The 54,703-nt window shown below is 70.6% G+C and carries 47 protein-coding genes and 1 riboswitch; of the genes, 18 read left to right on the top strand and 29 right to left on the bottom strand.

The annotated features are described in order from the left end of the window. The 4 genes from E1218_RS08355 to E1218_RS08340 all read right to left on the bottom strand — a co-directional run. A partial coding sequence (locus tag E1218_RS08355) for a 5-oxoprolinase subunit C family protein (RefSeq protein WP_233712093.1) occupies positions 1–669 on the bottom strand: 669 nt, incomplete at its 3' end. 29 nt (positions 670–698) lie between these two features. Beyond that, positions 699–1,304, bottom strand: a complete 606-nt coding sequence (locus tag E1218_RS08350; RefSeq protein ID WP_132317976.1) for a 5-oxoprolinase subunit B family protein — start codon at positions 1,302–1,304, stop codon at positions 699–701. Next, on the bottom strand, positions 1,304–2,056 hold the full coding sequence (locus E1218_RS08345) for a LamB/YcsF family protein (RefSeq protein ID WP_202865839.1): 753 nt from the start codon (positions 2,054–2,056) through the stop codon (positions 1,304–1,306). Before E1218_RS08345 ends, E1218_RS08350 begins: the two co-directional genes overlap by 1 nt. A gap of 170 nt (positions 2,057–2,226) precedes the next feature. Beyond that, complete coding sequence (locus E1218_RS08340) at positions 2,227–3,531, bottom strand: NRAMP family divalent metal transporter (protein ID WP_202865838.1); 1,305 nt, start codon at positions 3,529–3,531, stop codon at positions 2,227–2,229. Between the two features lie 171 nt (positions 3,532–3,702). On the opposite strand from E1218_RS08340, the gene E1218_RS08335 reads away from it, so the two are divergent. The 3 genes from E1218_RS08335 (at position 3,703) to E1218_RS08325 (ending at position 6,363) form a co-directional block, all read left to right on the top strand. Further along, the gene (locus tag E1218_RS08335; protein ID WP_132317972.1) at positions 3,703–4,425 is read left to right on the top strand and encodes a GntR family transcriptional regulator; all 723 of its coding nucleotides are present in this window, start codon (positions 3,703–3,705) and stop codon (positions 4,423–4,425) included. An 87-nt stretch (positions 4,426–4,512) separates the two neighbouring features. After that, entirely contained in the window at positions 4,513–5,943 is a 1,431-nt protein-coding gene (locus E1218_RS08330) for an aminopeptidase P family protein (RefSeq protein ID WP_132317970.1), read from the top strand. A gap of 192 nt (positions 5,944–6,135) precedes the next feature. Beyond that, positions 6,136–6,363, top strand: a complete 228-nt coding sequence (locus E1218_RS08325) for a hypothetical protein (protein WP_132317968.1) — start codon at positions 6,136–6,138, stop codon at positions 6,361–6,363. A gap of 61 nt (positions 6,364–6,424) precedes the next feature. On the opposite strand, the gene E1218_RS08320 is transcribed toward E1218_RS08325, so the two are convergent. Beyond that, on the bottom strand, positions 6,425–7,900 hold the full coding sequence (locus E1218_RS08320; protein ID WP_132317966.1) for an alpha/beta hydrolase: 1,476 nt from the start codon (positions 7,898–7,900) through the stop codon (positions 6,425–6,427). A 123-nt stretch (positions 7,901–8,023) separates the two neighbouring features. On the opposite strand from E1218_RS08320, the gene E1218_RS08315 reads away from it, so the two are divergent. Beyond that, positions 8,024–8,389, top strand: coding sequence for a DUF3817 domain-containing protein (locus E1218_RS08315; protein WP_132317964.1), 366 nt, complete (start codon positions 8,024–8,026; stop codon positions 8,387–8,389). Continuing rightward, a riboswitch (glycine riboswitch) is annotated at positions 8,387–8,480 on the top strand. Its footprint overlaps the gene before it by 3 nt. 79 nt (positions 8,481–8,559) lie before the next feature. Beyond that, complete coding sequence (locus E1218_RS08310) at positions 8,560–9,933, top strand: L-serine ammonia-lyase (RefSeq protein WP_132317962.1); 1,374 nt, start codon at positions 8,560–8,562, stop codon at positions 9,931–9,933. Here E1218_RS08310 and E1218_RS08305 read toward each other — a convergent pair. Beyond that, the gene (locus tag E1218_RS08305; RefSeq protein WP_132317960.1) at positions 9,920–10,594 is read right to left on the bottom strand and encodes an alpha/beta fold hydrolase; all 675 of its coding nucleotides are present in this window, start codon (positions 10,592–10,594) and stop codon (positions 9,920–9,922) included. The genes E1218_RS08310 and E1218_RS08305 overlap by 14 nt on opposite strands. Before the next feature lie 177 nt (positions 10,595–10,771). Between E1218_RS08305 and E1218_RS08300 the strand changes: the two genes are divergently transcribed. Genes E1218_RS08300 through E1218_RS08290 form a run of 3 tightly spaced genes read left to right on the top strand, consistent with a single transcriptional unit; the run spans position 10,772 to position 12,153 of the window. Further along, positions 10,772–11,446, top strand: coding sequence for a hypothetical protein (locus E1218_RS08300; protein ID WP_132317958.1), 675 nt, complete (start codon positions 10,772–10,774; stop codon positions 11,444–11,446). A 39-nt stretch (positions 11,447–11,485) separates the two neighbouring features. Further along, the gene (locus E1218_RS08295; protein ID WP_132317956.1) at positions 11,486–11,722 is read left to right on the top strand and encodes a ribbon-helix-helix domain-containing protein; all 237 of its coding nucleotides are present in this window, start codon (positions 11,486–11,488) and stop codon (positions 11,720–11,722) included. Beyond that, on the top strand, positions 11,719–12,153 hold the full coding sequence (locus E1218_RS08290) for a type II toxin-antitoxin system VapC family toxin (protein WP_132317954.1): 435 nt from the start codon (positions 11,719–11,721) through the stop codon (positions 12,151–12,153). The genes E1218_RS08295 and E1218_RS08290 overlap by 4 nt, the downstream gene beginning before the upstream one ends. Before the next feature lie 6 nt (positions 12,154–12,159). Here the strand turns inward: E1218_RS08290 and E1218_RS08285 are convergent, their stop codons facing one another. Both E1218_RS08285 and lysX read right to left on the bottom strand, forming a co-directional pair. Beyond that, the gene (locus E1218_RS08285; protein WP_132317952.1) at positions 12,160–13,086 is read right to left on the bottom strand and encodes a hypothetical protein; all 927 of its coding nucleotides are present in this window, start codon (positions 13,084–13,086) and stop codon (positions 12,160–12,162) included. Positions 13,087–13,178: 92 nt separating this feature from the next. Further along, positions 13,179–16,535: a bifunctional lysylphosphatidylglycerol synthetase/lysine--tRNA ligase LysX gene (lysX, locus tag E1218_RS08280; RefSeq protein WP_132317950.1), complete on the bottom strand. Its 3,357-nt coding sequence runs from the start codon at positions 16,533–16,535 to the stop codon at positions 13,179–13,181. A 110-nt stretch (positions 16,536–16,645) separates the two neighbouring features. On the opposite strand from lysX, the gene E1218_RS08275 reads away from it, so the two are divergent. Together E1218_RS08275 and E1218_RS08270 are read left to right on the top strand one after the other, a co-directional pair. After that, on the top strand, positions 16,646–17,320 hold the full coding sequence (locus tag E1218_RS08275) for a DUF998 domain-containing protein (RefSeq protein ID WP_132317948.1): 675 nt from the start codon (positions 16,646–16,648) through the stop codon (positions 17,318–17,320). Next, positions 17,317–18,057, top strand: coding sequence for an alpha/beta fold hydrolase (locus tag E1218_RS08270; RefSeq protein ID WP_132317946.1), 741 nt, complete (start codon positions 17,317–17,319; stop codon positions 18,055–18,057). Before E1218_RS08275 ends, E1218_RS08270 begins: the two co-directional genes overlap by 4 nt. Here the strand turns inward: E1218_RS08270 and E1218_RS08265 are convergent. From E1218_RS08265 to E1218_RS08250, 4 genes are all read right to left on the bottom strand, one after another. Continuing rightward, a complete protein-coding gene (locus E1218_RS08265) occupies positions 18,054–19,280 on the bottom strand; it encodes an ROK family transcriptional regulator (protein WP_233712092.1) in 1,227 nt (408 codons plus the stop codon). The two genes, E1218_RS08270 and E1218_RS08265, sit on opposite strands and share 4 nt — an antisense overlap. Positions 19,281–19,466: 186 nt before the next feature. Next, complete coding sequence (locus E1218_RS08260) at positions 19,467–22,391, bottom strand: ATP-binding protein (protein ID WP_132317942.1); 2,925 nt, start codon at positions 22,389–22,391, stop codon at positions 19,467–19,469. 99 nt (positions 22,392–22,490) lie between these two features. Further along, on the bottom strand, positions 22,491–22,706 hold the full coding sequence (locus tag E1218_RS08255; RefSeq protein ID WP_132317940.1) for a hypothetical protein: 216 nt from the start codon (positions 22,704–22,706) through the stop codon (positions 22,491–22,493). Then, positions 22,703–25,678: a type 2 lanthipeptide synthetase LanM family protein gene (locus E1218_RS08250; protein ID WP_132317938.1), complete on the bottom strand. Its 2,976-nt coding sequence runs from the start codon at positions 25,676–25,678 to the stop codon at positions 22,703–22,705. The genes E1218_RS08255 and E1218_RS08250 overlap by 4 nt, the downstream gene beginning before the upstream one ends. A gap of 413 nt (positions 25,679–26,091) precedes the next feature. Between E1218_RS08250 and E1218_RS08245 the strand changes: the two genes are divergently transcribed. Together E1218_RS08245 and E1218_RS08240 are read left to right on the top strand one after the other, a co-directional pair. After that, the gene (locus E1218_RS08245) at positions 26,092–27,165 is read left to right on the top strand and encodes an MsnO8 family LLM class oxidoreductase (RefSeq protein ID WP_132317936.1); all 1,074 of its coding nucleotides are present in this window, start codon (positions 26,092–26,094) and stop codon (positions 27,163–27,165) included. Positions 27,166–27,213: 48 nt separating this feature from the next. Beyond that, positions 27,214–28,674 (top strand): NAD-dependent succinate-semialdehyde dehydrogenase, encoded by a 1,461-nt coding sequence (locus E1218_RS08240; protein WP_132317934.1) that lies wholly within the window; start codon positions 27,214–27,216, stop codon positions 28,672–28,674. Here the strand turns inward: E1218_RS08240 and E1218_RS08235 are convergent, their stop codons facing one another. From E1218_RS08235 to E1218_RS08205, 7 genes are all read right to left on the bottom strand, one after another. Next, positions 28,675–29,901 (bottom strand): glutathionylspermidine synthase family protein, encoded by a 1,227-nt coding sequence (locus E1218_RS08235; RefSeq protein WP_132317932.1) that lies wholly within the window; start codon positions 29,899–29,901, stop codon positions 28,675–28,677. Then, positions 29,901–30,305, bottom strand: a complete 405-nt coding sequence (locus E1218_RS08230; RefSeq protein ID WP_233712091.1) for a hypothetical protein — start codon at positions 30,303–30,305, stop codon at positions 29,901–29,903. Before E1218_RS08230 ends, E1218_RS08235 begins: the two co-directional genes overlap by 1 nt. Beyond that, complete coding sequence (locus tag E1218_RS08225) at positions 30,302–31,654, bottom strand: APC family permease (RefSeq protein ID WP_132317930.1); 1,353 nt, start codon at positions 31,652–31,654, stop codon at positions 30,302–30,304. The genes E1218_RS08230 and E1218_RS08225 overlap by 4 nt, the downstream gene beginning before the upstream one ends. Before the next feature lie 22 nt (positions 31,655–31,676). Continuing rightward, positions 31,677–34,079 (bottom strand): glycoside hydrolase family 2 protein, encoded by a 2,403-nt coding sequence (locus E1218_RS08220; RefSeq protein ID WP_233712090.1) that lies wholly within the window; start codon positions 34,077–34,079, stop codon positions 31,677–31,679. A gap of 91 nt (positions 34,080–34,170) precedes the next feature. After that, the gene (locus E1218_RS08215; RefSeq protein ID WP_132317926.1) at positions 34,171–34,779 is read right to left on the bottom strand and encodes an SGNH/GDSL hydrolase family protein; all 609 of its coding nucleotides are present in this window, start codon (positions 34,777–34,779) and stop codon (positions 34,171–34,173) included. Beyond that, positions 34,776–35,873, bottom strand: coding sequence for a Gfo/Idh/MocA family protein (locus tag E1218_RS08210; protein WP_132317924.1), 1,098 nt, complete (start codon positions 35,871–35,873; stop codon positions 34,776–34,778). Before E1218_RS08210 ends, E1218_RS08215 begins: the two co-directional genes overlap by 4 nt. Continuing rightward, on the bottom strand, positions 35,870–36,619 hold the full coding sequence (locus tag E1218_RS08205; RefSeq protein WP_132317922.1) for a sugar phosphate isomerase/epimerase family protein: 750 nt from the start codon (positions 36,617–36,619) through the stop codon (positions 35,870–35,872). Before E1218_RS08205 ends, E1218_RS08210 begins: the two co-directional genes overlap by 4 nt. A 335-nt stretch (positions 36,620–36,954) precedes the next feature. Between E1218_RS08205 and E1218_RS08200 the strand changes: the two genes are divergently transcribed. After that, on the top strand, positions 36,955–37,968 hold the full coding sequence (locus tag E1218_RS08200; RefSeq protein ID WP_132317920.1) for a LacI family DNA-binding transcriptional regulator: 1,014 nt from the start codon (positions 36,955–36,957) through the stop codon (positions 37,966–37,968). On the opposite strand, the gene E1218_RS08195 is transcribed toward E1218_RS08200, so the two are convergent. The 3 genes from E1218_RS08195 to E1218_RS08185 all read right to left on the bottom strand — a co-directional run bounded on the left by E1218_RS08195 (position 37,965) and on the right by E1218_RS08185 (position 41,307). Beyond that, positions 37,965–40,058, bottom strand: a complete 2,094-nt coding sequence (locus tag E1218_RS08195; RefSeq protein ID WP_132317918.1) for a molybdopterin-dependent oxidoreductase — start codon at positions 40,056–40,058, stop codon at positions 37,965–37,967. The genes E1218_RS08200 and E1218_RS08195 overlap by 4 nt on opposite strands. Before the next feature lie 35 nt (positions 40,059–40,093). Next, positions 40,094–40,606 carry an AAA family ATPase gene (locus tag E1218_RS08190; RefSeq protein ID WP_132317916.1) on the bottom strand — a complete coding sequence of 171 codons (513 nt, stop codon included), beginning with the start codon at positions 40,604–40,606 and terminating at the stop codon, positions 40,094–40,096. 89 nt (positions 40,607–40,695) lie between these two features. Continuing rightward, on the bottom strand, positions 40,696–41,307 hold the full coding sequence (locus E1218_RS08185; RefSeq protein ID WP_132317914.1) for a TetR/AcrR family transcriptional regulator: 612 nt from the start codon (positions 41,305–41,307) through the stop codon (positions 40,696–40,698). Positions 41,308–41,386: 79 nt separating this feature from the next. On the opposite strand from E1218_RS08185, the gene E1218_RS08180 reads away from it, so the two are divergent. From E1218_RS08180 to E1218_RS08170, 3 genes are read left to right on the top strand one after another with little or no spacing between them, the layout of a single operon-like run. Continuing rightward, positions 41,387–41,938, top strand: a complete 552-nt coding sequence (locus tag E1218_RS08180; protein ID WP_132317912.1) for a 2TM domain-containing protein — start codon at positions 41,387–41,389, stop codon at positions 41,936–41,938. A 40-nt stretch (positions 41,939–41,978) separates the two neighbouring features. Further along, complete coding sequence (locus tag E1218_RS08175) at positions 41,979–42,620, top strand: Pr6Pr family membrane protein (RefSeq protein WP_132317910.1); 642 nt, start codon at positions 41,979–41,981, stop codon at positions 42,618–42,620. 10 nt (positions 42,621–42,630) lie between these two features. Further along, on the top strand, positions 42,631–43,278 hold the full coding sequence (locus tag E1218_RS08170; RefSeq protein ID WP_233712089.1) for a class I SAM-dependent methyltransferase: 648 nt from the start codon (positions 42,631–42,633) through the stop codon (positions 43,276–43,278). A 209-nt stretch (positions 43,279–43,487) separates the two neighbouring features. Here the strand turns inward: E1218_RS08170 and E1218_RS08165 are convergent, their stop codons facing one another. Next, on the bottom strand, positions 43,488–44,102 hold the full coding sequence (locus tag E1218_RS08165) for a transglycosylase family protein (RefSeq protein ID WP_132317906.1): 615 nt from the start codon (positions 44,100–44,102) through the stop codon (positions 43,488–43,490). A 448-nt stretch (positions 44,103–44,550) separates the two neighbouring features. On the opposite strand from E1218_RS08165, the gene E1218_RS08160 reads away from it, so the two are divergent. After that, positions 44,551–45,141, top strand: coding sequence for a response regulator transcription factor (locus E1218_RS08160; protein WP_233712088.1), 591 nt, complete (start codon positions 44,551–44,553; stop codon positions 45,139–45,141). On the opposite strand, the gene E1218_RS08155 is transcribed toward E1218_RS08160, so the two are convergent. The 5 genes from E1218_RS08155 to lanKC all read right to left on the bottom strand — a co-directional run bounded on the left by E1218_RS08155 (position 45,120) and on the right by lanKC (position 53,295). After that, positions 45,120–46,820, bottom strand: coding sequence for an ATP-binding cassette domain-containing protein (locus E1218_RS08155; RefSeq protein WP_132317902.1), 1,701 nt, complete (start codon positions 46,818–46,820; stop codon positions 45,120–45,122). The genes E1218_RS08160 and E1218_RS08155 overlap by 22 nt on opposite strands. After that, positions 46,817–48,469, bottom strand: a complete 1,653-nt coding sequence (locus E1218_RS08150) for an ABC transporter ATP-binding protein (protein WP_132317900.1) — start codon at positions 48,467–48,469, stop codon at positions 46,817–46,819. The genes E1218_RS08155 and E1218_RS08150 overlap by 4 nt, the downstream gene beginning before the upstream one ends. After that, complete coding sequence (locus E1218_RS08145) at positions 48,466–50,403, bottom strand: prolyl oligopeptidase family serine peptidase (RefSeq protein WP_132317898.1); 1,938 nt, start codon at positions 50,401–50,403, stop codon at positions 48,466–48,468. Before E1218_RS08145 ends, E1218_RS08150 begins: the two co-directional genes overlap by 4 nt. 169 nt (positions 50,404–50,572) lie before the next feature. Further along, positions 50,573–50,707, bottom strand: a complete 135-nt coding sequence (locus tag E1218_RS08140) for a SapB/AmfS family lanthipeptide (RefSeq protein ID WP_132210032.1) — start codon at positions 50,705–50,707, stop codon at positions 50,573–50,575. A gap of 5 nt (positions 50,708–50,712) precedes the next feature. Further along, positions 50,713–53,295: a class III lanthionine synthetase LanKC gene (lanKC, locus tag E1218_RS08135; protein WP_132317896.1), complete on the bottom strand. Its 2,583-nt coding sequence runs from the start codon at positions 53,293–53,295 to the stop codon at positions 50,713–50,715. A gap of 240 nt (positions 53,296–53,535) precedes the next feature. Between lanKC and E1218_RS08130 the strand changes: the two genes are divergently transcribed. After that, a complete protein-coding gene (locus E1218_RS08130) occupies positions 53,536–54,552 on the top strand; it encodes a transcriptional regulator (RefSeq protein ID WP_132317894.1) in 1,017 nt (338 codons plus the stop codon). Here E1218_RS08130 and E1218_RS37735 read toward each other — a convergent pair. Next, positions 54,540–54,703: TOBE domain-containing protein (locus E1218_RS37735; protein ID WP_165949175.1), on the bottom strand; the 164-nt coding region annotated here is incomplete at its 5' end. The two genes, E1218_RS08130 and E1218_RS37735, sit on opposite strands and share 13 nt — an antisense overlap.

Below are 54,703 nucleotides of genomic sequence, written 5' to 3'. Positions count from 1 at the left end.
GGGTGGGATCTGGATGGCGCCGAGGGCCATGCCTTCGCTGGCGAGTTCGCCTTCGCGGGCGCGTTCCAGGGGGTCGCCTTCGAGGCGTACACCGACGCGGTTGCTGTTGGAGCTGACGACGTAGGACTGGGAGGTGAAGGACGCCCACCCGGCGTCCGTGAACCAGTCGCGGCGCGGGCCGGGCGTCACCCGGACGACGACCTCGGAGCCGGGCGGATCGGCGACCGGAGCGAGGTCGACGCCGGGCATCGGGCCGTAGTCGCAACCGATCGGCAACGTCTGGCCCGCAGTCAACGGCTCGGGGCCGAGACCGGACAGCAGGTCGGTCGAGCGGGATCCGAGGACCGGCGTGACGGCGAGGCCGCCGCGGACGGCGACGTACGTGCGCAGACCGGTCCGCGGCGGTCCGAAGCGCAGTACCTCACCGGCCTGCACGACCGTCGGCGCATTGAGGGGGACTCCGGAACAGGGTGCTCCGGTGATGGCGAGGACGAGGTCGGTGTCGGCGTGCAGGACGAGCCCGCCGAAGGTCACCTCGATCGCGGCCGCGCCGGCCCGGTTGCCGACGAGCCGGTTCGCCAGCGCGTACGACGTCCGGTCGCAGGCGCCGGACCTGGGGATGCCGAGGGACGCCTGACCGATCCTGCCGTCGTCCTGGATGGTTGCCAAGAGCCCCGATTCCAGGACCGTGAGACTGTTCATCCCCGGCCCGCGTCGACGAACCGCACCCGCCGCCCGGGGTGGAAGAGCGCGGCCGGCTCGCGTCCCTGGTCGAAGATCCGTACGTCGGTGTGCCCGATCAACTGCCAGCCGCCGGGGGACTCGCGCGGGTAGACGCCGCTGAACTCGCCCGCCAGCGCGACCGCCCCGGCGGGCACCTTCGTCCGCGGCGACGTCCGCCGCTGGATGTCCCAGGTGCCGGCGCCGGTGAGGTAACCGAAGCCCGGTGCGAACCCGCAGAAGGCGACGGTCCACTCGTCTGCGCAGTGGCGCTCGATCAGTTCGGGCACGGCACACCCGAGAAACGACGCGACGTCGGAGAGATCCTCGCCGTCGTACACGACCGGGATCTCCAACAGGTCGCCGGCAACGCGATCACCGGCAACCGGCTCGACCGCCCGAAGAGCGTGGGCGAGGACGTTGAGACCGCCCGACGTGGAGACCATCACCGTCCGCGCGGCCGGGACGATGTCGATGACGCCGGCCGGTGGCGCGGCGGACAGCGCGGCGTAGTAGCCGAGGACCTGGTCGAGGTCGTCCAGCTCGACCAGGAGTGCGTGGTCGCCGGAGGGCAGGATCCGCATCACCGGCTGAACGGGCTCAGTGTCACGCCCGCCCCCTCCAGCGCGGACCGGACCCGGCGGGCGATGCCGACCGCCCCCGGGGTATCGCCGTGCACGCAGATCGACGCCGGCTCGACCGTCAGCTTCCCCCCAAGACTGTCCCGGATCGGCTGACCGGTCGCCATCGCCGTACAGCGGGCAGCGATCTCGTCCGCGTCGTGCAGCACCGAGCCGGACTCGCGCCGCGACACCAACGTCCCCGCCGGGGTGTACGCACGGTCCGCGAACGCCTCGTGGACGACGGTCAGCCCGGCCTCGGCCGCGAGCCGGAGCCAGGCCGAGCCGGGCAGACCGAGCACCGGGAGCGAGCGGTCGTAGTCCACGACCGCTCCGACCACTGCCGCGGCCTGCTCCTTGTGGTGCCCGATCGTGTTGTACAACGCGCCGTGCGGTTTCACGTACCGGACCCGGTCGCCCGCGACCCGGGCGAACGCGTCCAGCGCACCGATCTGGTAGACGACCTCGTCGCGGAGGGCGGCCGGTTCGACGTCGACGAACCGGCGGCCGAAGCCGGGTTTGTCGGCGTACCCGACGTGAGCCCCGATCGCCACGCCGCGCTCGACCGCCTCGCCGGTCACCCGGCGCATGATCGACGGGTCGCCGGCGTGGAAGCCGCACGCCACGTTGGCGCTGGTGACGACCTCCAGCAGCGCGCTGTCGTCACCCATCGGCCAGGAGCCGAAACCCTCGCCCAGGTCCGCGTTGAGGTCCATCTCCACTCCTACAAACTAGTGTCTCGTGAGCGGTGGTGCTTGGCACTGGCGGCGCCCAGGCACGCACCTCGCTGCGTTGGAGGAGCATCCACGATGAAACCCGCATCGAGGACGCTCCTCCGCCTTGCGATGCACGCACCTGGACACCGCCAGCACTCAACCACCACCGCTCACGAGACACCAAACAGCTCGATCACTGGCTTCACCGAGCGGATGGCCAGGTAGATGGTCAGCAGCCAGGCCGCGCCGCCCAGGCAGAGCAGCCAGCGCGGGTACTGGTACCCGCGCAGCAGGTCGCGACGCCGCCAGGCCACCCAGAGGATCACGCCGATGCCGAGCGGCAGCAGCAGTCCGTTGAAGGCTCCTGCGAACACCAGCAGCTGGGCCGGCGCCGTACCGAGGGACAGGTAGATGACGGTGCTGACCGCGATGAACAGCACGACGAGCGCCGTCCTGGTCCGGTCCGAGGTGTTCGTCCGCGAGGTGACGAACGAGACCGTGGTGTACGACGCGCCGATCACCGAGGTGATCGCGGCCGCCCAGAGCACGATGCCGAAGGCCCGCAGCCCGAGCTCGCCGGCCGCGTGCTGGAACGCCGAGGCCGTCGGGTTGGCCGGGTCGAGGGCGACGCCACCGGCGACGACGCCGAGGATGGCGAGGAACAGCACGACCCGCATCAGACCGGTGATCAGAATCCCGGTGACGGATCCGCGGCTGATCTCGCGGACGTGCTGCGGCCCGGAGACTCCCGAGTCGAGCAGCCGGTGCGCACCGGCGTACACGATGTAGCCGCCGATCGTCCCGCCGATCAGGGTCGTGATGACGAGGAAGTCGACCTGCTCGGGCAGTACGACGTTCTTCAGCGCCTGGCCGACCGGTGGACCGGACGTGATCGCGATGTACGTCGTCAGCAGGATCATCACCGCGCCGAGCACCAGCACGACCCGGTCCATCGCGAGCCCGGCCCGCTTGGACAGGAAGATGGCGATGGCGATCAGCGCCGACAGCCCGCCGCCGAGCTTCGGGTCGAGGCCGAGCATCGCGTCGGTGCCCAGACCGGTGCCGGACACGTTGCCGATGTTGAACACCAGGCCGCCGGCGAACAGCAGCACGGCCATCGCCGTCCCGAGCCGCGGCGCGACCAGGTTGCCGAGCTCCTGGGCGCGCCGGCCGGAGACGCCGATCACCCGCCAGACGTTCAGCTGCAGCGCGATGTCGACCAGGATCGACGCGGCGATGGCGAACGCGAACGCCACCCCGAGGGCCGCCGTGAACAGCGTGGTCTGGGTGATGAACCCCGGGCCGATCGCGGAGGTGGCCATCAGGAACATGGCGCCGATCAGCGTCGACCGGGTTCCGGTCTTCATCGCGTTGTCGGCCGTCTTGTGGCCGGCGGCCGGGCTGAGCTGCCGGTGCCGGTTCGTCGTACCGCGAGTGGTGGGCTTCGACGGGCGCTTCGTCGGTGGTTTGGACATGGCGGATGCTCCTGGGTTCTTCGGGGACTGCTGCCGGGTGGTTCTCCATGGCTGTGAGTGGATGATCGGACGCGTCCGGTGACCACGAGCGTAGAGATTGTTCAACAATCCTGCAAGAGGCTTGTTCCACCAAACTTTCCCTGGACGCCTCGGGTGGGTGATGATGCGGTGGTGAGCACCGGTGAGATCGACCACGGCCGGCAGGCGTGGTTGCGCACTGTCGCCGCCGATGTCGCGCGGCTGGACCGGAGCAGCTCGGCCGAGCGGGCCGCGGACATCCTGCGCCGCAGCATCACCGAGGGTGCGCTGCCGCCGGGCGCCCAACTCTCCGAGATCGAGTTGACCGAGGTGCTGGAGGTCAGCCGGAACACGTTGCGCGAGGCCTTCCGGCTGCTCACCCACGAAGGTCTGCTCGTCTACAAGCTGCACCGCGGCGTCTTCGTGCCCGAGCTGGACGAACGAGACGTCGTCGACCTGTACCGGCTCCGGCGGGTGCTCGAGGTGGACGTCGTCCGCGGTCTGGCCGACCGGGACCCGGAGTTGCCGGCCGCCCGGCTCGAACCGCTGCAGGATGACGTCGAGACGGCCGAGGCGGCCGCGCGCGCGGATCGCTGGCCGGCCGTCGGTACGGCGAACATGCGCTTCCACCAGCACCTGATCGGTCTGGCCGACAGCGCCCGGATGAACGCGATCACCGGCCGGCTGCTCGCGGAGCTGCGGCTCCTCTTCCACGTGATCGCGACGCCGCAGGAACTGCACGAGCCTTACATCGCCCGCAACCGTGCCCTGTTGGAGCTGCTCGACGCCCGCAAGTACGAGCAGGCCGCGGCCGACCTGCACCAGTACCTGCTGGACTCCGAGCAGGGACTGCTCGCCGCGTTCCGGGCACGCTGATCCGCGAGTTTCGGCGAGGGCTTGCGCCCGCCTGCTCCCACCTGAGTTGATGGCAGTATCCGTCAGCTGCAAAGGGGAGCACAGCACATGACCGATGACGACCGGACCGACGAAACCCCGAAGTCCTACCGCCCGATCGACGCCAAGGGCTTCCGCGAGTTCGTCTCGCGCGGCTGGGGTCCGGTGGACCGGTCGGTGACCGTGCCGGCGGGACTCGCGGAGGCGGCGGCCGGGCACCGGGCGAAGCTGTCCGCGGCGCTGCCGGGCCGCCGGATCGCGATCGCGGCCGGCCGGGCGCCGGTCCGGTCGAACGACACCGACTACCTCTTCCGCGCCGACAGCGACTTCGTCTGGCTCACCGGTTGCCAGGCCGAGGGCGCCGTCCTGGTGCTGTCGGCCGACGGGGACGCGACGCTGTACCTGCGCGAGACGGCCGGGCCGGACGAGGCGGACTTCTTCGCGAACGCGCGCGACGGGGAGCTGTGGATCGGGCCGGTGCCGGGGCTGAAGGACTGGTCGGACGCGCTGCAGATCGCCTGCCGCCCGATCGAGGAGCTGCCGGCCGCGGTGCGTGGCGCCGTACCGTTCATGCTCTCGACGCCGGGGGTCGAGCCGATGCTGGACGCGCTGGTCCGGACTTCGCCGACCGACGGCAACGCTCTGCGGCAGACGCTGGCGGAGCTGCGCCGGATCAAGGACGACTGGGAGCTGGACCAGTTGCGCGAGGCGGTCGCGGCCAGCGTGCTCGCGTTCGGCGACGTGGCCCGGGAGCTTCCGGAGGCGATCCGCGGCGGCGGTGAGCGCTGGCTGCAGGGCACCTTCGACCGCCGCGCCCGGACCGCGGGCAACGGCGTCGGCTACGCGTCGATCGTTGCTGCTGGCAAGCATGCGCCGGTGCTGCACTGGGTGCGCAACGACGGCCCGGTGAACGAGGGCGACGTCATCCTGCTCGACGCCGGGGTCGAGACCCGGACGCTGTACACCGCCGATGTGACCCGGACCTTCCCAGCGACAGGTGAGTTCACCGATGCCCAGCGGCAGGTGTACGACCTGGTGCACGAGGCGCAGTTGGCGTCACTCGACGCGGTCCGGGTCGGAGCGCCGTACCGGGCCTTCCAGTACGCCGCGATGCGCGTGCTGGCCGAGGGACTGCGGGACTGGGGTCTGCTCGACGTGTCCCTCGACGAGCTGCTCGGTCCCGACGGTCAGCAGCACCGGCGGTACATCGTCTGCGGCACCGGCCACTACATCGGCCTCGACGTGCACGACTGCGACGCGTCCCGGCCGGAGGCGTACTTCGCCGGCGAGATCGAGGCCGGGATGGCCCTGGCGGTCGAGCCGGGGCTCTACTTCCACCCGAACGACGAGACCGTGCCGCCGGAGCTGCGCGGGATCGGCATCCGGATCGAGGACAACGTGGTGGTGCACTCCGACCGGCTCGAGATCCTCACCGATGACCTGCCGATCACCGCCGCCGGCCTCGAGCAGTGGACTCGGTCGCACCTCAACGCACGGTAGTCGGGCGGGCACGGAAAATAGTTGGTCACAAGCAGTAACACTGAGGCCCGCGGCAACGATGTAGCGAGCGGGGGAGGGTCGAATCCGGCCCGGCGCGTGGCAGTGGGGGGCCGCGACCACGCGCCAGGCCGGGACGTCCCCGACTGGGGCCCGGGGGGACCCGGGAAACCCTGGCCACGGGGGTAAACAGCCATGAACCTGCGCGTGCGAGTGATGCACTGCGGCGACCAGCACTGGTACGCCGACATCGACGACGCCGACGATCCGCAGCCCGACGACCCGTTCTGGTACGTCGACAACTGCCGGTCCCAGGCGCAGGCGCTCGAGACGGCCTGCGCGGAGCTCCGCCTGCTGGCCGGCCGGATGGTCCGCGGCGACCACCTGAACCGCGTGCTCGACGTGACCGGCGTACCAGTCTGAGCGGCCGAAGCGCCCGGGCAGGCGTGGACCCTGTTCGGTTGGGAGAGGCCTGCTCGGGGCATCACACCGGCGGTACGGCGGGACAGCTCGTATCGCGCCTGGGGACGTCGAGCGAGACCAGGTAGGCGTCGATCGTGTTCTGCATGCACGGGCCGCCGTCGTAGCTGCCGTGTCCCCAGCCCTCGTACGTCAGCAGGACGCCGTTCCAGCCGAGCTGGCGGGCCACACTTCGCGCCCAGTTGTAACCGGTGGCCGGATCGTGGATCGCGTTCGCCAGCAGGACCGGCCTGTCCAGGTCGCGGACCTTCAGCCGGTGCTGCGGGTTGTCGGCTGCCGGCATGCCCAGGCACGTCGAGACCGCCATCAGCTGACCGGGGTAGCGCATGTCCGGGTTGTTCCTGGCCAGCCGCGTGAGCATCCGGGCGTACTCCCGGTAGTTGCGGACCGAGAGGTTCCAGTCCTGGCAGAACACCGCGAGCGTGTGGGAGGCCAGCCCGGTCGGGACCGGCGGCCGGCCGGTCGGTGGCGCGCTCGTGTCCAGCTTCTTCAACAGGTCGGCCAGCGCCGGCCACTGCGGGCCGTAGAGCATCCGGAAGACGTTGAAGCTGAGCCAGTACGGCGTGATCGGAAGGTCGGGATTCCGCGGGTCGGGCACCTTGCCGTCGTCCGCGCGGTCGAGCAGGTCCGCCCACAGCGCGCTGATGTCGCGGCGGTGCAGCGCGCAGGTCGTTGCCGCGTCGCACCAGGCCACGAACTCGTCGAACGAGTCCTGGGCTGCCGCCGCCTGGGCGTCGACGAACGATCGCGCCGACGCCGCACTGTGGTCGACCACGCTCTCGAGAACCATCGCCCGGACCCGGTCCGGATAGGTCTCGGCGTACTGCGCGCCCAGCAACGTCCCGTACGAACTGCCGTGGAACGAGATCGTCGGCTCACCGAGCGCGGCCCGGACGGCGTCCACGTCGCGCACCGTCTGCCAGGTGTCGATGTGGTCGTACACCGGGCCGGTGTTGCGCCGGCAGTCCGCGGCGAGCGCGCGGTTGTACCGGACCGTCGCGTCGAAGTCTGCCTGGCTCTTCAGGATCGGCGACGGCTGCTCGGCCAGCAGGGCGGCCGAGCACTTCACCGGATTGCTGCGGGCGATCCCACGTGGGTCGAAACTGACGACGTCGAACCGGTCCTGCAGCGTCCGGCTGAAGCGATCCATCCCTGTCCTGACCCGGTCGACACCGGAGTCGCCGGGACCACCCGGACCCCACAGCAGGACGCCCGCACGGTCGCCCGGTTCCTTCTCCGGACGACGGGCGACGGCGAGGCCGAAGGTGGGTCCGTCCGGGTTCCGCCAGTCGACCGGGACCTGCAGTGTCGCGCACTGCGAGCCCTTCACGACCTCCGGATCGTCCTTGCCCTCGGGTTTGCAGTCGGACCACCGGATCTGGGGCCCGGCCGCGGTCGCCGACACCGGCAGCGCGACCAGGCCGGCGGTCGCGACGCTCAGCACCACACCGCCCGCGAGGGCGCGTTGTCCGAACTTCATCAGGGGAATCTCCTGTCCGGGAAACTCCCTCGATCCTGGGCAACCGTTTGCTCGATCACATCGGGGACCAGCCCCCGACCGACCCCGGGCGGTGCTTGGGGGACTTGTTAGGGTCGGTCGCTGATGACTGGGACGAGTGGTGGCAAGCATGCGGTGTGGTTCCGCTGGGTGGCGATCGCGGAGGCGGTCTCGTGGACCGGGCTGCTGATCGGCATGCTGTTCAAGTACGTGTTGTCGGACAACGAGATCGGGGTCAAGATCTTCGGCCCGATCCACGGCGGCATCTTCGTCGTGTACGTGCTCACCGTGCTGGTGGTGCGCGGCCCGCTGCGCTGGTCGTGGCCGGTCACGCTGCTGGCGCTGGCGGCCGGTGTCCCGCCGCTGTTCACCTGGCTCTTCGAGGTCTGGATGGTGCGCACCGGCCGGATTGACGGCGGCCGGGAGACCGCCGTACCGTCTCGGACGTCAGTCAACTCAACAGCCGCATGAACCCGTGCGGGAGAGTCCCGGGCTCCGACCCGGGCGCCGTAGGAGCAACTCTCCCCAAGAATCTCTCAGGCACCTTCACCGTACGGGCGAGGCACCTCTGGAAGGTATCTGCCTGACAGAGCGGGGAGGACACCAAACGGTCAACGGCGACCGGAAGGAACCTCCACACGATGGCGATCAGCGTCTTCGACCTGTTCAGTATCGGGATCGGCCCGTCCAGCTCCCACACGGTGGGGCCCATGCGCGCCGCCCGCACCTTCGCGCTCGGCCTCGCCGACGACGGCCTGCTCGGCCGGACCGCGACCGTCGTGGCGCAGCTGTTCGGCTCGCTCGGCGCGACCGGCCACGGCCACGGCAGCAACAAGGCGGTCCTGCTCGGGCTCGAGGGCGACGATCCCGAGACCGTGGTCACGCACGCTGTCGACGCGCGGGTGGAGGCGATCCGCGAGCGCGGCCGGCTGCTGCTCGCCGGCACCCACCAGATCCGCTTCGACGAGCACACCGACCTGGTCATGCACCGGCGCAAGGCGCTGCCGTACCACCCGAACGGGATGACGTTCACCGCCCGGACGGTGGGCGGGGACGTACTGCGCGAACGCACGTACTACTCGGTCGGCGGCGGTTTCGTGGTCGACGAGAGCGCGGCGGCCGGGGATCGGATCGTGCCGGACACGACCCCGCTGAAGTACCCGTTCACCACCGGCGCCGAGCTGCTGGACCGCTGCCGCGAGTCGCAGCTGTCGATCAGCGAGGTGATGCTCGCCAACGAGCTGGCCTGGCGGACCGAGGACGAGATCCGCGAAGGGCTGCTGCACATCTGGCAGGTCATGCAGGAGTGCGTCCGCGAGGGCTGCGAGACCGAGGGCATCCTGCCCGGCGGGCTGAAGGTGCCCCGGCGGGCGCACGCGCTGCACACGAAGCTTTCCCAGGACCCGTGGTCGGTCGATCCGCTCAAGGTGATGGACTGGGTCAACCTGTTCGCCCTCGCGGTGAACGAGCAGAACGCGTCCGGCGGCCGGATCGTCACCGCGCCGACGAACGGTGCCGCCGGCATCATTCCGGCCGTGCTGCACTACTACCGGCGGTTCGTGCCCGGGGCGACCGACGACGGCGCCGTCCGCTTCCTGCTGACTGCCGGCGCGATCGGCGTGCTGTACAAGGAGAACGCGTCGATCTCCGGTGCCGAGGTCGGCTGCCAGGGCGAGGTCGGATCGGCCTGCTCGATGGCCGCCGCCGGTCTGTGCGAGGTCCTCGGCGGTACGCCGCTCCAGGTCGAGAACGCTGCCGAGATCGCGATGGAGCACAACCTCGGCCTGACCTGCGACCCGGTCGGCGGCCTGGTGCAGATCCCGTGCATCGAACGGAACGCGATGGCGTCGGTGAAGGCGATCAACGCCGCCCGGATGGCGCTGCACGGCGACGGCGTGCACGTGGTCACCCTCGACAAGGTGATCAAGACCATGCGCGAGACCGGCGCCGACATGAAGATCAAGTACAAGGAGACGTCCCGCGGCGGCCTGGCCGTCAACGTCATCGAATGCTGAGCGCGCCCGGGTCCTCGACGTGGGCGTTGTGGCCGAGGCCGGGCAGCGTGACGACCTGATCGTGCAGCGCCCGTAGCTCGGCGTCGGTGTTCATCGGATCGCGTTCGCCTCGGGCCAGCACGACGTCCGCCCTGCTCTCGGCGATGAGTTCACGCATGCCGGGTGCGCCCACGCCGAACGTGCCGGGGTCCATCGCGAGCCGCCAGCGTCCGTCGGCCTCGGCCAGACCGTGGTCGACCACGGGATCATCCGGATCGGCAAGCCCTCGCAGACCGGACACCGTGAGGAACCGTGCGGCCGCGTCCTCCCGGCTGTCGAACCAGGCGACCGGCTTGCGCGCCAGGGCGCCGGCGCGGCCGAGGTCGTCGTCCGACCAGGTGACCTTCACGCCGAGGGCGATCACCCGCTCCACCTCGACGCCGTACCGGCCACTGGCCAGTTCCAGCGCGAGCACGCCGCCGAGGGAGTGGCCGACGATCACGACGTCCCGCCGTACCGGCAGGGTCTCGGCGACCGCGGCGGCGATCGACCCGAAGGTGTACGCCGGGAGCGCGCGAGCCGAGCCGTGCCCGGGGAGATCGGGGGCGAGCCGCGGTTGCGGCCAGCGATCCCACACCCGGCCGTTGGCCCCGAGTCCGTGCAGCAGCAGCAGAGAAGACATGAGAGCAGGCTGGCACAGGACCTGACCGGCCGCCCGGCCGACAGGCGTGCCACCGGTTCACTCGGCGCGATTCTACGAATGCGTAGCGGAACGGATTTGCCCGAACATTGCGATCTAGCGTGGAATTTCTTCCAAGGGCTGTTTCAAGCGCGGTGGTTACCGCTACTGTGCGGGACCGTGAGGCCGATCTCTGCCGCGGCAGACCGCCGACCGCCCTGGCAGAACCGCCGGCGGGTGCGCCAGGCTGTCTACACGGTCGGTGCGCTGCTGGCGCTGTACGGCGTGCTGGTCATCATCGCCCTGCTCGGCGGTCCACGGATCGGGGCCTCGTTCCTGCCGCTGCCCGGCGGCGGGCCGGACCCGGCCAACCCGGTCGCCGGCCTCGAGCCCAGCACCCCGGTCCCGACCGGCGGGCCGACCCTCCCGCGGGCGTCCGAGACCCCGGCGCCGACGGTCCCGCCGACCCCCGGCCCGACCGCAACGTTGCCACCGGCAACAACACCTCCGCCCGGGACCGGACCGGGGACCGGGCAGGTCACCGACGGCCCGCAGCCGTCAACGCCCTGCCCGACCGGCAAGCCGGCGATTCCGCAGGTCGTCGACCACCACGAGCCCACGCTTCCGCCGGCCACCAAGGTGCCGCCGAAGCCGACCACCACGAGGACGTCGGCTCCGACCACGTCGGATCCGACCACTCAGGCGCCGAAGCCGCCGGTCACCGACGACCCGCCGCCACCTCCGAGCACCCCGAGCAACCCGCCGCCCAACCCGGACGCGCCCGAGCAGCCGGAGGACCAGCCCGGCCTCGTCGGCGGCCTGCTGACCACCGTCATCGATACACTCGGCCTGTAGGTCGCCAAGTCAACCAAGTACATGTGTTAGTGTTGGTACATGTCGATGAAGCGCACAAACGTGTACGCCGATCCAGAGGATCTGGCACTGATCAAGGAGGCGGCACGGCGGCGCGGAATTCCGGAAGCGGAAATCATTCGTGAGGGCATCCATCTGGCGGCGATGGCAAACCGTGTCTGGGATGCGCCGTTGGACTGGCCCACGTTCGAGGGAAGTGGTGAGCCGGTGACCAAGGACGAAGTCCGGGCCGAGGTCGTACGGCGTACCGACCGGTGATCCTGGTCGTCGACACCTCCGGCATCATCGCGGCGTTCGACCGCAACTCGTCCGAGGGACCGACCTGCCGAAAACTGCTTCAGGAGGCCGGGACGGTGATTCTGTCTCCGCTCGTGCTGGCCGAAGTGGACCATCTGGCCCGAGCCCGGCTGGGCAGCGCGGCGCGGCTCACTATCCTCGACCTTCTGCTGACGCAGGTGCGGCGGATGCGGTTTCAGGTTCCGGACATCGGAGCTGAGACGCTGGCGACCGCAGCAGCCGTGATGGGCAAGTACACCGGCCTGGACCTCGACCTCGCCGATGCGGTCAGCGTGGCGCTCGCGGCAGACTACCGGACGGACGCTGTGCTCACGCTGGATCGCCGCGACTTCAGAGCTGTTCGTCCGCTCACACCACATCCGGCGTTCCGGCTGCTGCCCGACGATCTCTGACGGCCTCTAGTAGGCCTCGACCTCGGTGGTGCTGGCGTTGCCGGCGATGGTGGGCCGGAGGTCGACCTGCCAGCCCTCGTTGCGGCCGAACGACCGGTCGAACTTCTGGAACGAGCAGTCCGCGCTGAACTGCCGCCGCACCGGGTTCCAGTCGGTGCCGCTCTTGAAATAGATCGTGTACGCGCCGCCGATCCGGCTGATGGTGGCGGACTTCTTCGACTGGACGTACATCATCACGTGCGGTTCGCCCGGCGGCTGTCCGCGGCTGACGACCGAGATCGCGACGTCCTTCGACGTACTGTTCGTGACCCGCAGCCGGCCGATCCCCGCGGGCCCGCGGCGGACCAGGACGTCGCCGTTCGACGGCCGGACCTTCCCGGGCTCCGGTCCGGGGTCGGGCAGGCTGCTGCCGAAACGAAGCTGCAGCTTGTCCAGTGAGACGATCGCACTCTTCAGATCCGCGCGCAGTTGCCGCTGGACCTTCTGCGACGTGTACGCGACCCCACCGCAGCGCGCGTTCAGCTCGACGCTGTCCGACTTCGCCCCGGACATCGACGCCGCCGCCACCCGCAGCCGTGCCTGCAGCACCTTGTGTACGCCGGCCAACCGGCTTGTCACCGTGGTCTCGGCCAGCTCCGACGACGCCGCGTCGAGCGCCGACGACAACCCGTCCATCGCCTCGGTCAGCGCCTCGGCCGTCCGCACCCGGGTCAGCGCCCGAAGGCCACCCGCGAGACTCTTCTCGAGCCTCGTCAGCGCAGCCTGGTACGCCGCCGACCCGAGCGGTCCGGAGGCCGTCGACGACACCGGAGTCTCCGGAGGCGTCGTACTGACCGAAGCCGACGGTGTGGACACCGACTGCTGATCGACCACCGGCTGACCACAGCCGGCCATCAGTCCGAACCCCACGCAGAGCACAGCGGACTTCTTCATGCACTCCCCCAGGCCACCACCCCACCACCCTGTGCGGCACAGCGTATGCGCCACGGGCGTCCCGAGCGACCCCCGGCCCACACTGTGACCGGTCAGTGTGAGGCCGGCCGGACGAACGGAAAGGCCAGGGTGGCGCGGATGTTCTGGCCGGTGAGGAGCATCATCAGGCGATCCACGCCGATGCCGAGGCCACCGGTCGGGGGCATGGCGTACTCGAGGGCGGTGAGGAAGTCCTCGTCGAGGGACATCGCTTCGGGGTCGCCCGCGGCGGCCTTGAGGGACTGCTCGGTGAGGCGGCGGCGTTGCTCGATCGGGTCGACGAGCTCGGAGTACGCGGTGCCGATCTCGGCGCCGAAGGCCACCAGGTCCCAGCGTTCGGCGAGCCGTGGATCGAAGCGGTGGGTGCGGGTGAGCGGCGACGTCTCCAGCGGGAAGTCGGTGTAGAACGTCGGCAGTGTCGTGGCCGGCTCGACCAGCTCGTCGTACAACTCCAGGACGAGTTCGCCGGCGGTGTGCTCGAAGGTGGTGTGGACGCCGTGCGCCGTGCACAGCTCGCGCAACTCCTCGACCGGGGTGTCCGCGGAGATCGACGTACCGGTGGCCCGGCCGACCGCGTCGTGGACGGTGACGACCGGCCAGTCGCCGGAGATGTCGACCTCGCCGCCGGACCGCTGGACGACCGGCTTGCCGAACACCGCGGTCGCGGCCTCGATCACGAGCTCCCGGGTGAGCTCGCGCATCACGTGGTAGTCGGCGTACGGCTGGTAGGCCTCGACCGAGGTGAACTCGGGATTGTGGGTCGCGTCCGCGCCCTCGTTGCGGAAGCTCCGGTTCAGCTCGAACACCTTGCCGAGCCCGCCGACGCTGAGCCGCTTCAGGAACAGCTCCGGCGCGATCCGCAGGAACAGCTCGGTGTCGTAGGCGTTGATGTGGGTGGCGAACGGCCGCGCGTTCGCCCCGCCGTGCACAGCCTGCAGCATCGGCGTCTCCACCTCGATGAACCCGCGCGCCTCGAACCCGTTGCGCAGGGCCCGGACGGCGGTACTGCGGTGCCGCATCATCCGCAGCGACTCCGGGTTCGTCACCAGGTCGAGGTGCCGCTGCCGGACCCGGGCCTCCGGATCGGTGAAGCCCTTCCGCTTGTCCGGCAACGGATGCAGGCACTTCGCCGCCATCAGCCAGCCCGTCACCGCGATCGACAGCTCACCACGACGGCTGGTCACCACCTCACCGGTCACGCTGACGTGGTCCCCGATGTCGACCAGCCGCCGCCAGTGATTCAGCGCGAGCTCGCCGCACGAGTCCGCGGTCAGCATCACCTGCAGCTGCGACAACCCGTCCTGCACCGACGCGAACGCCAGCCCGCCGTGGTTCCGCATCCGCATCACCCGCCCGGTGACCGAGACGACCGAACCGGTCCGGTGATCAGCGGGCAGATTCGGATAGAGCGCCCGGATCCGTTCCAGCGTCTCCGTCCGCGGCACGCCGACCGGATACGGATCGATGCCGGCGGCAACGAGCTCGGCCAGTTTGGACCGCCGGATCCGCTCCTGCTCGGTCAGCTTCCGGTCGGGCAACGCCGGCCGCAGCAACTCCTCCTCCTGCGCCCGTACGGCGGTCGCGAACCGGCCGCCGTCCGCCGCCATGATCGCGTGCCGTTCGGCCGTCTCGACACTGTCGACCCGGGTCCACGGCCGCGGCGCCGGCAGGAACCCCTCCGCCGTCCCGGCCGCCAGCAACACCTGCGCCAGTGACGCACCGCGCGAGTAGCAGATCAACCGCGGCGACCAGCGCGGCAGGTACTTCTCGTTCGACTGGTACAGACTCTCCAACTGCCAGAACCGCGAAGCAACCGTCAGCAAGGCGTTCGTCAGCCGCAGCACCGGCCCGGCGCCGACCCGCTCGGCGTCACTGAAGATCTCCCGGAACATCGCGAAGTTCAGCGAGATCCGGTGCAGGCCGAGATCGCCGCACGCGTCCACCAGCGACGTGACCATGAACTCCATCAGGCCGTTCACGGACTCGGGATCCCGCCGCATCAGGTCGAGCGAGACTCCCCGCACACCCCACGGCACGAACGACAGCACCCCCCGCACCGAGCCCTCGGCATCGCGCGCGATCACCATCACGCACCGCGCGTCGGCCGGGTCGCCCAGCCGTCCGAGCGCCATCGAGAACCCGCGCTCGCTGTGCGCACCACGCCACTTCTCGGCCAAGCCGACGTACTCGGCCAGCGTTTCGGGGGACAGGTCGCCGTGCCGGACCACCTTCGCGTGGTACCCGGCCCGCTGGACCCGTGTCACCGCCTGCCGGACCGGCCGCATCGTCCGGCCCTCGAGAGTGAAGTCCGCGACGTCGATGATCGCCTCGTCGCCCATCGACAGTGCGCGCAGGCCGGCGTCGACGTACGCGTGCGCCGCCTCCTCGCCGGCCGACAGCACCGCGGGCGACCAGCCGTAGGTGCGCGCCTCGGCCAGCCAAACCTTGATCGCGCCGGGCCACGCGGCCGGATCGCCGAGTGGGTCGCCGCTGGCCAGGCTGACTCCGTTGACCACGCGATAGGCGATCGCCGCGTCCCTGGCGGGGGAGAAGATGACCGCCTTGTCCCGGCGGGTGGCGAAGTACCCGAGCGAGTCCCGCTCACCGTGCAGCAGGAGCAGACGCCGTACGTCGAGCTCCTCGGGCTGGGACAGGTAGCGCACCCGGCGGACCGAGCGCAGGAAGATGGCGAACGCGATCACCAGCGACGCGGCCGAGATGGCGCCGACGGTCAGGCCGATCCAGCCGTGGCCCTCGTGGCCGCCCATCCGGCCGCGGGACTGGCCGAGGGTGGCGATGATCGCCCAGCCGATCTTCTCCCGCTGGCCGGTGAGCGTCTTCGGGAAGATCTGGGTCAGCGTGATGCTCACCGCGGCCGCGACCAGCAGGCCGGCCAGCAGCGCGCTGACCGCGAGCCGCCGGGTGCCGGGGGCCAGCCGGGCCGGGAACGCGGCCCGGATCTTCCACAGCAGCACGATGATCGCGGCCACCACGACGACCTGGACGATGCCCCACTCCAGGTCCTGGACGGTGGCCGGCCCGAAGTCCCGGAGCAGTTCGGTGTCGTCCGGGTTCGCCAGCCGGACGCTGGTGAGCGCGACCGCGGCGACCTGGGTGACCAGCCAGAGAACCTGGAAGACGAAGAGCACCCAGAGCAGCGCGGCCCGCTTGCCCCGCAGGAGTGCGCTGCCGACGACGGCCAGGTAGACCGCGGAGAAGAACGTGTGCCCGGCCGGGATGCCGAAGAAGTCGAAGGCCTGGTCAACCCGTTTCACGTACGCCGGGGCGAGCAGGTGCAGCGGGATCGCGATGAAGGACCAGACCGAGGCGGCCACCACGACGCGGCCGACCCAGACCGCCGCTCGATGCTGCCACTGCGGGACCACCACCTCTGCCTGTTCCGGGCGCACCTGCCGATCATCCCACTAGTGCACGGATGCTCTCGGTGGTGCAGGCACCACGGCGAAGGTGTAGCTGAGGCGACAGTCGATCGCCGGCCGGGTGTGCGACGCTGGCGAACATGGTGGCCGTCCCGTATCGCTTGCTGCGCAACATGATGATCGCCGCCGGTGTCCTCTACTGCAGTCTGCTGCTCGAAGCGGCGGCGGGCTACCCGCTCGACATCCACGAGTCCTTCCTCAGCGAGCTCGGGGCGCTCGACCAGCCGACCAGTCCGTACGCCCGTGCGCTCGATCTCGGCGCGGGCGTGCTCCTGCTGATCGCCGCCATCCTCGGTCGTCCGGCCGCCCGGATGAACCGCGACGTCGCCGGCCTGCTCATCAGCACCGCCTTCTTCGGTCTCGGGACGCTGCTCGACTCCTTCTCACCGATGGACTGCGCGCCGTCACTCAGCGAAGCCTGCCGGGCCGCCGAGGCCGGCGGTCAGGCCGGCACGGCGCTGCTCCTGCACGAGATCACCTCGACCATGGCCGGCCTCGGCAGTGTCGCCATGGGCCTCTTCGCCGTCCTGGTCCTGCGCCGCTCCGGCTGGGGCGGACCGTGGAGCCGCGTGGTCGCCGTTCTGGCCGGAGGGGTGGCGGTTACCCAGGTCTGGCTCGGCCTCGAGACCGGCCTCGAGGTGATCACCGGCGGCGACCTCCACCCGCCCGGCATCCTCCAGCGTGTCTCGGTCCTGCTCGTCTGCCTGCTGCTGGCGACGCTGCTGCCAGGCCTGAGGCAAGCTTTGCTTCGATGACAACTATCTGGGTCGTGCTGCCCGGCCTGGCCGAGACCCCGGAGGAGTTCGGGCGGGTCGTCGAACTGCTGCCTGGGCTGGATGTCCGCGTGATCGATCCCTGGTGCACGCCGGTCACGGCCGGCGCCGACGAGTTGCGTCGTGCGGCCGGGCTGCCGGCCGACGCCGAGATCGGGCTGGTCGGGCACTCCATCGGCGGCCTCGCCGTACTGCGCTGGGCCCTCACCCGGCCGGCGGAGGTCAGCCGGGTGGTGCTCGTCGACACGAGCCTCACGTCCGAGACGGGCTGGCGTTGGCTGTATCCCGGGACGCGCGGCAATCGCGCGGTTCGCACGGTCCTGCGGTGGCTCGGGCGGATCGGCGTACCGCGGGTGCTGGGGCCGGTGGTCCGCCGGCTGATCGTCCGGACCGGCAGCGCCACCAACCGAGATCTGTTGTCCAAGGCAACAGTACGGGAACGGTACGGCGACGCCCGCTCGTGGTTGCTGTTCTGGGACGAGCTCGCGAACAGCTGGGCACTGGCCGCCGAGGTCGGGACGCTGGCCACCGGGCTGACCGCCTCCACCACCCTGCTGGTCGCCACCGGCGGAAGCTCCCGCTTCACCGCACGACGGTGGCTTGCAGGTCAACGCCGGCTGGCCGACGTACTCGAGGGCGCGGTCGAGGTCCTACCGGACTCCGCCCACCTCGTTCACCTGGACCGCCCCGACGCGATCGCCGCGGCCGTCAAGGCTTAGGCGGTGCTGGTGAGCGCCGGTGTCGGGAGCTTGCGCTGCCAGACCTCGTCGAGCGCCATCCGCATCGCGCCGGTGACGACCGCGTCCTCGGCGAGCGCGGAGAGCTCCAGCTTCGGATGGTTCAGCGTGAGCAGCCGAAGCTGGTCCGAGATGGCGTCGAGCAGTACGGCGCCGGCGCGGGCCACACCGCCACCGATCACCACGGCGGTCGGGTCCAGCACGAGTACGGCGGGGGCCAGCGCCCGGGCGAAGTCACGGGCGACCTGCTGGACGACGGCCTGAGCCACCGGGTCACGCTCGGCCGCGGCCGCGAACACGTCGGCCGTGTCCAACTGCTCGCCACCGAGCTCGGCCAGCCGGGACTTCGGGTTTTCGATGGCTGCCTGGCGACCGAGAGCCGCGATGGCCTCGGAACCGACCGCCCGCTCCAGCGGGCCGCGGCTGTCCTCGGGGTTGATGACGTCGTCCGGCGCGGTCGCGATGAAGCCGATCTCACCGGCAGCCCCGGTGCCCCGGTGCAGCCGGCCGTCGATCACGATGCCCGCACCGAGCCGCTCACCCCACTGCACCGCGAGCAGCGTGCCGGTGCCACCGCGGGCGGCGGCGATGGCCAGCGCGGCCAGGTTGGCGTCGTTGTCCAGCATCACCGGGCAGTCGAGCAGGCCGCGGACGTGCTTGATCAGGTCGATCGCGGACCAGCCCGGCACACTCGGGACCAGCTGGACCCGGCCGGTGTGCTCGTCCACGATGCCGGGGCTGGCGGCAACCGCGGCCGCGATGTCCTCGGCCGGCACCTCGGCCTCGGCCAGCGCCTCGGTGATCACCTCGCTGATGACTCCGAGCAGCTCCTGCGCGGTCCACCCGGGGCCGGAGCGACGTACCAGGGAGAGCTTGCGGCCGGCCAGGTCGGAGACCCCCACGGTCACCCGGTGCGGGCCCACGTCGAGGCCGAGCACCGGCGCCGCGCGTCCGCGCAGCGAGACGCGGATGGCCGGGCGGCCGAGTGAGCGGTCCGCGGAATCAGGGCCGTGCTGCTGCAGCCAGCCGGCGTCCAGCAGTTCGTCGACGGCCTGGGCCACGGTCGGTCTGGCCAGACCGGTCCGCTCGACCAGCTCGGCCACCCGCAGCGGCGCGGGCGCGGAGCGGCGCACCGCGTCCAGGACCGCGGCCACGTTGATCCGCCGCAGCATCGTCGTGCCGCCGCCGACCGTTCCCTTGCTCATGTCCGACCCCTTGCCTGCCACTCACCCATCCTAATAGAAAGCGAGTGTTCATAAATTACCGTGCGACGGTGCGTCGGCGGGCGGTCGCCGAATGGTGAGTCGACACCTACCACCCTCCGGCCGTCCCGCGTCCCAGCACACGCACCAGTGCCGGAATCGGACCGGCTGTCGACCGGGAACGGCACGTCAGTCCTGCAGAACCGTCCGGGCGAAACTGCTCAGTGCCTCGCGGTCCGGTTGCTGCGTCTTGGTCATCAGGCTGGCCACATGCTTCTCCACGGTCCGCGGCGAGATGTGCAGCCGGGACGCGATCGACTTGTTCCCGATCCGGTCCACGAGCAGCCGGCAGACCTCGTACTCGCGGCTGGTGATCCCGAGCTGGCGCAAGTACGCCGGCACCTGCTCGATCCCGCTCCGGCGCTGGGACACGGTCGCACCGAGCTGCCGGAGCAGGCTGCGGCACGAGCTCGCCACCGCTGTGATCTCCGCGGTGTGGAAGTAGTCCTCGGCCTGCCGCAACCAGGCCACCGGCTCACCCCAGCCGTCCGCGTGCGCCGGCTCGGCGATCAACCGCAGACCCAGGTGCCGGGCCATCGGGTAGAGCGACGCGGTCTCCAGCGCCTCCGTCACCTTGGTGTTGGCCGCGTCGACCTGACCGTCGCGTCCGATCAGTACGGCGTGGGCCAGTTGGACGAACTGCTTGTTCCACCGCATCCCGCTGGCCGCCGCCGCGGTGATCGCCTCGAAGTGCGCCCAGCTGTTCCGGCCGGACAGGACCCCGAGCAGCAGCCCCAGCCCGTACTTCCCCGACGTGTGCAGGGTGGTCGGGTTCTGCGCGTCGTACGCGAGCGCCTGGGCCATCTCGGAGTCGGCGAGCTCGCGGTTCTCCTCCAGCAGCGCGCAGAACGTCCGCGCGAGTCCATAGGAGTACGGCAGCTCGTACGACGCCCGCTCGCCACCCCAGTTCGCGGCCTCGGCCAGCGTCTCCTCCATCGCCGTACGACGTCCGCGGTGGGCCTCGAGGATCGCCTTGGTGGACAGGAAGTACGTCGCCGAGCGGCCGAGCCGGAGCCGCCGGGTGACCTCCAGGCACTCGTCGATGATGACCGCGGCCTTGTCGTACTCCGACCGCAGGATGGCCTGCTGGCCGAGGATCCCGTCGACCTCGTAGGCCAGCGGGATGGCGCCGATCCGCAGGGCCTGCTGGCGGGCCTTCTCGAGTTCGGCGATGCTGCCGTTGGCCAGGCAGATCGTGCCGGCCTGGAAGATGTGCGAGCACACCCGCTGGAAGGTCATGTTGTGCTCTTCGGCGACCAGCCGGGCACGGTGGAAGTAGTCGATCGACCGGTCCAGGTCGTGCTCGCGCGACAGGATGCCGAGCAGTTGCAGCGCGTCGCACGCGACCGCGGGCAGCTTGGCGCGTTCGGCCGCCGCGGCCGCGCGGGTGGCCAGTTCGGTCGCGGCCTTGAGCCGGCCGGGACTCGGCCGGGCCAGCTCGAGGTGGGCGGCGATCGCATCGACCGGGGCGAGATCCGCGTCGCCGGCGTCGATGCCGAGCAGCGAGCGGGCCGTCGCGACCTGGGTCAGTGCGGCCGACCACCGGCCCGCCATGTGCTCGAGGTTCGCGAGCTGGACGTGCAGTGCGGCGACCTTGCGACTGTCGAGGTTGCGGTCGGCCATCTCCTCGATGGTCGCGGCGTGCGCCGTACTGTTCTCGAACTGGCCGGTCTCACTCAGTGCGATCAGCAACGACCCGAGCACCTCGGCCCGGTAGCTGGTGTCGGGATCGCCGGCCAGCAGGGCGGTCGCGCGCTCCAGCAGTTTCACCGCCGACGCCATCGACCCCTCGTCGAAGGACCGTCGCCCGGCGGTCGCGAACAGCCGCCCGGCGTGGGCCAGATCGCCACCGGTCTCCGCGAGCTCGGCCACCATCTGGCACCACTCGCCGGGCAGCCCGGGATGCAACTCCTCGATGGCGTCCGCGCACCGTCTGGCCAGTGTCGACCGCTCTGTCGGCGTCAGGCCGGCCAGCAGCGCGTCAGCGGTCAACGGATGCCGGAACGCGTACCAGTCCGGCACCGGCTCGTCCGGGCCGACCAACTGCGCGGCGAGCCCGGCGCGCAAGGTGGCCAGCAGCAACCGCTCGTCGGTCCCAGTGGCCTTGCGGACGACGCTCAGCGGAAAACGGTGGCCGATCACCGCCGCCAGCACCAGCAGGTCCCGCGACTGGGGTCCCAGCTGGTCGGTCCGGCTGCTGATGCTCCGGACGACGGCCGCCGGAACATTCGTCTGCAGCCCGTCGACGACCTGCACACTGCCGTCGGCCCTCGACAGCAGTTGTCCGGACCTGCTCGCCTCCTGCAGCAGTTCCTCAACGATGAAAGGGATTCCGGCACTGTCCCGCCACAGTCTGTCGACCAGTGCGTCGGGTACGCCGTCACCCGGCACCTCCAGGCAACCGGATGCCAGCTCACCGACCTCGGCCCGGTCCAGCGGCTGCAACTCGATCAGAGCGGCAGAGCCACGCTGTGCGGACAACCGGGCGAGCTCGAAGGCCGCACAGGTCTCGGACCGCAGCGTGGCGACCAGTGCGATCGGCTGGTCCTCGAGGTTGTCGAGGAGGTACTCGACCACGGCCAGGGTCTCGGGGTCCGAGCCGTGCAGGTCCTCCAGCACCAGCAGGCAACCACGGTCCTTGCCGACCAGGGCCAGCAACCGCAGCACGGCTTCGCCGAGAACGACGGCCGACGTCGCCGTGTCGTGCGCCGTACCGTCGTCCCACTCGGGGACCAGTCGGCCGAGCACCTGGCGGTAGGGCCCGAGACCGTCGGCCGCGGGCATCTCGCCGCGACGGATCAGGGACAGCAGTGCCTCGGTGAACGGGCGGAACGCGACCATGGTGCCGATGGCACCGACGCGGCCGCGCAGCGTCGCCATGCTCTCGTCGAGCGCCTGTGTGGTGCCGACCCCGGCCAGCCGGCTCTTGCCGATCCCGGGCTCGCCGACGAGGAAGACCGCACCCCCGCGACCGCCTCGGGCCGCGGCCAGCAGGCGGTGGAGATGATCGATCTCCCGGTCTCTGCCGACCACTCTGGGCGCACGGGTCTGCATGCTTGCCAACTCTAACGACGGATCGTTGCCACCGCAGCGAATCGCACCGGTCGGCCACTGCCCAGTGGACAGGCCGGCCGGTGCGACTCAAGCGCTTGCTCAGCTTTCGATCGTCGGCCACGTGCTGCCGAAGTCGCTCGCCGCGACCGCGGCCGCGAACGCGCTCAGGCCGACGGTGCCGACCAGGGCCATCGCGCGGGCGCCGATCTTGGAACGCGTCGGCAACGTGATCGGACCGAGCGGGTCGGTCGCGTCTGCCGGCTGCTGCTGGGTGTGCTGCTCGTCGTGCTTCGCGGTGTGGTGCTGGGCGGTCATGGTGTCTCCCCTGTCGAAAGAATGGGTGTCGGCGCTACCAGTGGGCGCCTCGACCCGGCGGTTGGTTCGAGCAGCAGGACGGAGGGAACACGTTCCGAGAACGCCAGCCGGAGCAGGCCGTAGCCGATTCCCGCCAGACCGGTCAGCAGGCCTGGAGACGGAACCGATCGCGGTGTCCCGCACTGTGGTCCGTACTGCTGTACTGCCGCGAGCACCAGCCCGGCCCGGCGCCGCCGGACCACCTCAACAGCTGCGTGATCGCGTTCGGCGAGCCACACCAGTGGCTCCACCGCGCCGAGCTCGCCGTGACAAAGACTCAGGTCGGCGAGCACCGGCCGTTCTGCCGCGGCGCTCAGATAGGCGTCGAGGTCCGCCGGTACCCCGGCACTCAGCCGGGCCAGCGCGGTCCCGGCGTCCCCCGAGCACCATCCATGGCCACCAGGGCGCTCCCGCCGGTCCAGATCGGCCGCCGCACGCGCGGCGTCCGTGTACCTGTCCCCAGGTACGCCGTACCGGCCGAGAGCCCATGCGATTCCCTGGTAGCCCCGGGCGAAGCCGTGGTCCGCTGCTACTCGGCCACGGAGCCCGAGCTCCACTGCGCCGACGAGTTCGTCGGCGTACCGGTTGGCCAGACGCCTGGCCACCGGGAAATCCTGGATCGCCTGCATCGCCGCCAGTCCGCCGGCCGCACCCTCGGCGTACGTCGGGGACTCGTCGGGCCCGAGCCGCTCGGCGAGTTCCAGCGAGGCGGACAGCCAGTCCGCGAGGTCGGCGTCACCGAGCAGGACGCGCAAGCGGTCCAGGCCGTAACTGATGCCACCGAGACCGTGCAGGCCGGGGCCGACGAGCTGGGCCGACTCGGGATCCGCCGCCAGACCCGCCAGCAACGCGGGGAGTGGGCGGATCGCGTCGCGCGCCAGTTCGCAGTACTTGCCGGCTCCGGTCAGGACGCCGACCTGGGCGAGGAACAGCGCCGTACCGGTGTAGCCGTTGGAGAGTCCTGCTCCCATCGGGCGCACGGCCCAGTGGTGGTCGTCGATGAGCTCGAGACCCAGCCAGTTCGCGGCACCGCCGGGGTCGCTGTGGACCTGGGCCATGATCTCGTCCGCGATGTCGGTGGCGGCCGCCAGCAAGTGGTCCGGGTCCGCCTCGGTGGCGCCCAGGCCGGGCCGGCGGGACGTGCTGGAGTGCATGATCGGCTCCGGCCGGGTGGCGAGCGTGGCGGAGATCAGCCACTTCTGCCGGTGCTCGTCGATGTCGCTGAGGGCGGCGATCTTCGCTTCGACCGCGGCCAGGCCCGCGGTCGCCAGGACGTCGGCGATGCGGGTGCCGTCGGACGCCCAGACGTCGCGGCTGTCCGGCCGGGCCGTGAACAGCGGTACGTCGCCCGCCCACAGGTCGGCCAGCTCGTAGGGCACGACGACGTGCAGGGCCTCGTCGGCGTCCCTCAGCAGGTCGAGCAGTTGACTGCGGCCGGCCGCGTTCCGGAGAGCGTCCGGGTGCGTCGCCTCGTCCAGGAGCCCGGTGTAGAGACTGGTGCTCCGCGGCACGAAGCGGATCTGGTCCGACGCGCAGCGGGCCAGCATGCCGTCCGGACCGATCAGCTCGTCACGGTGCCGGGCGATCGCCTCATACGCGGCCCGGAATCCCGTGAGCAGGGCGATCTCGTGGTCCCGCGGCTCGATGTCGGCACCGTCGAGCTGTGGCCGGTTCTTGGCGCCGTGCGTCTTTCCGGGACGTCGTACCAGGTGCATGGAGTCCAGGCCCGCGTCGGCCCAGTCGACCACACTCGTCGGCGCCATCGCGTCGGCGTCGCCACCGAGACCGGACATGTCCGCGACACCGTGCTCACCGCTCACCAGCAGCGGCAGCAGTGCGGTGCGGTAGACCGAGCTCAACAGCTCGCGGTACGCCGGGTCGTGGCTGAGCGCACCCACCGGCGTGTGACTCGGGTGGAACAGCGTCTCGACGTCGACGAGCACCGGCTGCTCGCCGACGGCGATCAGGTTCTCGTAGTGCATGTCCGTGCCGTCCAGCACGTACAGCAGTGCCAGCAGCGCGCCCTGCCGGTGGTAGAACCGGCGTACCTCGGCCAGGTCGTGACATGGCTGGTGGACGACGTACTCCGACCAGCCGTACCCGTCGCGGGGCAGCAGGCCGACCGTACGGATGTCAAGGCCGGTCTTGCCGTTCAGCCAGTCGACCAGTTCGTTGAAGTGGCCGTGCAGGTCGAGCGGCCGCGGCTTGTAGACCACTCGCCGCCCGTCCGCGAAGGTGAGGGTGGCTGTGGACCGCCCGCCCCGGTGGGGATCACCCGTGGGGTCGATGGCGGTCAGCGCGCCGGGATCACGGCCGTTCAGCAGCCCGGTCATCAGCGACTCACGGTCCTCGGCGAGTCGTGCCAGCAGCTCGAGGTGGGCCTCGACGCCCTGCCGGCACGACTCGCCCAGGACCCGGGCCAGCACCGGGTACGCGGCCAGGAACTCCGCCAGCTCGCTCCCTCCCACGAGCCGGTGGGTGAAGTCCAGAAAACGTTCGGCCGGGGTGTCTCCGGCCAGCTCACCGCGGTCACGCGCCCTGGCGAGCTCCAGCACCAGGGTCCGGGACGCGAGTTTCACCAGCCGCAGTCCGAGCCGCTGCAGGAACTGCTCCGCCAGTACGCCGGTGTGCCCGGCCGCGGCCAGGTCGCGGCGAGCCGACGACAGCAGTGGCTCGAGGCACCGCACAAGCGCCTGCCGCCAGTCACGGTGCCCACCCGAAGCCCCGTCAGCCCCACCTGATGTGTGGCCGCCGGCGGATTCGGTCCCTGCGGGGCTGCGACCGGCGGCAGGCGCGGTCTGGGTGGTGCTGCGCTCGACGTACTCGGCCCAGGCGGGCGCGGACGTGGTCAGCTCGTGCGGGCGCATCCCGGCGGACCACCAGGCGTTGCGCTGGTCGGTCCGGGCGGTGCCGGCGGTCGCTGAGTTGAGCACGCGGACAGGCTGCCATCGGCAACCGGCCGCGGACATGGGTATGGAGCCCCCATATTTCGCGTATCGCCCTCGAACAGGGCAGGCGACACCTGCCGCGGGGTGACGACTGGGGGTTGACCACCCCGCGGCAGCAGCGCCCGGCCGGGTCGGCCTCTGGTGGAAGGCCGGCCCGGGCTCAGGACGGGAGCGCTACGGCTCCCAGCTCGGTGTCTGCACTCGTCTTCGGCCTCCTCTGTCCGCGAAATCTGGAAGGAACGCCGGGAACGATGCCCGACCGGTCCGTGGTCCGGCAAGGCCTCCGGACCCCCAATTTCGAGAACCGGCGGCCCGGCCGGGAGGTGGGTGCACACCGGTCCGAACATGGGTGCCGAACACCCATGCGCGAACCGCACGAACACTGCCACGGTGGGCAGGTGCTCTCCCCTGTGACTCCCGGACTGCCCGTCTCAGCGCACTCGGTGCTCGACGTCGTTCCGCAGCTGCCCGGTCAGTCGGCTGCGGCCGCACTCCGGGAGACCGCGGAGGTGGCACAGGCTGCCGACGACCTCGGATACCGCCGGTTCTGGTTGGGGGAGCAGCACGGTGTCCGGGGCGTCGGCAGTGCGACACCGGCCGTGCTCGCGGCCGTTCTGGCCGCACGCACGGACCGCATCCGCCTGGGCGCCGGCGGCGTACAACTGACGACCCACCAGCCCCTCGTGGTCGCGGAGCAGTTCGCCGCACTGGCAGCCGCGTACCCGAGCCGGATCGACCTCGGTGTGGGTCAGCAGAACGGCGTGGTGGCCAGTACGGCGGCCGCACTCGGCGGGGCCGCCCGTGACACGTTCCCGCAGCGGCTCGACGAGCTGTGCGGGTTCCTGCGCGATGGTCTGCCCGGTCGCGCGCACGTGGGCGACGTACGGCTGTCACTGGCCGGACTTCCACCGCCGGTCTTCGTTCTGGCCGATCACCCGGGTGCTGCCGTCATGGCCGCCGTCCGGGGACTGCCGGTGTTCCTGGCGCATCACTGTGCCGCGGCGACGACGGCCGCTGCGGTGGCGGTGTACCAAGATCACTTCGAGGCAAGCGGGCCGACGGTGAAGCCGTACCTCGCGGTGACGGTCGGCGTGGTCGCAGCCGACTCCGAGGAGGAGGCGATCATCCGGTTCGCGGAGTACGTCCGGGTGAAGAGCCGGCTCGCCTCTGCGCCGCCGCGAGCCACTCCGGCCGAGCTGATGGAGGTGCTGGAGTCTCCACTGACCGGACGCGAGCGCGGGAAGGCCGAGCGGTTGCTGGACGATCCGGGCCACATCGTCGGCTCGCGAGCCACCGTGGTGTCCGAACTGGGCTCGCTGGTCGCTGCCACCGGCGCCGACGAGGCGATGCTGGTCCCGCTGGCGTTCGACGGACTCGTGCGGTCGGCCATCCTGCGTACGATCGCGGGTGGCCTCACCCGCATGGTCCGCACCATCCCCCGGCACGCACCACCACTGATCGCAACCGCCTGACCTGGGTACCTATCGTGGGTACTGCCGGACTGACAGAGAGGCAGGCTCATGGTGAGCGAGCGGGAAGTCATTGACGCGTGTCCGACCGAATTGTTCATCGGCGGCAAGTGGCGGGCGGCGGAGGGTGACAAGATCCTGGCTGTCGAGGACCCAGCGACCGGTTCGACGCTGTGCGAGGTCGCCGACGCGAGTCCGGCGGACGGCGTGGCCGCGTTGGACGCGGCTGTCGGGGCGCAGGCGGAGTGGGCGGCGACGGCACCGCGGGACCGTGGCGAGATCCTTCGCCGTACCTACGAGCTGATGACCGAGCAGGCCGACGACCTGGCGCTGCTGATGACGCTCGAGATGGGCAAGCCGGTCGCCGAGTCGAAGGCGGAGATCGCCTACGCGGGCGAGTTCTTCCGCTGGTTCGCCGAGGAGGCGGTCCGGATCGACGGCGGCTACCAGGTCGCGCCGAACGGCAAGGGCCGCTTCCTGGTGATGCGGCAGCCGGTCGGCCCGTGCCTGCTGATCACGCCGTGGAACTTCCCGGCCGCGATGGGCGCCCGCAAGATCGGACCGGCGGTCGCGGCCGGCTGCACGATGGTGATGAAGCCGGCCGCCCAGACACCGCTGTCGATGCTCAAGCTGGCCGAGCTGATGACCGAGGCCGGCCTGCCCGCCGGCGTGCTGAACGTGGTCACGACCAGCGACTCCGGCGGCGTGATGGAGCCGCTGATCCGCGACGGCCGCGCCCGCAAGCTGTCCTTCACAGGCTCCACCCAGGTCGGCCGCAAGCTGCTCGAGCAGGCCTCGGACCAGGTGCTGCGGACCAGCATGGAGCTCGGCGGGAACGCGCCGCTGCTGGTGTTCGCCGACGCCGACCTGGACAAGGCGGTCGACGGCGCGATGCTGGCCAAGATGCGCAACGGCGGCGAGGCCTGCACGGCGGCCAACCGGATCTACGTGCAGTCGGCGGTGATGGACGAGTTCGCCACCCGGCTGTCCGAGCGGATGGGGGCGCTGAAGGTCGGCCGCGGCACCGAGGACGGGATCGACGTCGGCCCGCTGATCGACGCCAAGCAACGGGACAAGGTGAAGGACCTGGTCGACGACGCGGTCGGCCGGGGCGCCCGGGTGCTGACCGGCGCGACAGTTGCCGCGGGCAACGGATACTTCTACGCGCCGACCGTGCTCGCCGACGTGCCGAAGGCCGCGCGGCTGCAGAAGGAGGAGATCTTCGGCCCGGTCGCGCCGCTGACCGCCTTCGAGACCGAGGAGGAAGCGGTCGCGATGGCGAACGACACGGAGTACGGCCTGGTCTCCTACCTGTTCACCAGCGACCTGAGCCGCGCGCTCCGGGTCTCCGAGCGGCTGGAGACCGGCATGATCGGCCTCAACCAGGGCATCGTCTCCAACCCGGCCGCGCCGTTCGGCGGCGTGAAGCAGTCCGGCCTCGGCCGCGAGGGCGGCAGCACCGGCATCGACGAGTACCTGGAGATCAAGTACGTCGCGATCAACGTCGACTGATCACTCTGCCAGCCACTGTTGGATGGTCTCCTGGTCCGGCCGCGGGCTGGTCCCGATCGCGTGCGGGACGAACCGGGCGTAGTAGTCGGTGATCGGTCCGTCGGACTCGCGGATCATCATGCCGGCCGCGACCCCGTCGACGATCCAGCTGCCGATGACGGCCCGGTTCCCCTCGTACGACGGCGCCGGGTGCCACTCCTGGTAAACCATCGTCGACGTGTCGTACGGACCGTCGTGGACGTGGTCCTCGGCACCGCCGACGGTGTGGATCCGGATGTTGCTGCCCTCGCGGCCGTGCAGCGGTTTGGCCACCCACTCGAGCAGGTCGCCCGGATCGTCGAAGTACGCCGGCAGCAGGTTCGGGTGGTCCGGGTACAGCTCCCACAGCACCGGCAGGATCGCCTTGGTGGACAGCATCGTCTTCCAGATCGGCTCGATCCACCGCACCGGCTCCGGTTCCAGGCCGGCCAGGATGTACCGGCCGAACTCGTCGTCGAGCATGTCCTCCCACGGGTAGAGCTTGAACGCGGTCCGGATCGGCCGCCCGCCCCAGTCCACGAAGGTCCGCCGGGCCGAGTCCCAGCCGACGTCCTCGATCTCGTGCCCGTACGTCGCCAGCCCGGCCATCGCGGCGGTGTCACGCAGGTACGCGACCGTCATCGCCTCCTCGCCGGAGGTCTCGGCGCCGGAGTTGAAGAAGTGCGCCTCGTTCCCGGGGAAGTCACCGGCCGCCAGGTGCTCCGCCCACCACTTGACCAGCCGGTCGTGCACGGAGTTCCACTGGTCCGCGTCCGGGAACACGTCCTCCAGCCAGTTCCACTGGATCACCGCGGACTCGACCAGCCCGGTCGGAGTGTCGCCGTTGATCTCCAGCATCTTCGGCTCGGCCCCGGTCCAGGCCAGGTCGAACCGCGCGTACACGGACAGGTCGTCGCGCTTCAGCGACTCCCGGACCAGCGGCAGCGTGCCGGGCGCGAGACCGAGCTGGGTGTCGGAGAACCGGTCACCTGAGGCCATCACCGACGCGGCGTGCCGGCACATCTCGTACAGCTCCTCGGTGACCCGCTCGAGGTGCAGCACCTCGTCCATGGTCACCTCGTACCACGCGCTCTCGTTCCAGTAGGGCGTCTCGGAGCCGTCCGGGTGATCGGTCATCGGGAACACCAGACCCTGCTCGATCACGGTGTCCTTCCACCCCGGCCGCGGCTTGATCGCGTGCCGCCACATCAGCCGCCAGAGCTCCCGTAGCCGGACTTGCCGAAGCCGCCGCGGGTGATGGTGCCGATGTTGCCGCCGCTCCTGTCCAGACCACCGCGCCTGATCGTCGGCGACCCGGCCCGGGGGATCGTGTAGGTGCCGTGGGCGGTGTTGTAGCGGCCGCCGATCGGCGGCACGAACCCCCTGCCCGCGGTGGCCATGTAGAACCAGAAGAACCCCGCGCCGGAGCCGCGGTACTCGGTCTCGTCCTTGCAGTCCTCGTCCTGCGTCCGGACCTGCGACTGCGGGTCCACGCAGATCGCGGCGTAGTCCGGGGTGTCGTCGTCGGTCGAGCAGCCGGTCAGCGACGCGGCCACTAGCGCCGTCAGCCCGAGCGTCACCTGGGCACTGCGCATCCGCCGTCTGCCACTCATCGCCTGCCCTCCCCCTCGGCCGGGGGCTTCATCGAGAACATGATCACCGCTCCGACCACCATCGTTACACCCACCACAACCAGCGGCCCAGCGCCGACGTCGGCGATCGCGAGGACCAGCACCACCGCGAACGACGCCGACGCCACCGCCGGCACGACCACCCGCTGCACCAGCCGCTCCCGCAACTCACCCTTGAAGTACACGGGCACAGCCGCCGCCGTCGCCAGGTAGTACAGCGAAACCAGCAGTGAGACGGCGGCGACGGAGTCGGCCAGCACGGCGTCCGACGTCAGTACCGGGGACACGTAGGTCACCACGCTGGCTCCGGCGAACATCCAGGTGGCCACGGTCGGTGTCTGGTAGCGGGCGGAGATCCGGGCGAACTGCCCGGGGAACGCGTCCCGGCGGGCCATCGACAGCATCGTCCGGGCGGTCGGCAGGATCGTGGTCTGCGTCGACGCCAGCGCCGACACCAGGACGGCGCCGGCCAGGAGTTTCCCGCCGGACGTACCGAGCAGGTCGTTCGACAGGACGGCGAGGAAGTCGTCGTCGGCGATCTCGGCCAGCGGGTCCACCCCGGCGTACGCCACCGCGGCCCAGGCGACCACGATGTACAACAGGACCAGGACGCCGTTCGCGGTCAGGGCGGCGACCGCAGGGGTCCGGCTCGGGTCGCGGGTCTCCTCGTTGACGCTGAAGGACGAGTCCCAGCCCCAGTAGAGGAACACCGCGACCAGCACTCCCGCGGCCCACGCGCCCTCGCCGGTCGCACCGCCGAAGATGTCGACCGAGCCGGCCTGGCGGAACGCGTTGACCGCGAACCAGAGCAGCGCGACCACCTCGATCGTGAGCAGCACGAACTGCGTGGTCGCGGCGACCCGGATCCCGCGGTACGCGAGCAGGGCCATCACCAGGATGAACGCCGTTCCGAGCCCGGCCTGGGCGAGCCGGGAGTCCGCGGCACCGTCCAGGCCGAGCAGCAGGTAGGTGTAGACGGCGGCAACCTGGGCGAGGTTGCTCATCACCAGGACACACGCCATCACGGTGGTCCAGCCGACCATCCGGCCGGTGCCCAGACCGAAGGCCTTCTGGGTCCACGGGAACGTCGTCCCGCAGTCCGGCTCCGTCCGGTTCAGCTCACGGAAGCACAGCGCGACCAGGAGCACCGGGATCGCACTCGCCGCCAGCACCAGTGGAGCCGCCGCGCCGACGTACCCGGCGAGTAGTCCCACCGACACCGCCAGCGAGTACGCCGGTGCCGTCGAAGCAATCCCGATGGCGGTCGACGAGCCCAAGCCCAGCGCATCCCGCCGCAGACTCCGGCCCCGCGACCCGCTGTGAAGGGCCATGGTCGGCCAGTATGCCCGGTTTTCAGCTCACCAGGTCGTTCGCCGAGCGCAGAACGGGCACGCCGACACTCGTCGGCACGTCGGTCGCGGTCACGTGGAAGGTGTGCGACTCGCCGGCCGACAGGGTGACGAGGCCCGAGTCCACCCGCGCGGCCGGGTCCAGGCGGTCCGGGAAGAGCGCCAGGTCCTTGGCCAGGGCGGTGGCCGTGACAGTGACGTCGTACCCGTTCGCGGTGGCGGTGACCGTCGCCGCGTAGGCGTCACCCTGCAGACGCAGGGCGGTGTCCTCGACGAAGTACCAGTACGCCGTCGAGCCGTCGGCGGCGCGGACCTCGACGTACTCGCGGGTCGGGTCGGACGGCTTGGTGATCGACTCCGGCAGGGAGCTGAGCGTCGCCGACCGCCGTTCGACCTCGAGCACGAAGGTCTCGCGCGCGAGCGTCTCGCTGCCGGTGGACCGCCGGGTGACGGCGACCTCGGCCGACCAGGTCTCGTCGCTGTCGTTGTGGGCGGCAACGACCAGCTCGCTGTCCCGCGGCTGGACGGTCAGCAGGCGGTCGGCGTACACCCGCTGCAGAACGTGCCACAGCGGCTTGCGGATGCCGTGGCCGTCGACGGCGGCCCACGAGACCACCGGCCAGTTGTCGTTCAGCTGCCAGACGACCGAGCCGGTGTTCAGTGGGTACAGGCTGCGGAAGTGCTCGGTGCCGAAGGCGATCGCGCGCGCCTGGTTCAGTTGCGTGGTCCAGTGCCAGTCGTCGATGTCCTTCCACTTCGGCAGATGTGCACCCAGCCCGCGTTCCAGCTTGAGGTTGCCCTCGAACGCCTTCTGGTGCACGAGCATCTGCTCGCCGTACGGGTCCAGCGGTACGTCGTGCACCACCGACGTCAGCGTCGACCAGGCCGGCGGACCCTGGAACCCGAACTCCGACACGAACCGCGGCTTGTAGTCGCGGTACGTCGTGTAGTCCACCTGGTTCCAGACGTCCCAGATGTGCATGGTGCCGTGGCGCTCGTCGTTCGGGTGGACGAACTGGCCGAACGAGTACGGACTGCCGTGCGAGTACGGCGTCCGCGGGTCGAGCTCGGCGACGATCCGGGGGAGCAGGTCGAAGTAGTACCCGGCGCCCCACGGCCGCCCGGCCAGCGGCACCCGCCAGCCCCACTCGACGTACCCCCAGATGTTCTCGTTGTTGCCGTTCCACACCGCCAGGCTCGCGTGCCGGCTCAGCCGCGTGACGGCCTCCCGGGCCTCCGCGTCGACCTCGGCCTTCAGGCTGTCGTCCTCGGAGTACGCCGCGCAGGCGAACAGGAAGTCCTGCCAGACCAGGATTCCCTGCTCGTCGCAGAGGTCGTAGAAGTCCTCGCTCTCGTAGATCCCGCCACCCCAGACACGCAGCAGGTTCATGCCGGCGTCGACCGCGTCCTGGACGCCGGTCGCGTACGTCGTCCGGTTCAGCCGGGTCACGAACGCGTCGTCCGGGATCCAGTTGGCGCCGCGGACGTAGATCGGCTTGTCGTTCACCGAGATCACGAACCGGGTGCCGTCGTCGTCCGGGTCGACGTTCAGGGAGACGTTGCGGAACCCGACCCGGCCGTGCCAGCTGTCCTCGTGCACCGTGACGGTGACGTCGTACAGCGGCTGCTCGCCGTGCCCGCGCGGCCACCACAGGCTCACGCTGTCGACCGTGGCGACGAGTTCCACGGTGCCGGTGCCGGGCTTCACCGTCGCCGACCGCTTCGTGCCGTCGACCTCGACGCTGACCGTTGCGTCGCCCTCGGCTCCGTCTGCCCACGCCAGTGCCACGTGGGTGGTCAGGACACCCCGGTCATCCTCGACCCCGGCCAGTGGACGGACCGAGTCGATCCGGACGCCGGACCAGGACTCGATCCGGATCGGCCGCCAGATCCCGGCGGTCGCGACGTCGGGTCCCCAGTCCCAGCCGAAGTTGCTGGCCATCTTCCGCAGCGCGTTGTACGGGTGGAGGTTCGTGTGCGGCCAGCTCCCGAACCCGGCCTGCACCTCCTCGGCCGCCGTCACCGGCCCGGTGAAGTCGACCACGAGTTCGTTGCCCTCGGCTACCAGCAGTCCGGTGACGTCGAAGCGGTACGAGCGGTGCTGGTTCCTGGTACGGCCGAGCTCCTGCCCGTTCAGGGTGACGGTGGCGACCGTGTCGAGGCCTTCGGCGACCAGTTCCTGGACGGAGTTGCCGTCCGCGGACCAGTCGAACGTCGTCCGGTAGCTCCAGCTCGTCCGGCCGATCCAGGCCAGCGCGGACTCGTTGTCCCCGTCGAACGGGTCCGGGATCTCACCGGCCGCCAGCAGGTCGGTGTGGACCTCTCCCGGGACGGTGGCGGCGACGGTCGTGCCGAAGTCGCCGTCGAGCGCACGCACGGTCCAGGCGAGGCCGCCGTTGGTGGTCAACGGGACTGCATTCACGGATGACACAGGGAACTCTCCAAAATGAACCGGTTCAGTTGGCGCACACCGCACCCTGGCGGGGAGCGGTTGTCTCTCAGTCTTCGAGGACGACCCGGCGCCACAGGCCGGCGATCGCCCGGTGCCCCGCAGCGGTCGGGTGCACGCCGTCGTCGGCCAGGGCGGCCGCGCCCGCGGTCTCCGCCAGGCGGTTCAGTTCGACGTCGGCCGGCACGAGCAGAGCGCCGTACTCGACGGCGAGCCTGCGGACCACCTCGAGCTTGGGATCGAGGTCCTCCCGCCACGTCTCCTGCTCGGCCTTCACCGGCAGCAGGAACGGCTCGACCAGGACGACCGGACAGTCGAGCGGGTCCAGCAGCTCCCGGTACGACGCCTCGAACGACTCGGCCGTGGTCGGGTCGTCCTCGTCGTACCGGCGCCAGGTGTCGTTGATGCCGATCAGGATCGACACCAGTGACGGCTCGTGCGCGAGGACGTCGGTGGCCCAGCGCGCGGCCAGGTCGGCGGCTCGGTGGCCGCTGATGCCGGCGTTGACGATCCGCGGCCGTCGATCCGCGAGGTCGTCGGACAGCGTGCGGACGTACCCGGAGCCGAGGCCCGCGGGGTCAGTTCGGCGACCGCAGTCGGTGACGGAGTCCCCGGCGAACACGACGGTCCGCCGGGGATCCAGTAGGAGTGAGGTCACAGGGTCGCCGCGCTCACGTCCCAGTCGTCCGGTAGGATCGCCGCGACCTCGACCGTGCTGTCGACGTCGACGAACGCGCCGGTGTCGATCGACTCGGTGATGGAGGCCATCACGTCGACGATGTGGAACGCCAGCGCGCCGGTGGCCCGGTGCGGCCGGTTCTCGCGGATCGCCCGCGCCATGTCCAGCACGCCGGTGCCGCGCTCGGCCGACGCCTCGGTGTTCGCGAGCGTCTCCCAGTTCTCCGCACCGCGACGGCGGATCTTGATCTCCCCGTCGAACCGGTTCGGGTCCGGTACGGCCAGCGTCGCCTCCGACCCGGTGATCTCGACGAACCCGGCCCGCGGCAGCGGCGAGTCGAAGCTGAAGATGCTCTGCGACGACTGCCCCGACTCGAACCGCGCGATCGCGCTGACGTGCGTCGGCACCGTCACGTCGAACTCGGTGCCGGCCAGCGGACCCGACCCGATCGTGCGCTTCTCCCGCGACTTCGAGCCGAGTCCGGCCACCGCCGCGACCGGCCCGAACAGCTGGACGAGGGTGGTCAGGTAGTACGGGCCGATGTCCCACAGCGGGCCCGCGCCCTCCTGGAACAGGAACGCCGGGTTCGGGTGCCAGGACTCCGGGCCGGGGGACTGCATCAGCGTCAGGGCGGTCAGCGGCGTACCGATCTCACCGCGCTCGATGATCCGGCGGGACTCCTGCAGGCCCGGACCGAGGATCGTGTCCGGTGCGCAGCCCAGCCGCAGTCCCGCGTCCTGGGCGGTGGACAGCAGCTTCAGGCCGCTGTCCTGGTCGAGCGAGAACGGCTTCTCGCTCCACACGTGCTTGCCGGCGGCAACCGCCGCGAGGGCGACCTCGACGTGCGCGATCGGGATGGTCAGGTTGACCACGATCTCGACGTCCGGGTGGTTCAGCACCACGTCGGGACCGCCGTGGGTCTCGATGCCGTACTGCTCCGCCTTCTCCTTCGCCGCCTCCGGCCGGAGGTCGCCGATGGCGTGCACCTTCAGGTCCGGGAAGCTCCGCATGCTCTTGATGTAGGCGTCGGAGATGGTCCCCGCGCCGATCACACCTACGCCGACAGCGCTCATGCGGGCGCGCCCTCCCCGGTGAGGAACGAGTAGCTGCCCTGGACCGCGTCGAAGATCTCGCCGCTGAAGTCGTCCAGCTCGACCACGCGCAGCGCGTCCGGGACCGCGGCCAGGATGTCCGCGACCGCGATGGTGCCGTCGCCGACCGCCACCTGCGCCTTGTTGTCCAGCGTGCCGTCGCCGTCCTTGACGTGGATCGCCTTCACCCGGTCGCCGAACTTGCCCAGCAGCGCCGGTACGTCGGCACCGCCGACGGCGGCCCAGTACGTGTCCACCTCGAGGATCACGTCGTCGGACAGGTGGTCGACCAGGATCTCGAGCGCGTGCACGCCGTCGATCGTCGACTCGAGCTCGAAGTGGTGGTTGTGGTAGCCGACCGTGATGCCGTGGTCGGCGGCCTCGATCGCGGCCTTGTTCAGGCCGTCGGCGATGACCTTGATCTCGTCGGCGGACTGCCAGCGGGCCGGGTCGGTGTGCGGGTCGATGACGGTGCCGATGCCCAGCCGCCTCGCCGCGGCGTAAATCGGTCCGCTGTCCTCGCGCAGCAGGCCGGCGTGCGTGGTGGGCGCCGACAGGCCGTACTTGGGCAGCGACTCGGCCAGGCGGTCCGCGAAGGCGGTGACACCGAAGGGCTCGACCTTGGTGTAGCCGATCTCCGCGATCCGGGCCAGGGTGGCGTCGAAGTCTTCCTCGAGCGCGCCCCGGACCGTGTACAACTGGAGGGACAGGTTGTCCACTGCGACCATGGTTTCTCCTCGTCGCCGGCACCTCGCCCGCTGCCCTGGGCTCCGTACCGGCTGGATTGCCGAACCGGTTAAGTAACGACGGTAACCGTATCCCAACCGCCCCGCTCCCCACCACCCTCAGCCCAACCACTGGGCGGTCATGTCCCGGTCACGGCCCGGTGTCCTCCACGCGGGCGCTGATGGTCCGGAGCGTTCGCGGTGTCCCACCCGCCCGCGGGATTTGATCAAACGATTACGCTCTGCTTCGGCATGGTGACACGGCGTAGGAATCGGCGCACACTGGAGGATTCCGGACCGACCGTCAGCGGTCCGGCCGCCCTAGGTAGGAGGCCGTCGTGGCCCGAGTCACCATCAAGGAGATCGCCCGTCGGGCAGGAGTCTCCAAAGGCGCGGTCTCGTACGCGCTGAACAACCAGCCGGGGGTCTCCGAGGCCACCCGCGCGCGGGTGCTGAAGGTCGCCGCGGAACTGGAGTGGGTGCCCAACCGCGCCGCCCGCCAGTTGTCCGCGGCCCGGAGCGAGACGTTCGGCCTCGTCCTCGCGAGGACCGCGAAGACGTTGGGTGAGGAACCGTTCTCCATGGGCTTCGTCGGCGGGGTGGAGTCCGTGCTGGCCCGCACGTCGTACGCGCTCGCCCTCCAGGTCGTCGCGGACCTGCCCGCGGAGCTGGCGACGTACCGGCAGTGGGCCGCGGAGCGCCGCGTCGACGGAGTGATCGTGGTCGACCTGCGGGTCGAGGACCCGCGGATCCCGTTGCTGCGCAAGGTCGGCCTGCCGGCCGTCCTGGTCGGCGATCCGTCGCTGGCCGACGGGATGGCCTGCGTCTGGACCGACGGGACGTCGGCGATGAACGCCGCCGTCGAGCACGTCGCCTCGCTCGGACACCGCGCGGTCGCCCGGGTCGCCGGTACGCCGGAACACGGCCACGTCTGGATCCGCGACCAGGCGTTCACCGCCGCGAGCCTGCGTCTCGGCCTCGACGTCCAGGTCGTGCACACCGACTTCTCCGCCGAGGAAGGCGCCACGGCCACCCGGGCGCTGATGACCGCGAACCCGAGGCCGACCGCGATCATCTACGACAACGACCTGATGGCGGTCGCGGGCCTGGCCGTCGTCCAGGAGCTCGGGCTGCGGTCCCCGCACGACGTCACCCTGGTCGCGTGGGACGACTCGACGCTGTGCCGGCACACCCATCCGACCTTGACCGCGATGAGCCACAACATCGTCGGGTACGGCGCCGAGGTCATGTGCCGCCTGCTCGACCTGCTCGACGGCGCACGCCCCCAGGCCCACCTCTACTCGACCCCGCTGCTGATCGTCCGCGACAGTTCGGGTCCGCCACCGCCCTAGCAGGCCGTCACCGTGACCGGTACGCCGTTGACCGCCGACGTGCCGGCCACGGTGTCGGTGAGCTCGGCGTCCGTCACGTCGTTGACGCTCGGCCCGGCGACCTGGTTCGCGACCGACAGTCGTGCCCCCGGGCGGCCGTGGCCGAAGCCGTGCGGCAGGCTGACCACGCCGGGCATCATGTCGTTGCTCGCAGCAACCTCTACCGCGACCGTGCCGGCCGCCGAGCTGACGTTGACCAGCTGCCCGTCGGCGAGGTCGCGCTCGGCCAGGTCCCGCGGGTTCATCAGCAGCTGGTGCCGCGGCCTGCCCTTCACCAGCCTGGCCGAGTTGTGCATCCACGAGTTGTTGTTCCGCAGGTGCCGGCGGCCGATCAGCAGCAGCTCGCCGTCGTTCCCGGTGTCCGAAGCCGCCAGTCGCGGCAGGTCGTCCAGGATCATCCGCTGGGCGAGGTCGATCCGCTTGTTCTTGTGGTGCAGTGCGCCCGGAAGCGCGGGCTGCAGCGGCCCGAGGTCGATCCCTCCCGGCGATGTCCGCAGCTTGCGCAGCGACAGCCGGTACGGACCGATCCGCAGTCCGAGGTCGACGATCCGCCGCGGCGACAACCGCAGCCGGGCCGTCGTCGTCACCTTCCGCCGGCTCATCGGCGTCCGCCGGAGCAGTCCGGACGCGAGTTCGCGGAAGATCTCCCAGTCGTGCCGCGCCTTCGGTGGCTTGGGCAGGACGGCGTCGTTCCAGCGCGCCGTGTTCCGGACGGCGAGCTGGTGGAAGATCACGTCGTAGTGGTCGCGCTCGAGCGGCGGCGCGGGCGGCAGGATCACGTCCGCGTGCCGGGTGGTCTCGTTGATGTACGGGTCGACGGCGACCATGAAGTCGAGCGTGTCCAGGGCCTCGTCGAGCCGGCGGCCGTTCGGCGTGGACAGCACCGGGTTCCCGGCGATCGTCACCATCGCCCGGATCCGGCCGTCGCCGGGCGTGAGGATCTCCTCGGCCATCGTCGACACCGGCAGCTCGCCGCCGAACTCGGGCAGCCCGCGGACCCGGCTCTTCCACGCCCCGAGGTGGCCGCGGCCGAGACCGAGCAGCGCGTTCACGGCCGGCCGGGGGAACATCGTCCCGCCGGGCCGGTCGAGGTTGCCGGTGACGATGTTGAGCACCTGGATCGCCCACTGGCAGATCGCGCCGAACTGCTGCGTCGACACCCCGACGCGTCCGTAGCAGGCAGCCCGGCCGGACGTGGCGAACTCGTGCGCGATCCGCCGGATCACCGCCGCGTCGATCCCGGTGATCGCGGCCGCGCGCTCCGGGGTCCACGGCCCGACCGCCTGCTCGACCGCGGCCAGGCCGTCGACGTACGGCGCCGTCCGGGCGTGCCCGTCCGCGATCACCTGGTGGACGAGCGCGAGCAGGAAGGCCGCGTCGGTCCCGGGCCGGACGAAGTGGTGCTCGTCGGCGACCGCGGCGGTCTCGGTCCGGCGCGGGTCGATGACCACCACCTTGCCGCCGCGCCGCTGCAGGTCCTTGAGCCGCCGGCCGACACCGGGAGCGGTCATCATGCTGCCGTTCGACGCCAGCGGGTTCGCGCCCAGCATCAGCAGGTACGACGTCCGGTCGATGTCCGGGACCGCGACCATCAGCTGGTGCCCGTACAACAGGTACGCCGCGAGCATGTGCGGCAGCTGGTCGATCGAGGTCGCACTGAACCGGTTCCGTGTCCGCAGCTGGCGGACCATCGTCGGCATGTGGGTCAGCGCGCCCAGGCTGTGGACGTTCGGGTTGCCGAGGTAGACCCCGACCGCGTTCCGGCCGTGCTCCCGCTGGATCGCGGGCAGCCGCTCCACGACCAGCTCGTACGCCGCGTCCCAGCCGATCTCCCGCCAGCCGTCCGGGGTCCGTCGTACCGGCGTGGTCAGCCGGTCGGGATCGTCCTGGAGGTCACGCAGCGCCACCGCCTTCGGGCAGATGTGGCCGCGGGAGAGCGGGTCCGACTCGTCGCCGCGGATGTCGGTCACCCGGCCGTCCTCGACGGTCACCAGCACACCGCAGATCGCTTCGCACAGGTTGCAGGAGGTCCGCCGTACCGTTGTCGCCATCCCCTCAAACTACCCCTGGGTAGCCTCGCGGGTCATCACTCGAAGCGTGCCTCGTCGAGGCGGCCGAGGATCGCGTCGACGGTCTCGCCGGGCGACAGGTCGGAGTTGTCCAGCCACAGGCCCCGGCGCGGGCTGAACGCGTGCAGCTCGTAGTCGAGCTCGTCGACCAGGTGGTGGGCCCCGCCGAGCCGGCTGGAGATCACCTCGGGCCGCGGGGTGAGGACGACCAGGTACCGCGGCCGGGTCCGGATGCCGTCGAGGAACTCGCGCAGCAGCTCGCCGATCACGACGTCCTGGAGCACGACGGTGAAGCCTGCCTCCGCGTACCCGTCGGCGGCCTGGCAGGCGAGCCGGTACCGCAGCTGCAACTGGCGCTGCGCCTCGGCGCTGTCGTCGGCCATCGAGGCCTGTCCGCTGACGATCATCCTGCGGAAGACGTCGCCGCGGAGATGGACGCCGTACTGGAATCTCTCGGCCAGCAGCTGCGAGACCGTCGCCTTCCCGGCCGCCATGATCCCACTGACGACGATCACCCCCTCGGACTCCATGCGGTGATCGTGCCACGCGGGCGGAGGTTTTGGCCGGGCCGCCGCGATTCTTGTCGTTCCTCGGACAAAGTCCCAGTTTTCAAGGGGTTTCAGGAGAGCAGTGACTCGAGGTGGTGGCGCAGGAGCTGCCGGACCCGGGCCGGGGTACTGCGGCCCGGCTGGATCGCCGCGTGCAGCGCGAGACCGTCGATAAGCGCATGCAAACGCTCGATTTCCCGGCGCCGATCCAGGTCCTTGCGGAGGGTGCCGGACTCGGACAGCAGGTGCACGAGCGACTCGCACAGCAGGCGCAGGCCGTCGTGCACCTTGTCGACGTGTTCGTGCAGGCTGCCGGCGTCCGACTCGGCCTGGGCCTGCGCCATGAACGCGATCCAGACGTCGAACTCCGCCCGGCGCTCCTCGTCGAGCGGCAGCGCCTCCTCGAGGTAGCGCAGGGCGACCGCGGTCGGGCTTCCCTTGGCGCCTCCCGAGGCGTTCAGGGCGCTGATCCGCTCGCTCACCCGGCGAGAGACCAGGTCCATCGCGAAGCTCAGCAGGCCGGCCTGGTCGGGGAAGTAGTAACGGACGGCGCCGGCCGACCAGCCGGCCTCGGCGGCGATGGTGCGGACCGAGGCGGCCCGGATCCCATCCCGGCGGACAACCCGCCAGAGCGCCTCGGCGATCTCCTCGCGCCGGGCGCCGTGGTCGACGAGCTTGGGCATGTGGTCCTTTTTAGCACAGTCGTGTTAGAATCGATGAAAACACAGTCGTACTAATTAAGTCCCCGGAGTGTGAACCGCTGTGCTGCTCGCTGTGATCGCCGCGTGTGAGGTCGGTTTCTGGGTTCTGCTCGCCGCCGGCCTGGCCACGCGGTACCTGCTCCGGCTGCCGAGACTGGGGATGGTGCTGTTGGCCGGCGTACCGCTGGTCGACGTGGTCATGCTGGTCGCCGGCGTCGTCGACATTCAGCGCGGCGGTGAGCCGTCGTTCAAGCACTCGCTCGCCGCGATCTTCATCGGCGTCAGCGTCGGCTTCGGCCACCAGACGCTGACGTGGGCGGACAAGTGGGCCGCGCACCACCTGGCCGGTGTCCCCCGCCCGGTCAAGCCGCCGAAGCGCGGCCCGGAGCGGGCCCGCCGCGAGCGTGCCGGCTGGTATCGCCACCTGCTCGCGTACTGCGTGGCCGTCGGCGTCATGGCCGGCCTCGGCGTCCTCTCCGGCCAGGGGTACGACGCCGTCCTCGGCCCCGCCTGGCCTTGGACGATCGTCCTGGTGATCGACGCGATCGTCTCCTTCAGCTACAGCTTCGACGGGGACGACGCCGAGCAGACCCGCGAGCAGCAGTCGGTCTGACGTCCCCCGGGCCGGCGGCGCGCCGTCGTACATTGCGTTCATGACGATGACGGGGCGTGTCTGGGCGGGTCTCACGGCGCTGATCGTGGCGGTCGGGATCGTGGTGCAGTTGTTCGTCACGGCCAACGGGGTTGAAGGCTTCTTCCCGGACAACCCGGACCGGGTCCTCAACGTGTTCGCCTACTTCACCGTCCAGTCGAACCTGCTGCTCGGTGCGACGACGGCCGTCCTGGCGCTGCAGCCCGGTCGCCCGCAGAGCGCCCTGTTCAGAACGCTCCGGCTGAACGGTGTGCTCTGCATCGCCGTCACCGGGATCGTCTACCACCTCGTGCTGGCCGGCCTGGACGAGCTGTCCGGCTGGGGAGCCTTCACGAACTTCCTGCTGCACACGGCCGCACCGGTAGCCGGCATCCTCGGGTGGCTGCTCTTCGGGCCGCGGGGGCGGACCGATCCGCGGATCGTCGCCTGGTCGGTCGCGTTTCCGTTGCTGTGGCTGATGTTCACCCTGGTTCGCGGGGAGTTCGTCGGGTTCTACCCGTATCCGTTCGTCGACGTCGGCGAGCACGGGTACCCCCGGGTGCTGCTGAACTGCCTCCTGGTCGCGGTACTGTTCCTGGCTCTGGCGGCCGGGGCCACCGTCCTCGATCGCCGGTTGCGCCGGAAGACGACCGTCGAAAGGTAGACCCGTGCTGGTGACCTCTCGCTCGTACGCCGAGTACGAAGCGATGTTCGACCTGACCGAACTCCCCGACTCGATCCTGGACTGCTGTGCCGGTGGCGCCGGCTTCACCGCCGAGGCCGCCGCCCGTGGCGTCGACGCGATCGCCGCCGACCTGGCGTACGAGCTGGAGCCCGCCGAACTGGTCGACACGGTCCGGCGGAGTCTGCCGGCGACCGCCGGGATCATCGACGAGCACTCGGGGAGCTTCGTCTGGCACTGGTACGGGTCGCCGGAGCGCAAGGACCAGTACCGGATCGAGGCGGCCGACGCGTTCCTTCAGGACGTGGCGGCGGCGCCGGAGCGGTACGTGGCCGCCGGTCTGCCGGAGCTGCCGTTCGGGGACCGGCGGTTCGAGCTGGTGCTGTGCTCGCACCTGCTGTTCACCTGGGCCGACGAGTACGACCAGGACTGGCACCTCGCGGCCCTGCGTGAACTGGTCCGGGTCAGCAACCGTGAGGTCCGCATCTTTCCGCTGGTGATGCAGGGGGCAGGCGATCCGGTGTCGTACCTTCCGGACCTGCTGGCGGCGCTGGACGGCGTCACCTGGGAGATCCGCAAGGTGCCGTACGAGTTCCAGGCGGGTGCCGACGAGATGTTGGTGATCACCCGCGACAGCTGACCTCTGGTGCCTCCCACCCGTCGCGATCACGGATGAGGCAAGACCTGACCCGCCACGAGGGGTGGGAGGCGCCAAACATCAGCTGCCCGGCGTGCTGAGGGACCGGTCGGGCGGGCGGGAGGACGGTCTACCGCCCGCCCCTACCGGTAGGAGGGCGTCCGCAACGATCGCTGCCGGGAGGGCTTCGACGCGCGAGCGCTGCAGCGATGTCAGCGCAGGTAGCGGCCGCAGACCGGCCACGGCTGGGCGCCGCGCTGGGCGTACAGCTTCTTCGCACGCATCAACTGCTCGGCCGCCGACGCCTTCGCCGGGTTGCCGGAGCCGCCGACACTGCGCCACGTCTGCAGGTCGAACTGGAACAGCCCGTAGTAGCCGGCCGGGTTCACCGCCCGCGGGTTGCCACTGGACTCACACTGGGCGACCTTCCGCCAGGCGGCACTCATGTTCACACTCGAGGACGGGCGGTCCTCGGAGCGGCTGGTGCGCACCTTGCGCTCGGTCTTGCGGACCTTCTTGGTCTCGACCTTCTTCGCCGTCGACCCGCGCGGCGCGGTGGCCTTCTTCGTGCCGTCCAGCGTGAGGGTCTGCCCGATCAGGATCAGGTCGGGGTTCTGCAGGTTGTTGATCCGCGCGAGCTCGCGCCAGTCGGCCCCGTTGGCCTGCGCGATCTCGGAGAGGGTGTCGCCGGGCCGGACCGTGTAGTCGGTCGCGAACGCCGCGCCCGCGCCGGCGGCGGTGATACCGGCCCCGAGACCGGCGATGGACAGGGTCCGGGCCACCCGGCGAGTACTTCGCCGGGGGCGCGCATGTCGGGCTTTGGACATCAGTAGTGCACTCCTCGTGAGCTTGGGCATGGTGGAACTCACCAGGCCCCCCGTGCAGGGGAGGGGCATCCGGGCAGGTCACAGGACAGCGTCCGAATGGTCACGCCACGGTAACGACGCGACCTGAGTCATCCTGGGCGACCTGGGCCGGGAGCGCAAGGCCAGATGGTCGATCTGCCCCATTTTTTGTGCCCTTCACGAACCGAAACCCCAACGACACAAAGGGTTTCCCGGTGTTCGGGAACTGCCGCAGCGGAGCAGTCAAACGTTCGAAACAGCCCCGGTTGCACCGGGGTCCGAGCGCGGACCGATCGGTTTCCCCCGTACCGCGTGCCCTCCGGCCGGCTGAGTCGTTGAGAGATCACGGGCACCGCCGTCCGGCATCTCGATTCGTGGGGCGGGCCGGTGGACGAGGCGACGGATGTGATGGGGGCGAGCGGTGATCCGAGTGGCTCTCGGCCATCGCGGCACGTTGGTGCGTGGTGCACTGGCCGCGGTGCTGGCAAGGGAGAACGACCTGGACGTGGTGGCCGAGCTGGACCGCTCGGACGACGTCCTGCACGTGGCCGGCCGGCGGCCGCACGTCGTACTGCTCGATCCGCAGCTGCCCGGGCGGATCCGGATCGAGGAACTGTGCCGGAAGCTGACCGGCCGCGGCGTCCTCGTGCTGATCGACCACGAGGCGATCGTCGCGACCAGCCTGTCGCTGGTCAAGCAGGCGCCGCGGATCGGCCTGATCGCGACGGATGCGACGACCGACCAACTGGTGCAGTCGGTGCGCGACGTGGCGAAGGGCCTGCCGGTGGTCGACGTACGGCTGGCGGTCGCCGCGTTGAGGGCGGGTGACAACCCGCTCACGGACCGGGAGTGCGAAGTACTCCGCCAGGTCACGACCGGCGCCACCGCGCAGGAGATCGCGCGCACGCTCAGCCTGAGCGCCGGCACGGTCCGCAACTACCTGTCCCGCATCCTCGCCAAGACCGGTGCGCGCAGCCGGATCGAGGCGATCCGCAAGGCTCAGGACGCCGGCTGGATCTGACGCCGCTGACCGGTGGTCGTAGGCGACCAGTGCCCGTGCAGCTCGCGGTACCGGCGCGACGTCCGCATGAGCATCGCGTGTGTGCCGACCGTGGCCTTGTTGCCGTCCAGGACCAGGATGCGCCGGGCGCGGAGCGCCGAGCTGATCCGGTGCGCGATCACGATCAACGTGCCGCCGCGGCCGGCGAAGGCTTCCTCGGCCCGCCGTTCGGCCTCCGGATCGAGGAAGCACGTCGCCTCGTCCAGGACGACGAGCGGCGCCGGCGACAGGTACGCCCGGACGAGCGCGATCAACTGCCGTTCGCCGGCCGACAGCTCGCCCGGCCTGACGTCGGCTTCCAGCCCGCCGAGCCGGGTGACCAGGGCCTCCGCGCCGATCGCCGCCACGGCGTCGCCGACCTGCTCGACCGTTGAGTCAGGCAACAAATAGCGGAGGTTGTCCAGCACCGAACCGCTGAAGACATAAGCCTCCTGCGGGATCAGCACCCGCGTTGCCGCCAGCCGATCCGCCGCGAGCTCGGCCGGCGGTACGTCGCCCAGCAGCAAGCGCCCCCGGGTCGGTTCGAGCATCCCGCACACCAACCCGGCCAACGTCGACTTCCCGATCCCGCTCGGCCCGACCACGGCCAGATGCTCGCCTTCGGCCACCGTGAGCTCGAGATCGTCGAGCACCGGTTCGGCGTTGGGACCGTACGCGAACGTCAGTCCGCGCATCCGCACCTGGTAGCCGTTCACGTCCCGGAGCCGCCGCGCGCGCTCCGCGGGCGCCGAGGCGTCCAGGATCCGTCCGAGCGTGATCACGTACCGCAGACCGCTGTCGCCCAACGCGCTCAGCACCGTGTTGAGCGCCGGTTGCAAACCGATCAGTACATAGGTCAGTCCACCGAGCAGCGTGCCTGTGCTGACCCCGCGCCCGACCAGCCACGGCCCGATCGCCAGCAGGATCAGCAACGGCAACCACCCACCGACCGCGAAACACAACGTCCGGAGAGCGGCGACCCTGGCCAGTGCGCGCTCCGCCGCCGCGTGCGCCTCGATCGGTTCGCCGACAAGTTGCTCGGCGTACTCCTCGGTCCCGCTCGCCGTGATGTCCCGGACACCGCCGAAGACCATCCCGGCCGACGCGGCCAGCTCCTCGTCCGCCGTCAACGACGCCCGCACCCGGTCCGCGGCCAGTCCCAGCACCGCCAGGGACAACGCGAACCCCAGCAGGAACGGCGGTACGACGACTGCCGCGACCACCGGTGCCAGTGACAACAACCCGGTCAGTACGCCGAACAGCGTGACCGCGAAACTGCGGATCACCAGGACGAGGCCGGCGAACGTGTCCCGGACGATCTCGACCTGCCGGTTCAACCTGGCCACGGCACTGTCGTCACCGGTCCGCAGCGCGCCGCCGACAACTCGTCGTACCAGATCGTCCCGGAGGGGCTCGACCAGGTCACCGAGCCGGCCGTAGACCTGTTTCGCGCCCGCCGATCCGAGGCACGCGGCCGCGATCAGCCCGCCGAGCCAGGCGATCCCCGGCCAGGCGCGGCCGGCGAGGAAGTTGTCCGTCGCCCGGGCGACCGCGATCCCGTACACCGCGGTCGGCAGGATCTCCGGGACCGACCAGGCGACGAGCTTCAGCGCCGACCGGTTCCGGAGTGCGCGGGCGCCGTACGAGAGCTCGCGTCTCAACCGAAGACCTCACGGTAGGACGAGTTCTGCCAGAGATCGGCGTGCGGGGCGACGGCGCGGACCCGACCGTGGTCGAGCCAGACGACCAGGTCGGCGCGCGCAGCCGTCGCCGGGCGGTGGGTGACGATGAGCCGGGTGCGGTGGTGCCGGTCCTCGGTGAGGGTGCGGCTGATCTGCAGCTCGGTCGCGGTGTCCAGGCTCGAGGTCGCGTCGTCCAGCACGAGCAGCCGGTGCGCCGACCAGGCCCGGGCCAGCCCGAGGCGCTGCCGCTCACCACCCGACATCGGTGCCTTGCGCAACGAGGTGAAGTACCCGTCGGGCAGCCGGCTGACGAAGTCGTGCGCGTGCGTGGCGCGCGCGGCCGCCAGCGTTCGCACCGGACTCACGGCATGCGGCTCGATCGCCTCACCGATGGTCCGGCCGACCAGTTGCGGACGCTCGAACGCACAGCCGACCGCACTGCGCAGCGCTCGCCGGCTGACAGCCCGCAGCGGTACGCCGTCCAGCGACACCTGACCGACCGACGGGTCACGCAGCCGCGCGGCCACCGCGGCCAGCACGGACTTCCCCGCGCCGCTCGGACCGACCACGGCCACGGTCGCGCCGCCGGGGAGGTCGAGATTCACGTTGTCCAGCAGGACGTTCCCACCGGCGACCACGCTGACACCGTCGAAGGTCAGGTGGCCCGGTCCGGCCGGAATCGCCAGTGTGCCGTGGGCGATCGGGTCGATCGACAAGACCTCGGCCGCCCGATGAACGCCCGCCTTGGCACGGGCGATCTCCCCGATGACGCCGGTGAGGTTCCCCAGGCCGGCACCGAGGACGGCGTACTGTGAAGCGGCGAACAGCTCACCGGCGGTGATCCGGCCGGCCACCACCTGAAGCCCGCCGACAGCCAGTACGGCCACCAGCACGAGCGGTCCGACGACCGCGGCCTGTGCGCCGGAACGGGCCAGGATCCGCCAGGTGACGACACCGTGCTTGTGGAGCTCGGGGAGCAGGCCGAGGATGCGGCGCTCCTCGCGATCAGTCGTCCCGGCGGCGGCGATCGTACGGATGCCGGTCAGCGACTCGGACAGCAGCGAGGCGATCCGTCCCTGCGTCTCCTGGTACGCCAGGCTGACGTCCGCCGTACGCCGGGCGAATGTCCAGAGGACCGCGACCACCAGCAGCACGCCGCCGAAGAAGGCGGCCGCGAGCCAGGGATCGATCACGGCCAGCAGCACGAGGCTGCCCGCGGGCGGTGCGATGGCGGCGACCGCGGTGACGGCGGCCGGGCCCGCCTGCGCGGCGTCGGTGGCGTTCGCGGAGACCCGGGTGACGAGGTCGCCGGTCTCGAAGTCGCGAGTACCTTGCGGTCCGCTGTGCACGATCTGCCTGACCAGGCGGTGCCGGAGCCAGGCGGTGGTCTCGGCGACGCACGCGGCGCCCGCGAACGCGTCGACGAGGCTTGCCACGATCCCGAGCGCGATGAGACCCGCGGCAGCCATCAGCCAAGGGGTGTAGCCGGTGCCGGCGACGATCGCGTCGACCGACCGTCCGAGGATCGTCGGCAGCGCGAGCGTCACTGCGCTGCCGATCAGTGCGTTCAGGCCGATCAGCGGCAACCAGCCGCGGCCATGCTTGGCGACCGAGCCCAAGGTGATCATGAGGCCGGCCCGGCCTGAGCGGTCAGTCCGGTCTCATCCGCTAGGAAGGCGAGCATGTCCGCAGCCAGGCTGATTCCCTTGGAGGCCGATCCGGTCGCATGCCCGGCGTCCGGGTCGAACCTCAGCAACACCGGGCGCCCACCGTCCGTCGCGTGCTGCAGAGCGGCCGTTATCTTCCGTGCGTGCAGGGGGTCCACGCGGGTGTCGTTGCCGAACACGGTGATCAACACGGCCGGATACTTCACCCCGTCGACCACCCGGTGGTACGGCGAGTACGACAGCAGGTTCTCGAACTGCGCGCGATCCTTCGCCGAACCGAACTCCGGCACCCAGCGCTCGCCCAGGCCGGCCAGCTCGTACCGGACCATGTCCGTCAGCGGCGCCGAGCAGACCGCGGCGGCGAACAGCTCGGGGCGTTGGGTCAACGCGGCCGCGACGAGCAGTCCGCCGTTCGACTCGCCGCACAGGGCGAGCTGATCGGAGGCGGTCCAGCCCTCCGCGATCAGGTGCTCGGCCGCGGCGATGAAGTCGTCGAAGACCTTCTGCTTCCGGTCGCCGGTGCCGTCCTGGTGAGCAGCGCCGTCGCCTCGGACAGTCGCCGTCACGAAGACACCGCCGGCCTCGACCCACGCCAGGGTGAACGCCGAGTACGCCGGCGTGAGCTGCTGGCCGAAACCGCCGTACCCGTAGAGGATCGTCGGACGCGGTCCGCGACTGCCAGGCTTAGCGATCGCTCGCAGGTGGATCTCGGTGCCGTCCGGGGTGGTGAAGGTGAGGAGGTGTGTCTCCGCCTTCGCGGCCGACCCGGGAGTTTGCGACCACAGCGTCGTTCGGCCGGTCTCGTCGTTGTAGCAGTAGACGGCCGACGGGGTGACGCTGTCGGTGTAGCTGAACCAAGCCTCGCTTCCGCCCTCGGGACGTGCGGTGAGCGAGCCGATGGAGCCGAGCCCGGGCAGGTCGACGGTCCCGACCCGATTGCCGGTGGCACGGTCGTGGACGGCGATCCCCGCACTCGTGCCGACGAGCAGTGCGTCGTCCAGGATGGCGAGACCGGTCAGCGCGGCCTCGGGGCTGATGAAGTCGTGCCAGACCAGCGGGGCGGCGGGATCGCCGATGCAGATCCGGCCGGTCGGCGCGTCCTTCGTGGTGACGACGTACAGGCGGCCGTCGTGGCCGACCGACATCACGGTGAGCGTGTCGGCGTCCTGCTGGATCGGGGTGGGCGGCGCGGTGGTGCTGAGGTCGGCCAGCCAGAGATCGTTCGCCGCACCGCGAACCGCCGAGACGACGAGCCACCGGCCGTCATTGCTGATCTCCAGCCCGTACGACGCTTCGTCGGCGAGCACTGTGCTGTCCTCGTTCGAGCCGATCGTGTGGCGTCGTACCTGGCGGAAACGGACGTAGTAGAAGGACTTTCCGTCCGGGAGCCAGGCGATGGGGGAGTAGCGGCAGCCGTCGATCGGGCCGTCGACCGGTTGGCCGGTGGTGAGGTCGAGGAGCTGGAGGACGGACCGCTCGTCGCCGCCTCGCGACACCTGGAAGGCGAGGAGGTTGCCGTCGGGGGAGGGCTGCCAGCTGTCCAGCGTGGTGAGGCCGGACGGGTCGAGCCGCATCGGGTCGACCAGAGGCTCGCTGTCGGCGTAGAGGACGGGATGCTGTTGCCCCGGCTCGCGGCGGAGGGTGAAGCAGCGGTCGCCGCGCCAAATCGGCGTCGAGACGGTGCCGACGTTCGAGAGGGTCTTGACCCGGGTGCGAAAGCGGAATCGGCCGGTGAGACCGGCGGCGTGGTTCAGCCAGAGCTCGTCCTGGCCGGCCTGCCACTGCCGGGTGCCGGCGGACGACGCGTCCTCGAGCCAGCGGTACGGGTCCGCGACCGGGTGGCCGTGCACCTGCTCCACGAGCGGGAGCCGCTCGGCGCTTGGATAGGACTGCACGGGGTGGACCTCCTTCCGTTCAGAGGAACACAGGCCGTCGGGCCGGGCGGGCGAGCGCCGCGACCCGATCGCCTCGCTCGTTTCGGTGGACCGGACCGAATGCAGGTTCGGCCCTGGGTGGGTATGCCGCCCACCCAGGGCCTTCAGAACCTGGTTGCCCAGGGACCGATCAGTGGCAGAGCAGAAGGCTCAGGTTGCTCGGGCGCTGTGAAGCGCAGCCCAGCACGGTCAGCGTGGAACCACCGTGGTGGTGGCCGCCGCCGTAGCCCGGGGTCTCCAGACCCTGAAGGTCGAGAAGTGCCATGTTTGTTACACCCCCTTTGGTGCAGATCGTCGGGACACGGACTCGGACCACTGGGGAGGTCCGAGGAACGGGAGGGACACCGGCGCGTCGTGCAGCGCGGTTCCCAGAGCCAGCAGGACGCCGGCCGATCCGGTCGCCAGGTCCATCGACAGCCGGAGCAGCTGGTTGCCGGGAAACGCGAGCCCACCCGCGTGCGGCATCGCGTGCCAGCCGAGGCCGTGCACCAGGTCGTCGACCGTCGTCTGCTGCTCACCCAGTGCCGCGGCGGTGAGGAGCAGACCGGCACGACCCATGAACAGGCCGGGTTGGACGTAGTAGGAGCAGTGCGTCACGCGCTGCAGTTCGTGCAGGGTGTTCGCGAGCTCGTCGGACGGGCGGTGGTGCAGGTAGCGCTTCAGGACGAGCGCGACCCCGGCCGAGCCCTCCTCGAGGTACGGCAGTGTCCGCCAGCCCTGGTTGACCTGCCGCATCCCGTCGTCGGTGAGCATGGTCCGCTTGAGGTCCTGCCGGAGCGCGATCTCGGCCAGGTCGAGCAGACCGGTGTCACCGAGCCGTTCGAACGCCTCGATGAACAACAGCGCCGGCCCGGACGAGCCGTACATCAGACCGGCCCGCGCATGCTGCCCGCCGCTGAGCTCCGGTACGTCGTCGACGTCGCCGAGCCGGTCCGCGACCAGGTCGAGGACCCGGACCGCCTTCGCCCGCAGTGCCGGCTCGGTGTCGAGGTGCAGCAGGTTCAGGCCGATGCCGGCGAGCCCGGAGTGCAGACCGAGCTCACGGGAGCTCCAGTCGTCGGCGAGGGTGCGATCGACCAAATCCAAGGCGTCCTCGTGGTACCCGAGCTCGTCGAGGACGTGCGCGACCCCGTGCAGACCGTCGTACAGGCCGGGGCCGGTCTCAGTGTCCAGCGTCCGCTTCCGCAGCCAGTCGTCGTACTCCGGGAAGCGGCCGGCTCCCGTCTTCGCCAGGGCGTACAGGACGCCCGCGGCGCCGGTCGCGATGTCGATCCCACCGCCGTCGCGGAACTGCGCGATGTCACCGGGGAAGAGCCGGTCGGAGCGCTCCGGCGTCGCGCTGGCGACGATCGCCTTGGTCAGCGCCTCGCGTACGTCGGACCACTCGGCCTTGCCGGGAAGAGCGACGCCGGCCAGGTCGTCGGCCGCGCCCGGCCCGGTAACGGTCCGGACCGCCTCGTCGATCGTCGCCCGGGGCACCGGGAAGGTCTCGGTGATCATGTCGGCGAGCTGGAACGCCTTGCCGGGGTGGAGATTCAGCAGGATCGTCGTCTGCGGCGCGTAGACGCCGAGGGCGACACAGGCCAGCGCGTACCGGTCCACGTCGACGCCCTGACGATCGGGCGGCGCCGCGTACCCCGGATGGGCGAGTGCCGACCGGGCCTTGTCCTCGGCCAACGTGGCGACCTCGAAGTCGATCAGCGTGAGCCGGCCGTCGGCGTCGAGCAGGACGTTGTCCGGGTGCAGGTCGCAGAACACGACCCCGCGCCCGTGCAGCTGCCCTACCGCGTCCTCGACCTTGGCGACCATCGCGGTCGCCCACTCGGCGTACTCCGCCTTCTCGGCCGCGGTCGCGTCCGGGCGGGTCAGGGGATAGCGGCGTACGAGCTCTCGCTGCAGGGACACCGAGTCGATGTGCTCCTGCACCAGGAAGTGATGGTCGCCGAGCCGCAGGTAGTCGTGGGTCCGCGGTACGACGTCGAGACCGTCGAGCTGTTCGAGGATGTCGCGTTCGTGGCTGACCCGGGCGACCGCGTCCCGGCCGGCCATGTCGAGTCCGGCGTACGGGCGGCCCTCCTTGAGGACGACCCGCTCGCCGGTGTCGTTGTGGTGGCCGAGGTAGACGCCGCCGCCGTTCGAGAACTGGATGACGCCGTCGATCGTGTACGCCAGGTCGTCGGTGGTGACGGCGTTGCGGGCGTCGAGATGCGGCCGCAGGAACTCCGGCAGCGGCACCCACGGCGGCACCGAGAACGTCGGGCCGCGATGGTCCGGGACGAGCCGGCCCTGGCCGTCCTCGATCGCGAGCACCCGCTCACCGGTCGGCGACAGGCAGAACCTGCTGACGAACGCGCCGTACCGGACGAACAGCGGGCCCTCGCCGTAGCGCAGGTCGCTCAGGATGTACGGGCCCTCGACACCGCGGAGGATCTCGTCGAGCGCGGTCAGCGTGGTCCGCAGCTCGGCCTCGTCCGCGGGGTAGATCGTCACCAGCTTGCCGCTCGACCCGCGCGGCGCGGACTTCGAGTTGACCATCACCAGCACGGGCTCGTTGCGCAGGAACTTGAACGCGATGCCGCGGGGTACGCAGTACTCCCAGACGGCCTCGAGCGTCCGCTCCACATCGGCGAGCCGCGCGGACACATGGATCTTCCAGCCCTGCTGGGGAAGCCGGAGGTCCCCGGGCGCGTAGTGCATCCACGTCTCCCCGGGCACGTGCTGCCAGCCCTCGGGAACCGGGCGATCGCACAACGCGAAGTCCGGGTGCTCGGCACCACGGTTGGCCGGCGTCTCGTAGAACGTCCGATCAGCCAGGCAATAGAACTCGTAACTCTCCTGCGCTCCGTCACGCATGACTGTCCACCCCCTTCCGTGGTGCCCCGCACATCTTGGGCACCCCGGCCGGGGTCGTCGTAGTGCACGATGTCATCACTCTGATGTGAAGAACGCACCCACTACGAGTGAGTAACTAAACACTCTTCGTTACCTCACCGCAGTCTCTGAGCGTGATTCCCACCGTTACACCATGTCAATCCGCGACAGTGACGTCACAACCCATAACTTGGATGTCATTGGCTCGTGCAGGGAGGCCGTGTGACTCCGGAGACCTGGCTGGCGGAACGCCGGCACCTGGTCGAGAACCGCTATCGCCTCGGCGTGCAGGCGGCCGGCGAGTACCCCGCCGAGCGTCGGGTCGCGGGTACGCCGCTGCTCGCACCGGCGCACTGGATCCCGGCCGACCCGATTCCGCTCGCCTCGGTGCGGCTCGAGTTCGATCCCGCCGCGGCGTCCTCGGCGGTGGCCGCTACCTCGCTGCCACCCGGCTACGCGTCGTACGCCGAGGCAGTCACCGGACTGGCGCGACCAGCGGTCTTCGAGAACCGCCCGACGTACCGCCTCCTCGACGCCGACCTGGCCGGGCCGGGTCCCATACTGCGCTTCGGACGCGGCAGCTACTTCGACAGCATGAACACCGGTGAGGCCGCCGCCCACGAGTACGCCGCAGGACGCGACGACCTGCGCACCGCCATCGGCAACCCCTGGGACCCCGCCCGGCGCCCGATCAACGTCGCCATCAGCACTCTGACCATCCGCAGCGACAAGGACCGCGGCTCACGCTTCTACCTGCACTGGCGAGACCCCAGCAAGGTCGGCCACGCCGGCGGTCTCTACCAGGTGGCCCCGTCCGGCATCTTCCAGCCGACCTCGGACGAGACCAGCGACTTCTCACTCTGGCACAACATTCTCCGGGAACTGTCCGAGGAACTCCTCGGCCGTCCGGAGGACTACGGCGTCCCGGTCGATTACACCAATTGGCCGTTCGCCGCTCGGGTGACGGCCGGGCTCACGGACGGTACTGTCCGCGCACAGTGCGTCGGTCTGGGCGTCGACCCGCTGACCTTCGCCACCGACCTCCTGACCGTGCTGTCCATCGACGCCGACGTGTTCGACGACCTGTTCGGCGAGGTGGTGGCCGGCAACGAGGAAGGCCGGGTGCTGGCCCCGCTACCGTTCAGCGCCGCGGCAGTCGACGACTACGTCCGCCACCAGCCCATGCAAGCCGCTGGCGCGGCCCTGCTCCAGCTCGCCTGGAGCCATCAGCTCGGGTAGCTGTGGATTTCGGTGGCTTTGAGGGTGGCGTGTAGGGACTGACCGGGCGTGAGGTGCAGGTCGGCCACTGCGGCGGGGGTGATGTCGGCCAGAAGGGTGTCGGGGCCGGTTGGGGTGGTAGTTAGGCGGACCCGAACGGTGTGGGCGTGTT

Source organism: Kribbella turkmenica (genome assembly GCF_004348725.1).
Taxonomy (GTDB): Bacteria; Actinomycetota; Actinomycetes; order Propionibacteriales; family Kribbellaceae; genus Kribbella; species Kribbella turkmenica.
This window is presented reverse-complemented; position numbering and strand designations above follow the sequence as displayed.

Coding starts and splice junctions, on each gene's coding strand:
- E1218_RS08175 (WP_132317910.1), top strand. CDS start 41,979: ATGACGATGACGGGGCGTGTCTGGGCGGGTCTCACGGCGCTGATCGTG.
- E1218_RS08325 (WP_132317968.1), top strand. CDS start 6,136: ATGAACCTGCGCGTGCGAGTGATGCACTGCGGCGACCAGCACTGGTAC.
- E1218_RS08315 (WP_132317964.1), top strand. CDS start 8,024: ATGACTGGGACGAGTGGTGGCAAGCATGCGGTGTGGTTCCGCTGGGTG.
- E1218_RS08305 (WP_132317960.1), bottom strand. CDS start 10,594: ATGTCTTCTCTGCTGCTGCTGCACGGACTCGGGGCCAACGGCCGGGTG.
- E1218_RS08260 (WP_132317942.1), bottom strand. CDS start 22,391: ATGCAGACCCGTGCGCCCAGAGTGGTCGGCAGAGACCGGGAGATCGAT.
- E1218_RS08210 (WP_132317924.1), bottom strand. CDS start 35,873: ATGAGCGCTGTCGGCGTAGGTGTGATCGGCGCGGGGACCATCTCCGAC.
- E1218_RS08320 (WP_132317966.1), bottom strand. CDS start 7,900: ATGAAGTTCGGACAACGCGCCCTCGCGGGCGGTGTGGTGCTGAGCGTC.
- E1218_RS08345 (WP_202865839.1), bottom strand. CDS start 2,056: ATGGACCTCAACGCGGACCTGGGCGAGGGTTTCGGCTCCTGGCCGATG.
- E1218_RS08350 (WP_132317976.1), bottom strand. CDS start 1,304: ATGCGGATCCTGCCCTCCGGCGACCACGCACTCCTGGTCGAGCTGGAC.
- E1218_RS08275 (WP_132317948.1), top strand. CDS start 16,646: ATGGTGGCCGTCCCGTATCGCTTGCTGCGCAACATGATGATCGCCGCC.
- E1218_RS08270 (WP_132317946.1), top strand. CDS start 17,317: ATGACAACTATCTGGGTCGTGCTGCCCGGCCTGGCCGAGACCCCGGAG.
- E1218_RS08240 (WP_132317934.1), top strand. CDS start 27,214: ATGGTGAGCGAGCGGGAAGTCATTGACGCGTGTCCGACCGAATTGTTC.
- E1218_RS08330 (WP_132317970.1), top strand. CDS start 4,513: ATGACCGATGACGACCGGACCGACGAAACCCCGAAGTCCTACCGCCCG.
- E1218_RS08340 (WP_202865838.1), bottom strand. CDS start 3,531: ATGTCCAAACCACCGACGAAGCGCCCGTCGAAGCCCACCACTCGCGGT.
- E1218_RS08265 (WP_233712092.1), bottom strand. CDS start 19,280: ATGAGCAAGGGAACGGTCGGCGGCGGCACGACGATGCTGCGGCGGATC.
- E1218_RS08255 (WP_132317940.1), bottom strand. CDS start 22,706: ATGACCGCCCAGCACCACACCGCGAAGCACGACGAGCAGCACACCCAG.
- E1218_RS08165 (WP_132317906.1), bottom strand. CDS start 44,102: ATGTCCAAAGCCCGACATGCGCGCCCCCGGCGAAGTACTCGCCGGGTG.
- E1218_RS08185 (WP_132317914.1), bottom strand. CDS start 41,307: ATGCCCAAGCTCGTCGACCACGGCGCCCGGCGCGAGGAGATCGCCGAG.
- E1218_RS08310 (WP_132317962.1), top strand. CDS start 8,560: ATGGCGATCAGCGTCTTCGACCTGTTCAGTATCGGGATCGGCCCGTCC.
- E1218_RS08205 (WP_132317922.1), bottom strand. CDS start 36,619: ATGGTCGCAGTGGACAACCTGTCCCTCCAGTTGTACACGGTCCGGGGC.
- E1218_RS08285 (WP_132317952.1), bottom strand. CDS start 13,086: ATGAAGAAGTCCGCTGTGCTCTGCGTGGGGTTCGGACTGATGGCCGGC.
- E1218_RS08225 (WP_132317930.1), bottom strand. CDS start 31,654: ATGGCCCTTCACAGCGGGTCGCGGGGCCGGAGTCTGCGGCGGGATGCG.
- E1218_RS08140 (WP_132210032.1), bottom strand. CDS start 50,707: ATGGCACTTCTCGACCTTCAGGGTCTGGAGACCCCGGGCTACGGCGGC.
- E1218_RS08230 (WP_233712091.1), bottom strand. CDS start 30,305: ATGAGTGGCAGACGGCGGATGCGCAGTGCCCAGGTGACGCTCGGGCTG.
- E1218_RS08295 (WP_132317956.1), top strand. CDS start 11,486: ATGTCGATGAAGCGCACAAACGTGTACGCCGATCCAGAGGATCTGGCA.
- E1218_RS08195 (WP_132317918.1), bottom strand. CDS start 40,058: ATGGCGACAACGGTACGGCGGACCTCCTGCAACCTGTGCGAAGCGATC.
- lanKC (WP_132317896.1), bottom strand. CDS start 53,295: ATGCGTGACGGAGCGCAGGAGAGTTACGAGTTCTATTGCCTGGCTGAT.
- E1218_RS08190 (WP_132317916.1), bottom strand. CDS start 40,606: ATGGAGTCCGAGGGGGTGATCGTCGTCAGTGGGATCATGGCGGCCGGG.
- E1218_RS08235 (WP_132317932.1), bottom strand. CDS start 29,901: ATGTGGCGGCACGCGATCAAGCCGCGGCCGGGGTGGAAGGACACCGTG.
- E1218_RS08150 (WP_132317900.1), bottom strand. CDS start 48,469: ATGATCACCTTGGGCTCGGTCGCCAAGCATGGCCGCGGCTGGTTGCCG.